This window comes from Paenibacillus alba (assembly GCF_013204855.1).
GTDB lineage: Bacteria > Bacillota > Bacilli > Paenibacillales > NBRC-103111 > Paenibacillus_E > Paenibacillus_E alba.
This window is the reverse complement of the sequence record NZ_JABMKZ010000023.1, coordinates 57672-115342: the sequence shown is the minus strand read 5'-3', so window position 1 is coordinate 115342 and position 57671 is coordinate 57672. Positions and strand designations below refer to the sequence as shown.

The 57671-nt window shown below is 48.1% G+C and carries 38 protein-coding genes and 2 pseudogenes (2 of these 40 cut by a window edge); 34 read left to right on the top strand and 6 right to left on the bottom strand.

The annotated features are described in order from the left end of the window. Nucleotides 1–1339, top strand: partial view of a sensor histidine kinase gene (locus HQN90_RS24720; protein WP_173223663.1) — the 3' portion only. 575 nt of this gene lie to the left of the window's left edge; only the last 1339 of its 1914 coding nucleotides appear in the window; the start codon falls outside the window, past its left edge; the stop codon is at nt 1337–1339. After that, entirely contained in the window at nt 1317–2876 is a 1560-nt protein-coding gene (locus HQN90_RS24715) for a response regulator (RefSeq protein WP_173223661.1), read from the top strand. Before HQN90_RS24720 ends, HQN90_RS24715 begins: the two co-directional genes overlap by 23 nt. Before the next feature lie 321 nt (nt 2877–3197). Here HQN90_RS24715 and HQN90_RS24710 read toward each other — a convergent pair whose 3' ends face one another. Beyond that, complete coding sequence (locus tag HQN90_RS24710) at nt 3198–4028, bottom strand: AraC family transcriptional regulator (RefSeq protein WP_173223658.1); 831 nt, start codon at nt 4026–4028, stop codon at nt 3198–3200. Between the two features lie 146 nt (nt 4029–4174). Here HQN90_RS24710 and galA point away from each other — a divergent pair, with 146 nt between their 5' ends. From galA to HQN90_RS24615, 20 genes and pseudogenes are all read left to right on the top strand, one after another. Further along, nucleotides 4175–6547: a beta-galactosidase GalA gene (gene galA / locus HQN90_RS24705; RefSeq protein ID WP_173223656.1), complete on the top strand. Its 2373-nt coding sequence runs from the start codon at nt 4175–4177 to the stop codon at nt 6545–6547. A gap of 31 nt (nt 6548–6578) precedes the next feature. Beyond that, on the top strand, nt 6579–7766 hold the full coding sequence (locus HQN90_RS24700; protein WP_173223654.1) for an alpha/beta hydrolase family protein: 1188 nt from the start codon (nt 6579–6581) through the stop codon (nt 7764–7766). A gap of 142 nt (nt 7767–7908) precedes the next feature. After that, the gene (locus HQN90_RS24695; protein WP_173223652.1) at nt 7909–9471 is read left to right on the top strand and encodes a type 2 periplasmic-binding domain-containing protein; all 1563 of its coding nucleotides are present in this window, start codon (nt 7909–7911) and stop codon (nt 9469–9471) included. Between the two features lie 24 nt (nt 9472–9495). Next, nucleotides 9496–9600: pseudogene (locus HQN90_RS38365) on the top strand (glycoside hydrolase family 95 protein); the annotation flags it as partial. A gap of 172 nt (nt 9601–9772) precedes the next feature. Further along, entirely contained in the window at nt 9773–10789 is a 1017-nt protein-coding gene (locus HQN90_RS24690) for a response regulator transcription factor (RefSeq protein WP_079418587.1), read from the top strand. Beyond that, the gene (locus HQN90_RS24685; protein ID WP_173223650.1) at nt 10786–12591 is read left to right on the top strand and encodes a sensor histidine kinase; all 1806 of its coding nucleotides are present in this window, start codon (nt 10786–10788) and stop codon (nt 12589–12591) included. The genes HQN90_RS24690 and HQN90_RS24685 overlap by 4 nt, the downstream gene beginning before the upstream one ends. A gap of 15 nt (nt 12592–12606) precedes the next feature. Then, nucleotides 12607–13563, top strand: coding sequence for an ABC transporter permease (locus HQN90_RS24680; RefSeq protein ID WP_173223648.1), 957 nt, complete (start codon nt 12607–12609; stop codon nt 13561–13563). A 24-nt stretch (nt 13564–13587) separates the two neighbouring features. Further along, entirely contained in the window at nt 13588–14457 is an 870-nt protein-coding gene (locus HQN90_RS24675; RefSeq protein WP_338042375.1) for a carbohydrate ABC transporter permease, read from the top strand. A gap of 123 nt (nt 14458–14580) precedes the next feature. Next, nucleotides 14581–15606, top strand: coding sequence for a response regulator transcription factor (locus HQN90_RS24670; protein WP_173223646.1), 1026 nt, complete (start codon nt 14581–14583; stop codon nt 15604–15606). Next, entirely contained in the window at nt 15606–17417 is a 1812-nt protein-coding gene (locus HQN90_RS24665) for a cache domain-containing sensor histidine kinase (protein WP_216855447.1), read from the top strand. Before HQN90_RS24670 ends, HQN90_RS24665 begins: the two co-directional genes overlap by 1 nt. A 443-nt stretch (nt 17418–17860) precedes the next feature. Next, nucleotides 17861–18835 (top strand): ABC transporter permease, encoded by a 975-nt coding sequence (locus HQN90_RS24660; protein ID WP_246362817.1) that lies wholly within the window; start codon nt 17861–17863, stop codon nt 18833–18835. A 21-nt stretch (nt 18836–18856) separates the two neighbouring features. After that, nucleotides 18857–19753: a carbohydrate ABC transporter permease gene (locus tag HQN90_RS24655; RefSeq protein ID WP_173223688.1), complete on the top strand. Its 897-nt coding sequence runs from the start codon at nt 18857–18859 to the stop codon at nt 19751–19753. 36 nt (nt 19754–19789) lie between these two features. Next, on the top strand, nt 19790–21439 hold the full coding sequence (locus tag HQN90_RS24650; RefSeq protein WP_173223643.1) for an ABC transporter substrate-binding protein: 1650 nt from the start codon (nt 19790–19792) through the stop codon (nt 21437–21439). A 203-nt stretch (nt 21440–21642) separates the two neighbouring features. Next, nucleotides 21643–23598: a discoidin domain-containing protein gene (locus HQN90_RS38915; RefSeq protein ID WP_246362816.1), complete on the top strand. Its 1956-nt coding sequence runs from the start codon at nt 21643–21645 to the stop codon at nt 23596–23598. Nucleotides 23599–23892: 294 nt separating this feature from the next. Then, nucleotides 23893–24848 (top strand): annotated as a pseudogene (locus HQN90_RS24640) (aldo/keto reductase family protein). Between the two features lie 21 nt (nt 24849–24869). Then, the gene (locus HQN90_RS24635) at nt 24870–26657 is read left to right on the top strand and encodes an alpha-L-fucosidase (RefSeq protein WP_173223637.1); all 1788 of its coding nucleotides are present in this window, start codon (nt 24870–24872) and stop codon (nt 26655–26657) included. Nucleotides 26658–26699: 42 nt separating this feature from the next. Beyond that, nucleotides 26700–27740 (top strand): glycoside hydrolase family protein, encoded by a 1041-nt coding sequence (locus HQN90_RS24630; protein WP_173223635.1) that lies wholly within the window; start codon nt 26700–26702, stop codon nt 27738–27740. Nucleotides 27741–27744: 4 nt separating this feature from the next. Beyond that, nucleotides 27745–30357 (top strand): discoidin domain-containing protein, encoded by a 2613-nt coding sequence (locus tag HQN90_RS24625; RefSeq protein WP_173223633.1) that lies wholly within the window; start codon nt 27745–27747, stop codon nt 30355–30357. Between the two features lie 8 nt (nt 30358–30365). After that, a complete protein-coding gene (bglB, locus tag HQN90_RS24620) occupies nt 30366–31436 on the top strand; it encodes a beta-galactosidase BglB (RefSeq protein ID WP_173223631.1) in 1071 nt (356 codons plus the stop codon). 209 nt (nt 31437–31645) lie between these two features. Further along, entirely contained in the window at nt 31646–35275 is a 3630-nt protein-coding gene (locus tag HQN90_RS24615; protein WP_173223629.1) for an S-layer homology domain-containing protein, read from the top strand. Between the two features lie 67 nt (nt 35276–35342). Here the strand turns inward: HQN90_RS24615 and HQN90_RS24610 are convergent, their stop codons facing one another. Both HQN90_RS24610 and HQN90_RS24605 read right to left on the bottom strand, forming a co-directional pair. Continuing rightward, on the bottom strand, nt 35343–36653 hold the full coding sequence (locus tag HQN90_RS24610; protein ID WP_173223627.1) for an aminotransferase class I/II-fold pyridoxal phosphate-dependent enzyme: 1311 nt from the start codon (nt 36651–36653) through the stop codon (nt 35343–35345). Nucleotides 36654–36768: 115 nt separating this feature from the next. Next, the gene (locus HQN90_RS24605) at nt 36769–37359 is read right to left on the bottom strand and encodes a GNAT family N-acetyltransferase (protein ID WP_173223625.1); all 591 of its coding nucleotides are present in this window, start codon (nt 37357–37359) and stop codon (nt 36769–36771) included. Between the two features lie 965 nt (nt 37360–38324). Between HQN90_RS24605 and pdxR the strand changes: the two genes are divergently transcribed. Together pdxR and HQN90_RS24595 are read left to right on the top strand one after the other, a co-directional pair. Next, complete coding sequence (pdxR, locus tag HQN90_RS24600; protein WP_173223623.1) at nt 38325–39788, top strand: MocR-like pyridoxine biosynthesis transcription factor PdxR; 1464 nt, start codon at nt 38325–38327, stop codon at nt 39786–39788. 89 nt (nt 39789–39877) lie between these two features. Beyond that, nucleotides 39878–41305 carry an NAD-dependent malic enzyme gene (locus tag HQN90_RS24595; RefSeq protein ID WP_173223621.1) on the top strand — a complete coding sequence of 476 codons (1428 nt, stop codon included), beginning with the start codon at nt 39878–39880 and terminating at the stop codon, nt 41303–41305. Between the two features lie 66 nt (nt 41306–41371). On the opposite strand, the gene HQN90_RS24590 is transcribed toward HQN90_RS24595, so the two are convergent. Further along, entirely contained in the window at nt 41372–42631 is a 1260-nt protein-coding gene (locus HQN90_RS24590; protein WP_173223619.1) for an MFS transporter, read from the bottom strand. Between the two features lie 30 nt (nt 42632–42661). Next, entirely contained in the window at nt 42662–43453 is a 792-nt protein-coding gene (gene asd, locus HQN90_RS24585) for an archaetidylserine decarboxylase (protein ID WP_173223617.1), read from the bottom strand. A 174-nt stretch (nt 43454–43627) separates the two neighbouring features. On the opposite strand from asd, the gene HQN90_RS24580 reads away from it, so the two are divergent. Further along, complete coding sequence (locus tag HQN90_RS24580; RefSeq protein ID WP_173223615.1) at nt 43628–44059, top strand: hypothetical protein; 432 nt, start codon at nt 43628–43630, stop codon at nt 44057–44059. Between the two features lie 72 nt (nt 44060–44131). Then, a complete protein-coding gene (gene nagZ, locus HQN90_RS24575) occupies nt 44132–45421 on the top strand; it encodes a beta-N-acetylhexosaminidase (protein WP_173223613.1) in 1290 nt (429 codons plus the stop codon). Nucleotides 45422–45490: 69 nt separating this feature from the next. On the opposite strand, the gene HQN90_RS24570 is transcribed toward nagZ, so the two are convergent. Further along, nucleotides 45491–46591, bottom strand: coding sequence for a YheC/YheD family endospore coat-associated protein (locus HQN90_RS24570; RefSeq protein ID WP_173223611.1), 1101 nt, complete (start codon nt 46589–46591; stop codon nt 45491–45493). Between the two features lie 339 nt (nt 46592–46930). On the opposite strand from HQN90_RS24570, the gene HQN90_RS24565 reads away from it, so the two are divergent. The 8 genes from HQN90_RS24565 to HQN90_RS24530 all read left to right on the top strand — a co-directional run. Next, nucleotides 46931–52048, top strand: coding sequence for a WIAG-tail domain (locus HQN90_RS24565; RefSeq protein WP_173223609.1), 5118 nt, complete (start codon nt 46931–46933; stop codon nt 52046–52048). 221 nt (nt 52049–52269) lie between these two features. Beyond that, the gene (locus tag HQN90_RS24560) at nt 52270–52989 is read left to right on the top strand and encodes a sugar phosphate nucleotidyltransferase (RefSeq protein WP_173223686.1); all 720 of its coding nucleotides are present in this window, start codon (nt 52270–52272) and stop codon (nt 52987–52989) included. After that, nucleotides 52990–53994: a dTDP-glucose 4,6-dehydratase gene (gene rfbB / locus HQN90_RS24555; protein WP_173223607.1), complete on the top strand. Its 1005-nt coding sequence runs from the start codon at nt 52990–52992 to the stop codon at nt 53992–53994. Then, complete coding sequence (gene rfbD, locus HQN90_RS24550; protein WP_173223605.1) at nt 53991–54863, top strand: dTDP-4-dehydrorhamnose reductase; 873 nt, start codon at nt 53991–53993, stop codon at nt 54861–54863. The genes rfbB and rfbD overlap by 4 nt, the downstream gene beginning before the upstream one ends. A 1-nt stretch (nt 54864) precedes the next feature. Beyond that, nucleotides 54865–55959: a CgeB family protein gene (locus HQN90_RS24545; protein WP_173223603.1), complete on the top strand. Its 1095-nt coding sequence runs from the start codon at nt 54865–54867 to the stop codon at nt 55957–55959. Nucleotides 55960–55974: 15 nt separating this feature from the next. After that, nucleotides 55975–57117: a CgeB family protein gene (locus HQN90_RS24540; RefSeq protein WP_173223601.1), complete on the top strand. Its 1143-nt coding sequence runs from the start codon at nt 55975–55977 to the stop codon at nt 57115–57117. Between the two features lie 29 nt (nt 57118–57146). Next, nucleotides 57147–57449 carry a hypothetical protein gene (locus tag HQN90_RS24535; protein WP_173223599.1) on the top strand — a complete coding sequence of 101 codons (303 nt, stop codon included), beginning with the start codon at nt 57147–57149 and terminating at the stop codon, nt 57447–57449. A 74-nt stretch (nt 57450–57523) separates the two neighbouring features. Further along, nucleotides 57524–57671: the start of a glycosyltransferase family 4 protein gene (locus tag HQN90_RS24530; RefSeq protein ID WP_173223597.1), read on the top strand. It continues 1736 nt past the right edge of the window; the window shows 148 of its 1884 coding nt (coding positions 1–148); its start codon is at nt 57524–57526; its stop codon lies off the right edge, out of view.

Here is a 57671-nt window from a genome sequence, read left to right as displayed (position 1 = left end):
TTATGTATCCTTGCTTAGGGAAATTTATTATCCGAGTGATACGCATGTCGGTATTCTTGAAGTGGATATGCTGATTGATAAATTTTTTCAGAAGACGTTTAGTCCGATTCAAGACGGTGAATCTCACATGCTTGTTGTGGATCGCACGGGGCGAATTTTCACGGATACGGCAAATGACTTCTTTCAAGGCATGGATCTGGAGCAGCTTCATCGGGAATGGGAGGCACGCTCCCACGAGGAGGCATTTCATTTTAATTTTACGGTAGGGGATACGCCATATCTCATCTTATCCACACCGATTGAGCAGCTGGAAGCTCATTTACTGAATGTTGTCTCCCTGAAAAAGCCGGTTACGCAGATCCAAAAGGCCCGTAATTTATTTATAACCGCAGCCGTAGTGCTGATTGCTCTATTGTCTATTATCACGTATTTCTTGCAGTCCCTTATTTTGAAAAAGCTGCACATTTTGCGCGATTCGATGAAAAAGGTTCGCCGAGGAGATTTGAATGTGTACATTGATATGGATGCGGGAGGGGAAGTTGGCGAGCTTGCCCATCATTTTAGACAAATGTTGAAGAAGATGAATGAACTGATTGTGGAAGCGGTGAACAAGCAAGCGTCCAAGAAGGAAGCGGAGCTAAACTCGCTCAAAAATCAAATTGATGCCCATTTCCTCTATAATACGCTGGAAAATTTGAAAATGATGGCGGAAGTCGAGGCGCAGTATACGATCTCTGATGCTTTAACCTCCCTCGGCTCAATGATGCGTTATAGCTTGAAATGGTCGAAGGATCATGTACGCCTGCGTGACGAAATCCAACATATCCAAAATTACATGGCGATCATGAATATACGGTATGACGGTATGCTGGAGCTTAAGCTTGATATTCCAGAGGACTATATGGAGCAGGAAGTGCTCAAGATGTCACTGCAGCCGCTTATTGAAAATGCCGTCAAACATGGGATGTATATAGATCGAGCAAGACGCGAGGGAATCACAATTAGCATTCGAGCTTGCAAGAAGGATAATACAATGATGATCGAGATCACGGATGATGGGGCAGGCATGTCGAGGGATAAGCTTGGCGAGCTTCATGAGAAGATGGTGATGGAGGATGGCCCTTTTCATCTGAAGTACAGTCGTTATGTACCGAAGGAAAATGAGGGGAATGGGATTGGTCTGCGCAACGTGAGTCAACGAATTAAGATGTATTATGGGAGAGAATACGGGATCACAATTGACAGTGCAGAGGGCGAATTCACACAAGTCATGATGAAGCTGCCCTATCTGATTTTATCTGGAGGAATGTCTGCTGATGAGAAAATTGCTTATCGTTGATGATGAGAAAAATATTCGTCTTGGCCTAAAAGCGATGATTGCACGGGAATTCCCGGATCACTATGCGTTTGAGTTCGCAAGCGATGGCAAAGAAGCCCTCCAGGTGATTGAGAATTCTCAGATTGATATTGTTATTACGGATATACGCATGCCTGAGATGGATGGGATAGCGCTGATTAACCGAATTCAGGAGTTAAACTTGAAACCAGTCGTTGTTATCCTTAGCGGACACGATGATTTTCAATATGCGAAGGAAGCTATTCGCTGCGATGTGAAGGAGTATCTCTTGAAGCCGATCATCCGCGATGAGTTGTCCCGTACGATACTACGTCTAGAGAGAGAGCTTACGCTGAGGGAGGAGCAGTTGACGAGTTCGAGCCATCAGTTGGAAGCTTTTCAAGAAAGCCAGTTGAGCTATGTGCTTAGTCATCCGCATCTGGAGGAAGAGGACTTGCAAAGCAAGCTGCAGCGTATCGAGATGGGCTGGTTGGATGAAGGCTTTCAATTCGGTATTCTGCAATATACAGGAACCGTTGATGAGATGGGACACACCGAGTTTCTCGCGCGTATTCAAGCGGAAATCAACAATGCGCCTGAACGATGCCGCGAGCAGCGTGCCCATGTGTATGAGAAGAAGAACCAGCTCGTTCTCATTGCCAAGCACCGGGAGCTGTTCCACTATTTATCTGATCGTATTATGGGATCGAGTTACTTTTCCTATCGGATGGGACTCAGTGAGTACACCAGCGGTATAGCCAATCTGCATAAATCCCATGAGGAAGCGCAGCAAGCGCTGATCTATACCTTTCTGCTTTCTGTTCCAGGTGTAGTCCGTTATGAAAGTATTCGTCATAAAAGCAGGGAGTTTCAGGTGCCTGTGGAAACGATCCGCAAAATCGGGAACATGCTGGGCAGTGATCGCGACAAGGAAATGACCAGCCTGCTGCACGAGGTTCTTGATATGCAGACGGTGGTTAGGTTTGATATTTCCTATTTGGAGGCGATTAGCAAGACGTTTAATGAGTTGGTTTTTGATAAAATATTTCAAATCTATGGCGGCGAGTCGGTGGAAATTCTTCGGCTGTTCAAAAAAGTCGGTGATATCGCCAACTTTACTTACTTCCACGATTATTTCCATAGTGTAGAAGGGCTGCTGCATCGGCTCAATGATTATGTGAAGAGCATGAAGTCGTTTCACATCGACCATAAGGAAATGAAGAAGGCCGTTCAATATATGCAGGACAATTATCAAAAGGATTTGAACATGACAATCGTTTCCAATCATGTGTCTTTGAACTATTCCTACTTCAGTCAGGCGTTTAAGGAATTCACCGGCGAGAGCTTCGTTAACTATTTAAAAAAGCTGCGCATTGATAGAGCGCGGGAATTGCTTTCCTCTACAGCGTATAAGGTGTATGAGATCAGTGATATTGTTGGCTTCGAGAATACGAAGCATTTTAGCCGTGTGTTTAAGGAGATAGAAGGCGTAAGTCCGCAGGAGTTTCGGGATCAAGGTCACGTGATGAAGCACGGATAGAGCTGGGGGGCAGAAGTGTGAAAAAGCATTGGATCTTTGAGCCTGCCCAAAAAAAAGGCAGTCTCAAGCGCCGAAAAAGGCTGCCACCCCGCAAAAGTAGGCTGAGCCCGCCGAAAAGGCCGGCTCAGAAGTGAAAAAGCGTCGAACCCACTTTGAGCCTGCCGAAAAGGCAGTCTCACTCTCCGAAGATGGCTGCATCCCCGCAAATGTACCCAGAGTAAATGCTAATTTCATCCTTGCAGGTTTCCAAGAAGCAACTCCAGCAAACCGAGGCTTGCTTAAGTAAAAGCACACCCGGAAAATAATGAAAGTGTAAGAACATCACGTGATTGCATGCAAATCTCTGAATTCTTTAGGCGTAATACCCTCGTTTTTTTTGAACAATTTAATAAAATAACTGGGACTTTCAAAACCGACTTTGCGGGAGATTGCTTTAATTTCTAAGGCAGGAAATTGCTGAAGAAATTCCTTGGCTTTGCGGATGCGAAACCGGTTGATGTACTCGAAGGGCCTTGTACCTAATGTTTTTTGGAATAACACACACAGATAGTGAGGAGTCACGGCTAGTTGATCGGCCAAATTTTGCAGTGTGAGCTGCTGATCATAGTGATTTTCAATATAGTCAATGACAGGCTTCAAATGCTCGTATTGTTCATGGTTGGAACGGGTGTCGGAGGTGGACGTGTGACGAAACAAATCCAACAGCAGTCCATATAGGAGATGCGATCCATCGTAACTGGACATGGATGTTCGAAGACTGTAAAGGCTGTTCATTTCATTAAATCTAGCCAATAAAATCTCCGGCTTTGTTATATAAAGCACCAGCGATTTCGGAAAGTTCAAAGATTGCAGAAGCGGCTCGGCAAAATTCCCATTAAATTCTACCCATTGAACGGTCCAAGGCTCAACCAGCGGATAATAGCGATGAGGCACCCCCGGATACAGAAGCATGCCTTGACCTTTGGACAAAGGTAGTGTGGATCCCTCGATTTCTAGCATGCCCTGACCATCAAAGCACTGAATCCATTGAAAGCCTTTGTATCCCTCTTTACGCATAACTTGTGGCTGATGAATCCAATAACCAGTGGAGACAAGGTAAAGTGGCAAATGATAGTCAATATCGGTCAGCACATTCCAGAAAAAACGCCGCATGTAAACCACCATCCCATGAATAATGTTAATTTTATTATATTAGCATAAATATCCTCTGATTGTTGCTCGTTAGTGGCAATTATATAATTATCAATATAGTTATATATATTAAAACTATATCCACGAACAGGGAAGAGGGAGTCTATATGGCAGCTCAACAAGCAAGAAGCAGGGAAAGCTTTGATAACGATTGGTTTTTTCACAAAGGTGACATCCCCATCAAGTATGCCGTAAAGGCTGGCATGACGGGAGGGATAACGGATAATGGGAAGCGGGAAGAAGGGGAATGGCTCGACATTGCTTACGTTGATCAAGAATCAGCGGAGTCCGCGATCCCGAAGGAATGGAGTCGGGTGAAAATCCCGCATGATTGGGTTGTGGAAGGCAATTTCATGAATGACCCGAATCTGGGAAGCCGTCCAGCAAGCCATGGCTATTTACCGACGGGAATTGGCGTTTATCGCAAGCTGTTTGCCCTGCCTTCTCATGATCTAGGGAAAAAGATAAGTCTTCATTTTGATGGCGTAATGGGGATTAGCACGGTTTGGATTAACGGCCATGTTATTGGAACTTACAATAGCGGCTACAGCAGTGTTCAGTATGATATTTCGGATATTGTGCGGTATGGGGATGAAGGAAATAACGTCATTGTTGTTAAAGTAGATGCAAACCGATATGAAGGTTGGTGGTATGAAGGAGGAGGCATTTATCGCCATATATGGCTGCAAAAAACGGATCGGCTTCACGTCGCGCAATGGGGAACTTATGTGACAACACCTTACGTATCCGATGAGATTGCTGATATTCATCTGCAAACACGTTTGCATAACGAATACGAGCTAGATCAGGCATGTGAACTGAAATCCACGGTCAAGGATGCTGAGGGTGTTACTGTGGGCTTTGTCAGTGAGAAAGTGACGATTGCCCAGCTCGATCAGAAGCAAGTTGACCAACTCGTATCCGTTGCAAAACCTAGACTGTGGTCACCGGAGCATCCTTATTTGTATGAGCTTCTTACGGAAGTCATCGTAGAGGGCACAACTGTGGATACGTACAGAACGAGCTTTGGCATTCGGACAATTGCTTTTACGAGAGAAGGCTTTATCCTAAATGGCAAGCCTACGCTCCTTAAAGGGACTTGCAACCATCAAGACTTCGCGGGTGTCGGCGTGGCCTTGCCAGATCGCGTAATAGCGTATAAGCTTCAATTGTTAAAAGAAATGGGCTGCAATGCCTACCGCAGCGCGCATCACCCGCCATCGCCTGAGCTGCTAGCTATGTGCGACCGATTAGGGCTGATGGTCATGGATGAGAATCGCAAGCTGGATAGTTCTTCGGAGGGAATTGCGGAGCTGCAGAGCTTAATTATGCGGGATCGCAATCATCCATCAGTTATTGCTTGGTGCCTGGAGAATGAAGAAATTCTCGAAGGGAAAATAACAGGTGCGCGGGTTCTCCGCTCGCTCGTTCAAGTTGCACGCAAGCTTGATCCAACACGGCCTACACTTGCAGCCATGAACCATGGCTGGAATGGAGAAGGATATAGTGACCAAGTCGATATTGTCGGATACAATTATGGTCAGCGCAATGCTCAGGACGTAACGGACCATTACGCCTATCCCTCGCGAATTATTTTAGGAAGTGAAAGTGCCAGCAGTACAACAACACGCGGGATCTACGAAGTGGATCAAGAGAGAGGCTATTGTCCTGCCTATGAGGGCGTCCTCATGCCATCATGGTCCTGTACGGTCGAAAAGGCTTGGAACGATCTACTGCAGCATCCTTTTTTGAGCGGCGTGTTTATATGGACCGGATTCGATTACAGGGGCGAGCCAACCCCGTATAGGTGGCCTTGTGTGCTTTCTCATTTTGGCATTATGGATATATGCGGATTCCCGAAGGATGTTTATTACTATCTCAAATCGGTTTGGACGGAAGAGCCCATGGTCCATATCCTCCCTCATTGGAACTGGGCAGGAAGAGAAGGGGAACTGATGGATGTCTGGGTGTATTCGAATGGAGATCAGGTGGAACTCAGCTTGAATGGAAAAAGCTTAGGAACAATGCCGATGATACCTGCAGGGCATTTGGAATGGAAGGTTCCTTACGAGTCTGGCGAAATGAGGGCAATTGCCTACAGGGATAAGAAGCCAGTTGCCGAGAAAAAGCTTCAAACGACAGGTGCGCCTGCCAGCATTCAGTTGGAGCCTGACCGCCAAGACATTCAAGCCGATGGGATGGACGTATCTTTGGTTAAAGTATCGATTCTGGACGCGCAGGGGCGCGTGGTTCCGACTGCGGATAATGAAGTGCTATTTGAAGTGGAGGGCCCAGGACTTCTCTTGGGGGTAGGAAACGGCAATCCAAGCAGCCATGAGCCGGATAAAGCGAATCGACGCCGAGCCTTTAACGGATATTGTCTGGCGCTGATTCAAGCTCATGCACAGGCAGGCGAGATCGTGCTCAGAGGTACTTCCTCTGGGCTGAAGTCAGCCGAAATAAAGATAGCCGTTCGTTAAATGAACAGGGTCATAAGAAAGGATGTAGACAATGGGAACAAAAGATGATGTCAACTTGCCCAACCAATCTGTGCCTTGGGATCTTGAGGCCCTTTATCAGGCAGGACCTGTGTACTCCGCGCCTGAATTCGAAGAGGGCGAAATTAAAGCGATTTTTTATGAAGGATTGCCTTACCAAGGAAATTCAACGCGTGTTTTTGCTTATTATGGGATCCCAGAGTCAAGCTCAGAGGCCAAGGTTCCTGGTATCGTCCTTGTTCATGGAGGCGGGGGAACAGCTTTCAAAGAGTGGGTTCGCATCTGGGTTGATAAGGGGTATGCGGCCATCGCCATGGATCTGGAGGGCCATATCGGTACTGTTAAAAACAGTGACGGTATGTGGCCAGGACACGAATGGAGCGGTCCGGCCCGCCAAGGGGAGTTCAAAGACTATGAGCTGCCTGTGGAAGATCAATGGATGTATCATGCCGCTGCGGATGTCATTCAGGCGCACTCTATTTTGCGCGCTTTCGATCAGGTGGACACGGAGCGGATAGGGGTTCACGGCATTTCGTGGGGCGGGATCGTCACAAGCCTTGTTGCTGGCGTGGACGATCGTTTCTCGTTCGCAATTCCCGTATATGGCTGCGGATATTTGTACGAAGCAGGGAATCAATATGGGAAGAGCTTTGCAGATATGCCGCCTGAGGATCGACAACGGACGAAGCATCTGTGGGACCCCTCTTCGTATTTCCATCGGATTTCGATACCGATGCTGTGGGTGAACGGGAGTCATGATCCGCACTTTCCGCTGCAGCTATTCAGCAAATCTTATTTAGCATCGCAGCAGGGAGTCAGTCCTACGAATCTCAGCATGCAGTTTGGACTCCGACATTCACATTCCGCAGGATGGCAGCCGCAAGAAATTTACCAGTTCGCGGATCATATCACGAAAGCTGGGCCATCGCTGCCCCAGCTTTCGCTGCCAGAGAGAAGTGGAATGAACGTGAAGGTTGTTATTTCCTCCGATGCTCCGATAGTGAAAGCAGTATGTTGTTATGCTGCCGATATAGCGGACTGGTTTAATGTAGAGTGGTCTTTCAAGGATGCACAGCTGGAGCTGGCAGCTAATGAAATTCATGCGACGCTAGCGGATACAGCAGCAGCCTATTTCATTCAAGTGACAGATGAGCGAGGCAACGTAGTAAGTACGCCAATTCAAATGCGCACGTTTATTTAGCCTTGAACGGTGGAGATGCTCACCCCATTTTGAAAGGAAACACAAGCAAAGTGTAAGAAAATACATATCACTTAACTTGTGTGGAGTTTATGATGGGGTAACAAGCGTTTGCTTGTCAAATTTTGAATAAGAGGTGGGCTCGATGAATCCGTTATGGGGTAAGGTAGGAATCGGTGTCTTGGCGATCAGTATGATTGCGGGATGCAGTTCAGAGGTTGCCGATCAGAAGAAAGGCGAAACGGCGAAGGCAAAGGAAAAGCTGAAGTTTTCCATGTCGGTTACGACATCAGGCAATAAATATGCGGAGAAATCTGCGGACGTAAATAAAGAAAAATGGGTTATGAAGCTGGAGGAGCTGTCCAACACAGATCTGGATTTCAAAATGATACCGCTCAAGGATTTCGACGCCAAAATGTCGCTGATGTTTGCTTCCAATGAAATTCCCGATGTTGTGCAAAATGTTGGAGGCGCTACCACGAAGGGAATGTCAGGCTCCGTTGAAGCCGGCGTGTTCATGCCGCTGGATGATCTGCTCAAGGAGTACGCACCGAATATTATGAAAGCGGTACCGAAAGAGGCTTGGCAAGAAACAAGCTACAATGGCAAAGTATATGGCATCCCATCTTGGTTATCCAATCCATCGCGACGCGCCACATTTATTCGTTCTGATCTGCTGGCCCAAACCGGTCTGGCAGCGCCAAAAACGGTAGATGAATTCTTGAATGTCATGCGAGCTTTCAAAAAACTAGGCGTTGAAAACCCCTACCAGCTGCGCGAGAACTTTAAATATGCGGATACCATTTTGGGGTCATTTGATGTTCTTCCGTCTCAATTTGAGGTTCAAGGCGAACAAGTTGTACCGAAATTTTTTGATGTCGAGAATATGACCAAGGCCCTTCAAAGCTATAAAACGATGTTCGATGAAGGCTTGATTCCGAAGGACTTCGCTTCGATCTCATCAACCGACTATGGTAAAAATATCGAATCCGGCAAATCCGGGATGTGGTCAGCCAACGCACAAGGCTTGTCTAACTACCGCAATAAAATTAAAACAGCGGTTCCTGCTGCCAAAGTCGATATTATTCCTTCTCCTCGCGGGCCTGAGAATCAAGGAGGCCACTTGCTGTATTCGAGCATTAATACGTCCTACTACATCAACAGCAAAGTATCCAAGGAGAAAGCGATCCAAATCATTCGCTTCTTCGAATGGATGACGACACCGGAAGCAGAGCGATATTTCTCCTTTGGTATCGAAGGGGACACGTACACGATGGAGAACAATCAGGTGAAATTTACGCCTCCTACGAAACCTGAGGATATTGACGAAGATGGATTCAGAGGGATGTTCTGGTTTGTTCACGATGCGAAATACAACAAAGCCAAAGAAGAGCTGACACCGGAAGGGCGTGATATGATGCAGGCTTTGGACACGATTGTTTCCAAAGAAGGCTTGGGTTCGGTCCGTTTCGTCCCAGCGCTTGAAACGTTCTCCAGATATCCGGATATTGCCCCTCAAGGTGATGATGTAGGTCCTAAACTCATTATCGATCATATGATCAAAATGATTTATGGCAAGGAACAGATCGCGGACTGGCCGAAGGTCATTGAAGAATATAAAAATAAAGGCGGAAACGAGATGATTAAAGAAGCTACGGAACGTTACAAAAAAGGAAATGGCGTTATTGTTTCGACGAATCGCTCGTAAGAACGCAAGGAGGTAATCCATTCCATGAACACGAAACATCTCATCTCCATGAATTACCCTGCTTCTTGGTGGCGTTCTTTATGGAGGGAGGCTTTGCCTTCCGGCAACGGGAGAATCGGAGCTGCTGTCTGACGCTTAAGCTGAGGACGGAAAGCTTATGAAAGCTAAAGTAAACGGACGATATCCCGTTCATCCCGGTTCGCTGATAACGCTTCCTTTTTTCGGAATGAAGGAAGTAGACGGTTCGGTGTAGAAAAGTTGAACATATCTCCGTAAGGTTTGAAAGGTGGTGCTTGGCTCCATGCGGTTGCTCATTGTCGATGACGAGCCGATGATTCGAAGCGGATTGATGAAAATGGCACAGCAATATACACAATCTTTCCAAGCGATCGAATTGGCTGTCAATGGGGTTGAAGCGCTGGATCGCATCCAACAGATGGAGCCAGATCTGCTTATTACTGATATCCGTATGCCGAAAATGGATGGTTTGGAGCTTTGCCGGATTCTTCATGAGAGTCATCCCTATTTGATGAAAGTCGTGATCTCCGGTTATAACGATTTTGACTATGCACAAAAATGTTTGTCATACGGGGTTAAGCATTATTTGTTAAAACCGGTTACCCCGCCGGATATTCACGAAATGCTGGATCAGATTCTAAGGACGCAGTCACAGGGACTTATTCCGGTTTCTCGTCTGGTCGCATGGGTGGAGCGGCTGGAAGAGAGCTTGTGGAATCTTCAGACCGATGAGATTGCCGATCTCATGACGGAGTGGAAGGCGAATTGCGGCCATTTGCCCGTTCAACAGCTGAAATATCTCTTGAATGAAGTGCTGCTTATGGTCAGTAAAAGCTTTCAGGAGAAACAGCGTGCGCTGATCCCTGAGCTGCTGGACCCTTTGCATGCGCCTACTCAAGCAGATTTATTTCAGTCGTTTGAATGCCGGATGAAGGCGGTCATCGATAATATTTTGTTTGTAAGACGAGGCAATTATAAGGACCCCATGGAAGAAGCAAGGGTCTATATTGATACCCGCTTATCCGTCGAAGTTACTTTGTCAGAGGTTGCGGACAGGGTCGGGATTACACCGACTTATTTCAGTACATTGTTTAGAAAAATGACAGGCGAGACGTTCATCAGCTATCGCATCAACAAAAGAATGGAAAAAGCGAAGGACTTGCTATCGATTCCCCATAAGAAAACAGTGGATATTGCGTCTGAGGTTGGGTATGAGGATTATCCTCATTTTGCCAAAACCTTTAAGAAAATCTTCGGGATGTCTCCCTCGGAATATCGTGCTTCGATGGGCATCAAATGAAAAATCGCAACGTTTCTCAAAAATTGTTTCTTTCTTATTTGGTCGTTATTCTGATTTCGTTGACAAGCGTAGGCTACTTTTCCTACAAGGCATCCTCAAGGCAATTGGACCAATTGGTTGACAAGCAGTTGACGCAAGTTGTGGGCAGCGCCGTCCATCATACGGATCTATATCTGAAGGCTTATGAACGCTTGATGGTTTCACTGCTCAACAGCAACGATATTAAACGGTTCATTGATTTGCCGGAAGGCGAAACCGGATATCCCTATTATGAGCTCCGCAAATTGATCAAAGAAGTGAGTATCGACCCGCTGTTCATCCGAAGCCCGGAAATATCCGATATCTTCCTGTTAAGCTTCAATGGGAATGCGATGTATATGTATAACGGGATTACTGCGGAATCGTTTACGAAGGAGCAGATTAAGCAGCAGTTGGCCTTCTATCAAGCCAATACGACAACGACCGGCAGCTTGAATGTGCTGAACTATAGCATTATACCAGGGCAAGAGCATGCGATGCTGACGCTTGTCAGGCGCATTCGGGGGCTTTCTTCTACAGAGCCTAAAGGAATTCTTTCCATAGAGCTGCGTGCTGCCGAGCTGTCCGAGCTTTGGAAGGGCATCGATTTGGAAAGCGATGGCTACTTCTTCATTGCCGACGGGCAAGGCAACTACGTTTATCATCCAGATGCCAATCGGCTTGGCGAGGCTATGCCGGAATCCATTCAGCATCAGGTGCTTGAAGCGGGAAACGATGCGTTTACAGCTAAAATGGACGGGAAATCGCGTGTCTTCATGAGCCGGAAATCCAATTATGGCAACTGGCGGCTTGTTGTGTCCTTGTCTGTCGATGACTTGCGCAAGCCTGCGGATACGATTCGGACGACGACCATGATTGTTGGAGGCTTTACGCTTGTTCTCGCTTTGTGGCTGGCTATCCGTTTTGGGAAAACGATTACAGATCCGATTCGCAGGCTGAAGAGCGCTATGCGCGAAACAGAGAAGGGCAATTGGGCGATCCTGCCTGTGCCGAATCATCGGGATGAAATTGTGGAGCTGATTAGCCGCTATAATCTCATGGTTAGTCGACTAGCGGAGCTTGTGGATGAAGTGTATCAAGCGGAATTAAGAGATCAAGCGAGCAGCATCGAGAGGCAGAAGGCGGAGCTTCAATCTCTGCAGCTTCAGATTAATCCCCACTTTTTGTATAACACGCTGGAGACGATCGTTTGTTATGCCGTGATTAAAGATAGTAAGGAAATAACGGAAATCGTCAAGGCTTTGGCCTATATGCTGCGTTATTCTGTTCAGACGCATCTGGAAGAAATTACGGTTGCCAATGAGCTCAAGCATGTCTTGCACTATCTGGTTGTGATGAAGCACCGGATCGGAAGGGAATTCGATATTGATGTCGCAATAGATCCCTCCTATTTGCTTCACAACATGGTCAGATTGACGCTGCAGCCCTTGGTGGAGAATACGTTTCAGCATGCTTTCCCGGATGGGCTGGAGGACTACCATTATATCCGCATTCATGCAGGCGAGGACGATGCGATGTTCTGGATCAGTATTGAAGACAACGGTGCGGGCATTCAGGAGGATAGGCTGCAAGAGCTGCGTGAGAGGCTTCGGGAGAACCGGCTTGCCGAACACGAGAACGAGTCTGACAGAGAGATAGGCGGCATTGGCATCATCAATGTGCATCGCAGAATCCAAATGGTTTTTGGGGAGCAATATGGCTTGAAGATCCAGAGCCAGATCAATCAAGGGACCAAATTAATCATGATGATGCCCAAAAAATGAAGGAGGGAAAAATAGATGGCATCGAAAACGATTTCTGCCGGACAACGACAGTATCGATTGGCGAATATACGCTCGCAGCGGGCAATTATCCAGAAATACTGGCCATTGTACGTAATATCCATTCCTGGGCTGCTCTACTTTGCCATTTTTAAATATATACCTTTGTTAGGCTCTGCTATTGCTTTTCAGAATTACAATATTTTTAAAGGTGTAACCGGGAGCCCTTGGGTAGGCTTGGTTCATTTCAAACGTTTATTTGCTTACCCCGAGTTTCTGAATATTTTGAAAAATACGATGCTCATTGGCTTATATGATCTCGTCTTCGCCTTTCCAATCCCTATTGTGCTAGCTTTGCTTTTGAATGAGATTCGGATAAATCGCTATAAACGAGTCCTGCAGACCGTCATCTATATGCCTCATTTCCTTTCATGGGTCATTGTTGGCGGCATTATCATGGGACTCTTATCACCGTCTACGGGGCTGATCAATCAAGTCCTTGAGCGGTTCCATTTAGACTCCATTTATTTCTTAGGCGAGAACAGCTACATCCGCTCCATTCTGATTGGAACCGGGATATGGAAGGATAGCGGATGGGGCACGATTATTTATCTCGCTGCGATTGCGGGGATTAATCCGGATTTGTATGAAGCGGCCGAAATGGACGGAGCAGGGCGCTTCCGTCAGGTCCTTGCCATTACGATCCCCTCAATTCTTCCGACGATCACCATTTTACTTTTGCTGCATATCGGGCATTTTCTAGATTTCGGCTTCGAGCGAGTATTTCTGTTCTTAAACCCGCTGAATAGTGAAAATGGCGAAATTCTGGACACTTATGTGTATCGAGCAGGCTTAATGGATCATCAATATAGCTTTACGACAGCGATCGGACTTTTCAAATCACTTGTTGGCTTGGTTTTACTTATGTCAGGCAACATGCTGAGCCGGAAAACGACCGGAGAAGGCTTATACTAAGTTGTTCCACAGGAGGTGAGTTACGTGATTACAACAAAAAGCCAGCAAGCTTTTCAGTACTTTAATCTGGTGTTATTGTTTCTGATTGGACTTACAATGGTGCTGCCGCTGCTGCATGTCATCGCGTTATCCTTCAGTGATGCGGTAGCCATCAATCGTCGAACTGTCGGCCTTTGGCCAGTCGGATTCACCTGGGAGAATTATCACATGATCGTGAAGGATGCGACGATGTGGATGGCTTTCCGCAACAGTTTGACGATTACCGTGTTCGGCACGCTGATGAACCTAGCAGTGACGGCCAGCTTAGCCTATCCGCTTTCTCGCCAAGAATATTTGTTTCGGAAACCGGCGCTCATTTATATCCTGATCACCATGATCTTTCACGCGCCGCTCATTCCGAATTATTTGTTGCTGAAAAACCTGCATATGCTGAACACACTGTGGGTGCTGATGATTCCAACGGTCATAAGCGCATTTAATCTATTCGTCATGCGTTCCTTCTTTATGAATCTTCCGCAGGAGTTGCTGGACTCCGCCCGTATTGATGGATGCGGAGAGTTCCGGATCATCTGGAACGTGGTGCTTCCTTTATCGAGACCGGTCATGGCGACAATGGGCATCATGTACGCTGTAGCGAATTGGAATATGTATGCTCAAGCCATTTATTATATTGATAAAAGATCGCTGATCACGCTGCAAGTCAGGCTGCGCGAAATTGTCATCACGGATAATATGGGCTCTTCGGATGTCACCTCGGATCTCCAACTGCTTGTCTCCCCAGAGGGGTTGAAAATGGCGGTGATTGTGGTGGCGACGATCCCGATCCTGCTCGTATATCCGTTTCTTCAGAAGCACTTTATGAAAGGCATGATGGTGGGCTCCATCAAATCATAGATTTGCACCAAAAACAGTAAAAAAACAAATAGCATCTTAAATAAACATAATCATATCAAGTCGTTTGAGGTTATACTTTAAAATAGTGCGGGAGAGACGATAGTCAAAAGGAGTGCATACGGAATGAAACATATCCTCATTGTTGATGACGAACCGATGGTTCGAATGGGTCTGGCTAAGCTGGTTAGACAATGCAATCCATTGTTTCGCCCAGTCGTTGTGGCCAATGGGGTTGAAGCGCTCGAGCATATCAGCAAGCAGCGCCCAGATATGATTCTGACGGATATTCGGATGCCGAAAATGGACGGTTTAGCCCTGTGCAGACAAATTCAGGAGTTGACGATCAACGTTCCTATCGTGGTTATTTCCGGCTATGATGATTTCACCTATGCACAGAAGTGTTTGACCTACGGTGTGAAGGAATACCTTTTGAAACCGCTTACCGAACATGAGCTGTACCCTGTGCTGAACAAACTTCTATTGGAGCAGGACCAAGCCCAGCCGATCTCATTTTTCCAAGTAGAGGAGTGGCTCGAGCGCGTTGAATCGACGATCTGGTCCGCTGATTTGGAGGCGCTGCATGGCCTTATGGACGTTTGGAAGCAGGGGGATCTGACCAAGGGCATCCAGGTTGAACAATTGGAACGCATTATTGCCGATGGCTTGAAAATTGTAGTGAAGAAGCTGAACGCACACGGTATGGTAACCTTCACGACGAGTGCTCCCTTAACGCAGCTGAACACCATTGAAAGTGCCATTGTATACTTGCAGCAGGAATTGGTGAGCTTGTATCATCAGCTGTTCCTGTGGCGTGGCGGCAATCAAAAAAGTCTGTTTGAGGAAGCCAAGGCGTATATCGATTTGCATATATCCGAGGAGCTGAGCCTTGAGGAAGTAGCCGAGAAGATGGGGCTTGCGCCTACTTATTTCAGCTATATGTTTAAGAAAATGACGAATGAAACCTTTGTGCAATATCGGATGAAAAAACGGATCGAGATGGCCAAACGGCTGCTCGAAATGCCGCATTATAAGGTCGTTGACGTCGGAGTGACCATTGGGTATCAAAACTACCCGTATTTCACGAAGATTTTCAAAAAAATGACAGGCTGCTCGCCAAGTGAATACCGCTGCATGTTGGGGATCAAATAATGAGATCCAGCTTGGCAGCTAGAATGTTCGCGTATTTCGTCATTGTGATTGTAATATCTTCTTCCATCGTCGGCTTCGTCCTTTACGTGCAGTCGTCCAAAGAAGTAGATAAACAAACCAATGAGCTCCTGACGCAAATTGTGGATAACGCCATGAATCATACGGATATGTATTTGAAAAAGTATGATCGGGCCACGTTGTCCATGCTCACGTCGACGAATGTAAAGGAATTTCTAAATACGGACAAAAACAACTTTGTCTCGTATTTTTTGTCGATTCGCCCGATCAAGGAAAAGGTGATTCAGCCTCTTTTTATTAACAATCCAGAAATCTGTATGGTTTATTTAATTGGCTATAATGGTTTAAGCATCTATGACCATAATACGGATGTGATCGACTTTAACCAGTCGGTCTTTCAAGACAAGCTGGATGTTCTGAAGGAGATGACGAATAACGACGGTAAATTGACGATTATGGACTGGAGCTTTCTGGACGGCAAGCTGGCGGTTACCCGCAAAATTTCGGATCGTCAAACGTCGAAGGTGTTCAAAGGCATTGTTGGCATTGAGTTGAATATCGAAGAGCTTACAACCTTGTGGAAGGGAATACGTCTGGGAGAGACCGGTTATTTCTATATCGTGAATGACAACGGGAAAATCGTCTACCATCCGAAATCCGAGATGATTGGAAAGCAGCTGAATGAAGGGCTGTTGACGAAGCTGAAGGAAAATCAAAATCGCATTTTTACCTATACGGATGGTATCGAACGGGTGCATTTCAATCAAAGGTCCAACTACTCCGGCTGGACGCTTGTTGCTTCTATGCCGCTTAACGAGCTTAAAGCTCCGGTTAAGAATATTAGAAAGACAACGCTCATCACCTGTGCGTTTGCATTGGTCCTTGCTTTAATTCTCGCTTACCGATTCGGGAGGTCAATCGTTCAGCCCATCAAAAAGCTGGAAAGCGGCATGCGCCGAACAGAGAAAGGCGACTGGACACATGTTGCGATTAGCGGGCGGACAGACGAGATGGATCGTCTCATTGTCAGCTATAATATGATGGTGTCTAGACTGCAGGAACTGATGGAGCAGGTGTATGCGGAAGAGCTTAAGAATAAGGAGTATCAGCTGAAAAGGCAAGCCGCTGAATTCCAGGCGCTGCAGCTGCAGATCAATCCGCATTTTCTCTACAATACTTTGGAAACGATTGTTTGCTATGCGGTTGTACAGGATTCTCAGGAGATTAAAGAGATTGTCCGATCGCTTTCTTACATGCTGCGCTATTCGATTCGGGCTGATCTTGAGGAAATTACCGTCGCGAATGAACTGAAGCATGTTCTGCAATTTATGACGATTATGGATTATCGATTGGGCCATCCTTTTGAGTTGGAGGTGCTGATTCCTCCAGAACTGCTATTGAAGAAAATGGTCAGGCTGACCTTGCAGCCATTGGTGGAGAATATATTCAAGCATGCCTTCCCGGAGGGGATCGAAAGTTACCATCGGATTCGCATCGATGCCTATATGGAGCACGAGGATTTCGTTGTGACCGTCACGGACAATGGCTGCGGCATAGCGCCGGACACGCTGGAGGAGCTTCGAACGAAGCTGATTAAGCAGCATCTTCATTCGCCATTTCCTGAGCGCAAGGAACGAGAGGGAGGGATTGGCCTCGTGAACGTGCACAGCCGTATTCAAATCGTATTCGGCGAGAAATATGGCTTATCCATTACGAATAATGAGGACGAACCAGGTACGAAAATTACCTTACGAATGCCGGACAAGACGGGAGACATCGGCTTTTCTCCTTAATATATAAGACATATGAGAGAATTCAGGGAACGCTGCATAGCTGCGCTAAATCCTTGTATTCTCTTTTTTATGTTGGATAGGTGAGCCTGATTGAACCCCGAAGGGAACTAGGTTCCCTTATTCATCATGAAATTAGCCATTTGGTTAGTCAAACGGAACTACGGTACGTTATTTCAGCTCATTTACTTAAATTTTAGCCTAGGGAGGTGGAATAAGGGATCCTAGTTCCCTTTCAGCGGTAAATTGTTGATTCTGAGGTCAAATAGAGGATCGTAGTTCCGTTTGGTCAGGGGATTCCTAAGAAACACATGAATAGGCCTTCTATTTTATGCAAAAGCAGGGGAGTATCATAAATTAGTTGAATAGGTGCTTAAAAAACTAGTATGCTCGCCCTTCCTCAAAAAACTATGATGAATCTAACAAATGAGAGGAGGAGGCATCACTTGGAAATTGTCAGTAAAACGGTCAGCAAAGCTCGAAACGAGCGCAAACATAAAACAAGCGTCATAGTACAGCTGTTTCGCAACATGAGAAAAGTTCCACAGCTGTACTTATTATGCTTGCTGCCTATTCTGTACATTTTAATATTCAAATACATACCCATGTATGGGGCGGTTATTGCCTTTCAGGATTATGTGCCTCATAAAGGGTTTTTCGGCAGTGATTGGGTCGGGTTAAAGCATTTCAGGAACTTTTTTAACTCCTATGAATTCTGGAAGGTCATTAAGAACACGCTTGGCCTTAGCTTCTATGGCTTGTTAGCAGGCTTTCCATTCCCTATCCTATTGGCGCTTTGCCTGAATTATGTGAACCGTCCGTTCATGAAAAAGTCTGTGCAGATGATTACGTATGCACCGCATTTTATTTCCATGGTCGTCATGATCGGTATTATTATGCAGCTGTTGGATCCAAAAACAGGGATCGTAAACATGCTGTTAGCGCAAACCGGATTCGATAAAATTGACTTTTTCGGCAATCCGGATCACTTTAAATCCTTGTATGTTTGGTCCGGTATTTGGCAGAATGTGGGATTCGGTTGTATCATTTATTTAGCCGCCTTGGCTGGCATTGATCCTTCCCTGCATGAAGCAGCGGTGATGGATGGGGCGACGAAAGTTCAAAGAATGTGGCATGTGGACATTCCCGGCATTATTCCGGTTGCAACGATATTATTAATTATGAGCGTAGGCAATATGATGGATGTTGGCTTCGAGAAAGTATTATTGATGCAAAATCCACTGAATGTAAGTACTTCCGAAGTCATTGACACTTACGTGTATAAGGTCGGTCTTCTCTCGACAGGAATTAAGTATTCATACGCTTCGGCGATCGGGTTGTTCACCTCCGTAATTAATTTAATCTTGCTGTTCACGGTGAATAAAGTCGCCAAAAAATTAGGGCAAACAAGCCTGTGGTAAAGAGGTGCAACCAGCAAGATGATGAAGTCGACCCGAATTCATGAATCCAAAGGCGATCAATTGTTTAACATTGCCAATTACACGATGCTTTGCCTGTTTACTCTAACCGTCTTATATCCTCTAATTTATGTGATAAGCGCTTCCTTCAGTTCATCTGCCGCTGTCATTTCGGGTAAAGTATGGCTGTGGCCGGTCGATATCTCTTTTCAGGGCTATGAAGCTGTGTTTAAGCATAAACAGATCTGGGTTGGTTTTGCGAATTCCATGTATTACGCGATTGTGGGAACGATTTTTAATGTCATTATGACGCTTATTGCAGCCTATCCGTTATCACGCAAAGACTTTTATATCCGAAATGCGGTCATGGCGTTATTCGTATTCACGATGATGTTTGGCGGAGGATTAATTCCGAACTATCTTTTGATTAAGTCGCTTGGGATGATTGATTCGCGATGGGCACTCATTGTTCCAGGCATTATGAGCGTCATGAGTGTTATTATTGCAAGAACGTATTTCCAAACGACGATTCCGGACGAACTTCTTGAAGCAGCGCATTTGGATGGGTGCAGTGATTACCAATTTTTGGTCAAAATCGTGGCTCCGTTATCTGGTCCTATCATCGCTGTGCTTTCTTTATTTTACGCGGTAGGGCATTGGAACACTTATTTCGCTGCCCTGCTTTATTTGAAATCGCCGGACCTGTATCCGCTGCAAATTATTTTGCGTGATGTGCTGGTGAAGAACACTTTTGATGAAGAAGTCATTACAGATGTTGTAGGTGCCGCGCAGCGGGAAGGAATGAGAGAGCTTCTGAAATACTCGCTGATTGTTGTTTCAACCATTCCTGTGCTTGTGGTGTATCCGTTTATCCAAAGACATTTTGTTAAAGGGATGATGATTGGTTCCTTAAAGGGCTAACCATAGATGAGTGAAATAAAAAGGGAGGAATTAAGCATGCAGAGAAAGAAGTTTCTGGGTTCAGCATTATGTTTACTTCTAAGTGCAACCGTTTTCTTAAGTGGCTGCAACAAGACGGAGACGGCAACTGAAGCAACCACGCAGCCTGAGGCCACTCAAAACGAGCTTGTAAATCCGCCAGGGGTACTTCCGATTACTAAAGAGAAAACGACAATTAAAGTAATGTCCCGGACAAATCCGAGTGTTGAAAACTTCGCCACTAATGAGTTTACCAAATGGCTGGAAGAGAAAACGAATATCCATATTGAATGGGACGTAGCAAGTGATCCGCAGCAGAAGCTGAATATTTCTTTGGCGAGCGGAGATTACCCGGATGTGTATCTGGGTTTTAATATTACACCTGTTCAACTGTCGCTTTACGGCAAAGACGGCGTATTCATTCCGCTTAACAAGCTTATTGATAAGTACGGGGTTGAAACGAAGAAGATGTTTGCATCCCTCCCGTACACGAAGGAGCTTTCTTCGAACTTTGACGGCAATATCTACGGGCTTCCCTCTGTGAACGAATGCTACCACTGTACGCACAGCACCAAAATGTGGATGAACCAAAAGTGGCTGGATGCTGTGGGAATGAAGCTGCCAACGACGACAGAGGAATTCTATCAAGTTCTAAAGGCTTTCAAAGAAAAAGATCCAAATGGCAATAAAAAAGCGGACGAATTGCCGCTCGTTGGAGCCAACATCGCAAATTCGTATGTGGATACCTATCTGATGCAGGCATTCATTGACAGTGATCGAAGCATGCAATTCCTGAAGGATGGCAAGATCAAGGTCGCTTTCAACCAGCCTGAATATAAAGAAGGACTCAAGTATCTCAATAAACTGTTTAAAGAGGGGTTAATCGACCCGCAATCGTTCACGCAAGATCGCAATCAGTTGAGAAAACTAGGCGAAAATCCGGATGCTGAGATTCTGGGCGCCATTCCGGCGCAAAATCCAACCGTCTTTAATTTGCTGGAAGGCCCACGCTGGAAAGATTATGTGGCTGTTCCTCCGCTCAAAGGACCTGGGGGCGTTCAAGCGTCTAAATATATCCCTCAAGGGATTACAACAGGCTCGTTCGTCATTACGAATAAAATGAAAAATCCAGAGATCGCCATGCGGTTAGCCGACTTCTTGTATTCGGAAGAAGCGACGATGCGCGCTGTGCTGGGCCGTCCGGATATGGAGTGGAAGGCTGCCGGACCTAACGATATTGGCATTAACGGCAAACCAGCCAAGTATACGGTGCTTGGAAACTCTTCACCTGGTGCAAAGAACGCAACTTGGGGACAAGTGGGACCATCCCTGCGCTCGAACGAATGGCGTTTGGGTCAAACGGCTGATCCGAAAAATCCACTGGAAGATATTTTGTACAAAGAGACGCTGAATAAATACGAGCCTTATAAGCCAGATCCAAAGAACGTAATTCCAACGCTGTTCTTTACGAATGATCAGTCGGATGAGATCGCTAATATCAGTAAAACCATCGATGACTACCGGAAAGAAACGACTGCAAGAATGATCATCGGGGATTTGGACATCGACAAAAAGTGGGATGAGTATGTGAAAAATCTGGATAATATGAAGCTTCCGCGTTATTTACAGATTCATCAGGAAGCCTATGATGCCATGAAGAAGAAATAGGAAGTTAAGATGCTCCACCTGCTAACAGACAGGTGGGGCTGGCAATGAAGTGGTTAGTATGAGCCATTCCTTTTTGATTGAAAGCGCTTTAAGATTTAAGAAAGGAGGTGTTATGTTCCCAAACTAAGGAAGTTTCATCCCCAATAAGCACAGTATGGCAGCCAATACCTCAGCCGATGAGGAATGTGAAAGAGGGCTTTATCATGCCGATCTCCACTGCAAAGAGCTTATTTACCTGTCCCAACAAGCATCTCATGGTATTTTTGCTTGTGTTCACCTGTGCAGGCCTGCTTTCCGGCTTCAAAGCTCACGCTGCTGGACCTATGGTTGCTGACAGCTTCACGGGTCCAGTCACTCAGAATGAAATCAATTCTTTTAAATCCTACATCCAAGGCGTAGAACCAGTCGTTTGGCCGAATACAGGCTCCATGCAAGGTGAATATGCGCAAGGTACAAGCGGTGAAAATATTAAAGCCATGGGTCTCATGTATGAGATCACGGGAGATACGGCCATTCTTGACCGAATGATCTATTTCTGCGATGTGCTGCTGTCCCAGCGAAACGATATTCTTCCAGCTCCATATGGCCATCGAACCGTTTGGACGAATACGATCGCTCCTGTATGGCCAGGCAATAATACGGGGACGGCTTCTGCTGATTCTGCAAACGGCGATCCGGTCGGGCACCTTGCCTATTGTGCCAATTTGATTCTGCAGCATCCGGCAATATGGAATACCTCCGTTGCCATTGGCGACAATTACAGCCATGGAGCTACCTATAAGCAGCGCGCTATGACGTTCATGAACGAGGCTGACTATGTGGTCAACCAATTCCTCTTCCCATCCTTGCTGGATCTATCCAATGGCAATAAATATTATTTCTCTACACAATCCCCTTACATGAGTGGCGGTGTTTTTCCATGGAATCAACAGATGATGATCTCCTACGGTCTGCAAAATTTGGCCGCAGCACATGCCGTTCTTGGCGATAATCCAACGCTCGTTTCACAATATGACGGTATTGTTCAAACGAATCTCAATTGGTTCTTCAGCAATAATACAGCCAAGCAAACCTATACGGACAGCAAAGGCAACACAGCCTACAACTGGGGCTATAATCCAACACTGTTGGGTGGAGAAGATTCCAATCATGCCAGTCTGGATGTAGCGGGCTTCTACCGAGCCTTCCTCAGCGGCCGATATGGCATTACCTCATCTATGATGATGCCTTTTGCCAACATGTACGCTGACGTGATGATGAGAGGGCCAAACGATTTTGCTGGCCGTGTGGATGGGACGGACGGAACCGGACACGGGGCGCCAACCACGTATGCCCGGACGGGCAACATCTTCTTGGCGGCACTTCGTCCAGATATGTTTGATAAGCTGGCTAACGCGAATATGCCGAATAAAACAACGACAAGCCTTGCTACGTTCGCTCGATTCATGTGGGCCAAAAATCAATTAAATACTGCAGGCGGCGATACACAAGCACCTACCACGCCAACCAATTTAACGGCTGCGGCTGTATCCGGCAACCAAATCAATTTGAGCTGGACTGCGTCGACTGACAATGTTGGCGTAACTGGGTACAATGTGTACCGCGGGGGTGTGTTTGTTGGATCATCGACGACGACCTCTTACAGCGACACAGGACTGACAGCTTCAACCACATACAGCTATACGGTAAAAGCCAAAGATGTAGCGGGGAATCAATCTGCAGCAAGCAGCACGGCGACTGCAACAACCACATCCTCCACATCGCCCTGGAATCTCGCTTTAGGTAAAACCTACAATGCCTCCACGACATGGAGCGACTCCTATCCGGCTTCTGCGGCTTTTGACGCCAATACGGCGACTCGTTGGTCGGCATCGAACGGTTCTTTGAGCAACCAATGGATTAGCGTCGATTTCGGCGCTGCCACGACATACAATCAGGTGATTGTCAAAGAGATTACCTTCCAAAGAGTCACGGCCTACAAGCTGCAATCCTCCAATGATGGCACGACCTTTACAGATATTGCGGGGACATCTGGAACGGCACTTGGAGCAAGCAAAACGATTGCATTTTCTCCCGTTACTTCTCGGTATGTGCGGCTCTACCTGAGTACGGCTAGCGCAGTACCGACGATAAATGAGATTGAAGTGTATAATCAATAGTTTTGAAATAGATGACCGCACGGCTTTATGGCTGTGCGGTTGTTTTGTTTTGCTGGATGGGCGTCGAGAAACTCATTCAAGCTCAGCGAGGACATCTTATCGACGAGAAAACGGCCGCTAAGTGTTGGAAATAATCGCTGCCTTAAAGTCATAGCAGTACCAGAATCGTAAAAAAAGACATACGAGTGTAAGAACGGATATTGATGGATGATAGAGGTGAGCGTAACATCAAAGCATAAACCAGATGGCGGAGGATATTTTTCCGCCTTTTCAAAGAGGAATGGAGGTTAGGTCATGTTTTATAGACGGTTAGCAGCAGCGGTTTAAAAGTAAGCGAGCTAAGCTTGGGGAGTTGGCTGACCTATGGTGGGGCTATTGATGCCAAGCACTCGGAAACCATTATTGATAAAGCCTATGCGTTAGGCATCAATCTGTTCGATACGGCCAATGTTTATCACAAGGGAGAAGCGGAGCAGGTTGTCGGTCGTGCCCTTGCCAAATACCCGAGGGAATCATACGTTCTGGCAACGAAGGTATGTGTGCCAATGGGGGAGGGACCTAACGACCGTGGTCTTTCTCGAAAGCACATTAAGGAGCAGTGTGACGCAAGCCTCAAAAGGCTGGGTGTAGATTACATAGATTTGTATCAATGCCATCGTTACGACCCGGAGACCCCGCTTGAGGAGACGCTTCGGGCGTTGGACGATCTGATCACGCAGGGCAAGGTACTGTATACAGGCGTTAGTATGTGGAAAAGCGAGCAGCTGCTCGACAGCGTGCATTTGGCTAAAGCGATGAACCTGAATCGAATTATTGCCAACCAGCCTCAATATCATATGTTTAGAAGGGGCATTGAGAAAGAAATTGTCCCACTTTGTCAAAGGGAAGGCATCGGGCAAGTGGTGTATTCCCCATTGGCACAAGGCATTTTAACTGGAAAATATAAGCCTGGAGCTCCTTTTCCGGATCAGTCAAGAGCGGCAGATCCCCAGCAAAACGGGGCCATTGTGCACATGATGAAGGAAGAGCAGCTGGCGAAGGTTGAGAAGCTGACCGCAATTGCCGAGCGCAACGATCTAAGTATGGCACAGTTGGCTTTGGCATGGATTCTGCGTTTGGACAATGTGTCGAGCTGTATCATCGGAGCTTCTCGGCCTGAGCAGATTGAAGAAAATGTCAAAGCTTCAGGTGTGAAGTTATCGGATTGGGATTTGCGGGAGATCGAAGATATTTTAAATGAAGAAGTCTAACAACAAGGGAGATAGGGCAGCATGTCGACAAAAGATGATTTGATGGACAATGCGGAGGCGGATAGCCGGAAATTCATTCATGTGCAAGATGCACCTCTGGATGCCGAACATGAACAGCGGATTGCTTGGTGGCGCGAGGCGAGGGTGGGCGTATTCATTCACTGGGGATTGTATTCACTCCCTGGAGGTATTTGGAAAGGCGAGACGGTGAATGCCGCCTATGCCGAGCATCTGCAATTGCGCGCGCAAATTCCAATTCAAGAATATGAACAAATTGCGGGGCAGTTTCATGCGGTCCAATTTGATGCGCAGCAGTGGGTTCACACGGTGAAGGCGGCGGGCTTCCATTATATGATCTTCACAGCGAAGCATCATGACGGTTTTGCCATGTACGATTCGGCAGTAAGCGATTATAACATTGTGAAAGCAACGCCATTTGGCCGGGATCCGGTTGCTGAGCTGGCAGACGCGTGCCGCAAGGAAGAGTTGGCGCTCTGCCTCTACTATTCCCATGCGATGGATTGGCATCATCCGGATTCACAAGGGAATACTTTGGACTTTCCTGATAACATAGGCGCTTATGATCCTCTAGAATCATGGGTGAAGGATTCGGATAAAAGCGCCCGGTATGAGCGGTATTTGGAGGAGAAGGCTTACCCTCAAGTTACTGAGCTGCTCACGGAATATGGCCCGGTTGGAACCATCTGGTTCGATTGCGGGCATAAGGTCACGGATGAGCAAGGGATGCATTTCGTCGATTTGGTGCATGGATTGCAAGCGGGATGCCTAGTCAATCGCCGAGTCCGAAGGGAAGGGTTCGGGGACTATGAGAACACAGGGGACAATCAGCTGCATATTCGGGCTCCACGAAGAGACTGGGAGTCGATTGCGACTTTGAATCATTCCTGGGGTTACAACCAAACGGATCATCAATGGAGAAGTCCCCAAGACATTGTGCGCGACATGACGAACGTTGTTAGTATGGGCGGGAATTATGTCATTAATATTGGCCCTACAGGCGAAGGGGCATTCGACCCGAAATCGCTTGAATTGCTTGCAGAAATCGGCAGCTGGCTGAAAGAGAACGGTGAAAGCATCTATGGTACTGTAAAAAGTCCGATTGGCAAAATGCCCTGGGGGCGCTGCACACGCAAAGGAAACACGTTATTTTTGCATGTTTGGGAGTGGCCTGCCCAAGGAGAATTGCTGGTGCCGGGGATTCCGAATCCTATTCATCATGCCTATTTATTGGCAGATGAGCACAAAGATCCCCTACCGATGAGGAAAATCAATGCATACGGAGATATGGCCATTCAATTGCCGCAGAATCCAATAGACCCCTATTGCACGGTAATTGCTTTGGAGTTCGAGGGTGAGCTCGATGCCAAAACATGCCAAGTGGTGTTTGGCGGAGTTTCTAACCGATTAAGTGTTTTTGATGGGGAGCTTCAGGGGACAACATTGCGATTCGATACGGGGAAAAAAGGCAGAGACAATGTGCGGGATTGGCATAAGATCGAGGATTATGTGCAGTGGAATTTCAGAGTGGCAAGCCGTGGAAGCTATAAGGTGATGGTTGTTTACGGCGCAAACGAGCCATCCGCAGGGGGGGCATTTGTTATTTCCGCTGGACAGGAACGGATAAGCGCAGCGGTCGAGTTTACGGGCGGGGAATATGAGTTTAAAGAGCATGCTGCTGGACAGCTGCTGTTCGCCGATGAAGCCGAGCTGGTCTTAACGATCAGACCGGAGAAGATTAACGGAGACGTGTTAATGAATCTGAAGGAAATTATTTTGATAAGTCTATAATTGGATGGCTCACGTGGCCATTAAATAAAGGAGCTGAGAGCTATGTTTCAAACGTTATTGCCTGCACCTCTTGAGGGTGGTTTCCGAATGGAAGGTTATTGGGTATGGTGTGGATCTTGCGTTAAGGGGGAGGATGGACGGTTCCATCTATTTGCTTCCCGTTGGCCGAAAGCTCTTCCTATGCATCCGGGCTGGCTTGTTCAGTCTGAAATCGTTCGTGCCGTTTCGAACTGTCCGGAAGGGCCCTACACGTTTCAGGAAGTTGTGCTGCCTGCGCGAGGCGCTGAATATTGGGACGGCCGAAGCACGCATAACCCTCAAATCGTTAAGCATGGAGGGAAATACTTGCTGTTTTACATGGGATCAACGCATCCGCTGAAAGAGCCTGTCGCAGGAGACGGCTATGGTCTTGACGACCCGCGTTGTATCGTTGCCCGCGCCAACAAGCGAATTGGACTTGCTGTTTCCGATAGCGTCACAGGTCCATGGGAACGGCGGGATGCGCCTATTTTAGCAACAAGACCCGGTAAATTTGATAGTTTCCTGACTTCCAATCCAGCACCCTGCATCCGGGAAGATGGGTCTGTGCTGTTAATTTATAAAGCCAGAAAATATGAAGGTCATGTTCATGGCAAAATGACGTTTGGTGCGGCCCATGCTGACCATTACGAGGGACCGTATCGGGTGCTCAGTGAAAATCCGCTTTTTCCTCCGGACGTACATTTGGAAGATCCATTTATTTGGCAAACACCTGAAGGCTATGAACTGCTTGCCAAGGACATGGAAGGAAATTTATGCGGAGAAAAATATGGCGGCATACACGCGTATTCGGCAGACGGCTTGAACTGGGAAATCGGCAAAGAACCGCTCGCTTATTCTAGGAGTGTTCTATGGGACGACGGTATTGTTCGTCAAATGGGCAATTTGGAAAGACCGTTTTTCCTGTTTCAGGAAGGGAAGCCCACGCATTTATTTGCGGCTACATCAGATGGCACCAATGGCTTTCATGATGCCACCGAAACCTGGAACATGGTCATACCGATTGCCCAAGGTACAAGCAGCAAGCTAGGAGGTCTGACTTAACACAATGGCAATGAATTTAGCTTTGCATAAAGCGGTAATAGGAAGCTCTGAAACAAGAGAAGCCGTTTGCAGTTATGCCGTCGATGGAGAGAAACATACGTTCTGGCAGCCAACAGGCAAGGATCGACAAGATGATAAACGTGTGTGGCTGACGGTCGATTTGGGCGAAAGTGTTTCTTTTAATCAGATCATTTTGCAATTAAAATCGGGTTTTATCAGCGGATATCGCATTCAATATTCCGATGATCGAAGCTCGTGGCTTGATGCTGCTCAGCGGGATGTGTCAGAAGAAGGCGGAATCAGCACCACAGATAGGCTCGTATTTCCCCGTGTGACGGGGAGATATGTCGCCCTTGAGGTGGAATTGTTTGATCCAGATCGTGATTTTCAATTGATCGAAATAGGTGTCTATGACCAGCCCTCCATTCCTTCGGGAGCCTTATTGAAGCAAGTCATGTTCACGGAAACAGCTCGGGGTTCTTTTGCCCGAGAGGATACGCTCTCTTTGCAAGTATCGAGCAAGGCGAGCTTTGCTTTGCAAGGGGTGCTGACAGATGGCCGGCCGGCGGATTTAACGACGGCACAAATCTTGCTCACAAGCAGCAGCTCAGAAGTAGCTTCCATTGATGCGAGTGGAGAGCTGACCGTTCATAGATCAGGAATTGCGCAAATCCATGGCAGCGTCACTTTATGTGGGGTCACCCAAGTGACCAGCCTCTTTATTGACAGCTACGATCCAGCCGAATGCATAGCAGACATTCGGCTGGAGCATCCAGCCATGCAGATGGAAATCGGTCAACCGGCTATGCTTGAAGCGGGCAGCAGCTATCCTCAGTTATTCATAAACCCTGCATTCGCTGCGACGGCAAGGGTTTCTTTGGTCACCGCTTCGGAAGGTTCAATTGTCTTCAGCCTTCCGGATCAGGAGCTGGAAGCCAATCAAGAACGGGGCTTTGTTCTGCCCGGATATGCTCAGCCAGGGAGCTATGAAATTCATGTTGAATGCTGCATAAAGGGAGAAGCAGCGGAGGCCAAAACCTATTATGACGTGTTTTACTTTACCGTTCACGACCCGCAGGTCTCTAGGGAGCAGGCAAGCCAGATTGTCTATTTGGCGGAGGATGGCAAGCTGACGTACGTCCCTGACTACAAAGGGAATCGCATCCTGGATTTCTCGAGCAGTGGTTATGGCGGAGGGGGCGTCAAGCTGCCGGAGGCAAAGCCGATGATCTATCTGGAGCCCGTGACCGGGGATAATACGCAGCATATTCAGCAAGCGATAGATTTGCTATCAGCACTGCCGCAGCTCGAGGATGGGTTGCGAGGAGCGATTGTGCTGAGAAAAGGGACGTATCCGATAAGCGGAGCGCTTCATCTGCGATCAAGCGGCATTGTTCTGCGAGGCGAAGGCGAGGGTACAGATGGCACGCTGCTCTATGCGACCGGCACGCTTCAGCGAGATCTGATCCAAATCTCAGGAGCTCCAGATTCAACGCTGCTGGCACACACTTTAACAGCTGTGACGGATCTATACGTCCCTTCGGGAGCTTGCTCGTTCCATGTTGAGGATGCTTCGGCATTTGCCGTAGGCGATACCGTGAAGGTGTTCCGTTATGGGAATGCCCGCTGGATTCATGCCATTGGCATGGATGCTATTCGCCTGCGTCCCGTGGCTGGGGGAACCGTCCAATGGCCGCCTTTTCAGCTTGAATTTGATCGAATGATCACGCAAATTGCCGGAAATTGCCTCACGGTGGATGCTCCCTTGGCGAATGCCATCGAGACACGATGGGGCGGCGGAGCGATCATGAAATATGAGGATTCCCAGCGCATTGAACAAGTGGGTGTAGAAAATTTGCGAATAGATGTCGAGTATGATCCGAGCATCACGGATACGAGAATCGACGGCAATGAGGGGCCAGCCGCATATTTGGCTGATGAGCAGCATGCCATTAACGGTATTTACATGGACCATGTCCAAAATGCCTGGATACGAAATATCACCAGCTATCATCTCCAGCATGCGCTCGTGCAAGTGGGGACCAATACCAAATGGATTACCATTCAGGATTGCGCTGCCTATGATTTCATTAGCGTTATTACCGGAGGCCGACGTTACTCGGTTCATCTGATGGGTGAATTAACGCTGGTTCAACGTACGTATACGGAAACAGCGAGACATGCTTTTGCCGTGGATGCCAGGGTTGCTGGACCGAATGTGTTCCTGGATTGTGAATCCCGCAAGGACTATAACACGAGCGAGCCGCATCATCGTTGGTCTGTGGGCTGTTTGTACGACAATGTGAATGGGCGTATCCATATTCAAGACCGTGGCTGGCTCGGGAGCGGGCATGGATGGTCAGGAGCTAATTATGTCGCTTGGAATACGGAAAATGAACTCGTATGTCAAAGTCCGCCAACCGCGCAGAACTATGCCATTGGGCATGTAGGAACGAAAGGCAATGCCATTTTGCCTAACGCTTACGACAAGCGTGTACGTAAAGAAGCCTTTTGGGAAAGCTTTGGAACGCATGTAAATCCCCGAAGTTTATACCTTCAGCAGCTGCAGGATCGTCTGGGGGCACAGGCAGTGGCGAATATTTCGGAAAAGGAGTGAGCGAATTTATGGCTAAATCAACAGCGATATATGCGTATGAAGATATCATTGCGAAGCTCATTCGACAAATGAAAGAGCTGAAACCGATGTTCCAAGAGAAGGTCGCCATTGGCATTGTATCGATGGAGAATTGGGAATGGCCGCAAGGTGTCGGGCTATTTGCCTTATATTCGTATTATAAAGAGACAGGCAAGCAAGAGATCAGAGACGAATTGATACAGTGGTTTGATCGACGAATTTCCGAAGGCTTGCCTGAAAAAAATGTCAATACGATGTGCCCTATGCTGACGCTGAGTTATTTGGCTGAAGAAACGGGAAATCCTCAGTATCTGGAGCTATGTCAAGAATGGGTAACGTATGTGATGGAAGAGATGCCCAGAACGGCTGAAGGCGGCCTTCAGCACGTTGTAACAAGGAATCTGAACGAAGGTCAGCTGTGGGATGACACGCTGTATATGACGGTGTTGTTTGTGGCTCGGATGGGTGAACTTTTGAACAATGATGTTTACACACAGGAGAGCATTCGCCAGTTCATGATTCACCTGAAATATTTAACGGATGTGAAGACAGGCTTGTTTTTTCATGGCTGGACTTTCATCGGTCACCATCACTTTGCGCAAGCGCTATGGGCACGAGGGAATTCCTGGTATACAGCTGGGCTTGTTGATTATTTGGCAATCGCCTCGCTGCCGGCGGGAATCAGCCAATTCCTGATTTCCTCCTTGGAACGACAGGTTCACACCTTGTCTTTGCTGCAGCATGAGAGCGGTCTATGGCATACGCTGCTTGACAAACCGGATTCGTATTTGGAAACTTCAGCGTCGTCGGCGTTTGCCTACGGCATTTTGAAGGCTGTGCGGCAAGGTTTTCTGGACCCGAAGTATAAGGCTGTTGGTCTAAAGGCGCTTGAAGGTGTGAAGGGGAAAATTGATGCTGATGGCATTGTCCATGGGGTTTCTTATGGTACAGGCTTGAAGGATGATCTTGACTATTACCGCAATATTAAGCAATGCCCGATGCCTTACGGTCAATCTATGACGCTTCTGCTGATGGTAGAGGCCTGTAAAATAGAAGCATAATAATCGAGCTGAGACATTGTGAAAAAAGTGGAGCACCTTAAGTTTGTTTAATATCCACATAAATAACTAGTATGTTGTCCTCTCTCCGATAATCTATGATTTGGAAAAGAGAGAGGAAGGAGGCTCTCGAATTAGAAAGCGCTTGCAAAGGTAGAAGCTAAGGGGCAAAAAGGAATTGTTTAGTTTTGTAAGTATGGAGGGAGGAAAATATGAAACGATTCGTTATGAAGAAAAAGTTATCGATCGTACTTATCATGGCTATGATGTTTACGATGATAGCATCCTTCCAATATGTGGATGCAGATGCAGCACCAACGGTGACATCACCCCCATCGCCTAGCGCAACCCCAGCGGCAAGCCCGAGTCCTTCTCCGGCAACGAGTCCGGCTCCATCGCCAGCGGCGAGTCCAGCCCCAAGTCCGGCAGCAACACCTGCGGTTTCACCATCGCCTAGCCCAACAGCTAAGCCGGCAGCGCCATCTCCCAGCCCAAGCGCAGCACCCTTGGATGCACAAGCCAAATTTGCTGCTTTGAAAGCCAAAGGCATTTTGGACGGGATTGATGAAACAGGAGCAGCAGGGCTTGATAAAGAGATGACACGCGCGCAATTGGCGAAGATCATCGTCGTATTGAGCGGACTTGCGGAAGATAAAGCAGCCAGTGCCGTTTACACCGATTTGGAAGGCGCAAGCTGGGCAACCGGCTATATTGGTGCCGTAGCCAAAGCCGGCTTCATGGATGGCATATCAGCGGATCAGTTTCATCCAGCCGGTGTCGTAAGCATTGAACAAGTGGCTGCAGTCTTTGCACGTGTATTTAAGCTTCAGCCTGATGTCAATGCCGCGGTGACGGGTACCGTCTCGGATTGGGCCAAAGGCAACATTGCTGCCGCTATCAAAGCAGGCTTCATTGCTAGTGTGAAGGATTTCACGATAGCCGCGAATCGAGAGCTGCTGGTGAATGCCGCGTATACCGGATATCAGCTTATTTTAACGAATGGACCGGTTATTACGATAACCAAAGTTTCCGTCGCCGAGTTCAAAGCAACAGGCGCCAAAACGCTGCTCGTGAAATTAAACGGTTCGATTGCAGACACAACGAAATTAACCGTTTCGGTGTTGCGCGGCGGACTCACGGGCTCTGTGGCAACAGGTGCACAGAAATGGAATACCAACAAGAACGAAGTTACGATTACCCTTGATGCCAAAATGACGGAGAACACGTACACCGTTAAGCTCGAAGCTGTCAAAGACGGTGGCTTGACGGTCGATAAAGGGACTGCTGATGTGGCTGTTACCGATGAGAAAATCAGCAAAATTGCGTTTACAACCGCATCGGATACGGTTGCTCAAGGTAAAATCAAAATTGGCTTTAAAGCGACGAATCAATACAACGAAGTATCCGACATCAATGCGACGCGTTTCAGTATGTATACGAGCCCAGAGCTTGATGTGATTGCTGCCGGTGATAGTCAATCCTTAACGATTGATGTTGCAAGTGCTGTTTATGCAAATAAGCTAGCCAGAAATCAAACCTTCTACGTTGGCATCAATGCGCCAGAGTATACGCCACAGATCACGAAAACGTTTACAGTTGGTGATCCTCAGTCCGTTGCCAAGGTGGAATTAGGGGATATCGCGTACGCCAATGGCAAGACGAGCCTGGAAGCGGGCGATACCGCAACGATTCCTTTCAAAGCTTTTGACCAGTATGGCTTTCAAGTCACGGATTTGAATGTATTGAAGACTTATGCAATGGCCTATACGAATGGTTCAGGCGTTATTGATACTACGGCGACGTCACCTCCGCAAGGCTTTGGCTTCGTAGCCGATGAAACCGGAGACGGTATTCCTGAACTGAAGCTTAAAGCCGCTTCGAACCTTACCTTATTCAGCGATCAGGAAGTGACGGTTTCACTTTCGGCCGCTTTATCGGGTTCCCCGGCTTCTAAGACGCTGAAGGTAGCGATGGCAAAAGTTCCTTATGAGGTTATTTTAGGGGCCTTCCCGAATACAATTGCCATTGGTGACGAGGATGTCTATCTTCCAATCACGGTAAAGGATAAGGCTGGGAACCTGCTTAATACCGATGAAATTGTGAATAACGCGGACAAAATCCTGATCTATAGCTATGGTGTCAGCTCTGTGACGGTAGGTGCGAAGGATGCTGCCGGTAAAGTGGTGGGCGGGATTGAAAAGAGTGGCGCAAATCGCGGCAAGATTCGCATCTCTGATCTCAAACTAGTTCCGGAGAGAGGAAGCGGCCAACTGACAGTGTCAGCGAAGGTAACGCCAAGTGGGAAAAGCACGACCGCTCGTACCAGCATTGTAGCTAAACGTTATCCGAATACCGTATTCCTTTCGGTCGTTCCGAAAGTGAAGATGCTGCCTTCGATTGATTTAACCGATAGCAAAACTGAAAACATATTCCGATTGAAATACAGGGACCAATACGGTGAAGAATTCGATAGAGATTACACAGGATACACGGTGCAGTTGACGTTTAATCAAACTTCGGGTTCTGTAACGGATGCCGTTTACTTCTCCAAAGGCGGCTTTACATGGAAAGCCGACGGCACGCCAAATAACACAGCCATTTTAAATACGACAACCAATAAAACGTTGATTCTTGACGGCGTAGATGCAACACGTGATGCTTACAACCCAGGAGCGACTGAAATTGGCAGTTATCGCGACAAGGATTTGTTGTTCACCGCTAATATGGGCGATAACAACGAAGGCAGCTACCAGCTCACAGCTCAATTGTTCAAAGGCGACAGAGCAGCAGTTGCTGCTGGGAATGCATCCTTGTTGTCAACAGCAATCAGTTCGACCCAACTGATTAAAGCGAAGGAATCCGATAATCTTACCTATGCGGTCACACCTTTTGCCAATGGCATTTATGCCGTAGATAAAATCGGCGGGATTCTGCAAGGGGGAGCATCGACAGTTGTCAAAGGTGTCTATTCGACCGAAGGCTATGCCTTGGAAAATCTCTTTGCTGGGAAAATTGTAATTACAGCGAAGGATTCGGGTGGAAATGTTGTACAAATCCCTAACAATCATGTGAAAGCTGTTACTTCTTCCAATATGCAAGCGACAGCGGTTGTGAATAAAACGAAAGCGGATGGCGCTGTAGCCAAAGATTTTGACGGATACGCCATTCGCGGTAAAGATGTGGGTACAACAAGCATTGCGGTACTTTTCAAGCCTTCCAATTACACGGGAGTTAAGTATTCTTTAATGGATAACATTGCGATTAAGGAAGAAGCTTTGTTTGCGAGTTCCCTGACGGCTACCTTTAATGGCAAACCAAGAATCATTTGGTTATCGCAATTGAAAGCCGGCGTCAATATTTTTACAGGGAACGATACAGGAAGACTCAATCAGAAGCAGACGTTTAGCAATATCACGCTGACAGATCAATATGGGAATAACACGTTTAAAAATAGCTCAGTCATCCGAGTTGCGCCTGTATTCGGCATCCAAACCTTCATTAGCAATATAAGATGGGCTTCTGATAATATCGTGCCAGGCTCAGGTTATCTGGCTATTGAATCTAATATTTCAGGGGTCAACAATATGAATAATCAAACGAACGCAGTGACCCCAGTCCCAGCAGGAACAGATCCAACCGATTGGGTATTTGCCACCGTTCCCAATGCTAATCCGACATTGAATCCAATTCAATTGAACCGCGGCGATGCCAAGTACATCTATGTGGCGGCCAAATCTGCGGTAGATGGATCGAATGTGGAAGTTGTTTCCTTTACGGCCACGATGATTACGGCAAATGGGAAAATGATATCCGTTGATGTTTATCCGGATGCAGCGAAGTAATGAAAGGAAAGAAGCCTCCAACTCCACAGAAGTGGTTTTGGAGGCTTCTTTTTCTTCAGGCGATTAGCTACTTGCTTGCAGCAACTGTTTCTATTTCTTTAACGCTTTGATAAATAAGGTTGAACAGCTCTTCAAGGTTGCCTTCTTCGATACAAGAGAAAGCTACGCGCAGATCAGTCGCTCCTAGTGCGATCGTACCTACACCATGTTGATTCAGCAAGTGTACGCGCAAGGCTTCGGCATCAACGGTTTTGAGCTTCAAGCACATGAAATAGCCGGAGTTGAAAGGATAGTAACCCCATGCCTCATCGAACTTGCCGCTGTCCAGAATGGACTTGGTACGGTTGGCGCGGCCTTTCATGATTTCATATTTCTCTTGCTTCTGCTGAGCGAACTCCGGCGAGTTCAACGCATGAAGGACGAATGTTTGCGATGGGTGAGGACCGCTGGAAATGGTCGCCCGAATGATGCCCATCGTTTTTTGCTCGAGAGCCGAAAGCAGAGCCTCGCTTTGGCCTGCATATGTGATGAAGCCAACGCGGAAGCCCCATACGTACTCTTCTTTGGTAGCTCCGTCGATTTTGACAGCGAGCACACGCGGGTGAAGATCGGCCAATTGTCCGAACAAGGACTCGTGCAGGGAGCCTTCAAAGAAAAGACCAAAGTATGCATCGTCAGTAAGGACGACCACATTGATGCCAGCTTCAGCCGCATCTTGGATTGCAGCTGTAATTTCTCTGCCTTCCTGCGCATCAGGCGTGTAGCCAGTTGGGTTGTTCGGGAAGTTCAGGACTACGATCGCTTTGCCTTTGGATTTCTGAGCTAGCAGAGCTTCGCGCAGGCCTTCTGCATTAAACCGCATGTTGTCGTTATAAAGCGGATAGTTCACGATTTGCGCACCGCGACGGATTTCGAAAGTCAGCTCATAATTTTCCCAGTTTTTATCAGGGATAATAACAGCGTCACCAACATCGGCGAACAAGTCAGCCGCAATACTCAGACCATGCGTCAACGCATTCGTGACAATCGGGTTGCCGATAAGCTTGCTGCCGATATCAGGGTTTTCTTCAAGCATTTTTTTGCGCCATGCCGTACGGAGTTCTGGTTTACCAGCAGGCGGAGCGTATTCATATATATCTTTTGGAGCATAGGTGGATAATGTGTCTTGAATGACCTTCAGATGCATGGGCTGACCATTTTCGATCGCAATACCGATAGTAGCATTGAATTTCTTGGCCTTCGCTTTTGCTTCAGCCGATTGGCTGAGAATGCCTTCTTTCGGGAAGTAAATCGATTTACCTAATGCAGAAAGCATGTCATGCACGTGAGAATTTTCACGTTCCAGGGTCTCGTTTAACTGTCGTGCCAGAGGATTCATAAGAGTGGGTCATTCCTTCCAGTGAGCTATTCATTTTTTGCAGTTATTATACCACTTTCATAGGTGTACGTCACTGCGCGAAGCAATTTTTTTCTGGATGGTTGGCCACTTGCACTTACACTCTGACTTGATTCAAAAATCCTTCCAAACGCTGCTTCACATCCGGCCATTCTTTATCGAGGATACTAAACATAACAGTGTCGCGGATATAGCCGTCATGAAGCACGCGATGCTGCCGGAGAATCCCCTCTTTTTGCGCTCCGAGTCTGGCAATGGCGGTTTGTGAGCGTTCGTTCCGCAGGTCCGTTTTAATTTGCACACGCAGCTGGTTCAACGTTTCAAAGCAGTGGCGGAGCAACAAATATTTGCATTCCGTATTGACGCGAGTCCGCCAAACAAGGGGGTTATACCAGGTATGTCCAATCTCTAAATTCCGATGCGGGATGGAAATATCGAACAAACGCGTGCTGCCAACAAAAGTGTCCGTATGCTTGTCGTAGACGCTGTAAGGAATGCCAAGTCCATTTTGCTGTTCCTCCAGCGCTTGCTGGACAAAGCGTTCAACATCCTCAGAGCGAAGCAGCGGCGTCATATGGGCCCAGATTCTCGGATCAGCGGCAGCCTCGGTCAAGCTGATGATATGCGATTCCTGCATCGGAAGCAGGGCAACACGTGTTCCTTCTAGAATAGAAGACTGTAAGTTCATTGTGTTTGTTCTCCTTGTCAACGTGCAAAATAGATGAGATTTTTAGTTAGCATAATGGAAAATTGGAATATTAAAAAGATCCAATTTAGTTATAATTATATATACCAATTTGAAAGGCGCGGTTGGTGAGTGGGGCGTGGTCGAGAGCCAAATGCGAAACTGTGACTAGTATGGAGAAAGGAACTGTGGTCAGGCCAAGCTGAGCCGATTGCGGAAATGTCAGAGTGAGTGGTGGATGATATGACCAAGCTGAGCGGATTGCGAAACCGTAACTAGTATGACGAAAAGGAACTGTGGTCCGAGCAAGCTGAGCCGAATGCGGATATGCCAGAGTGAGTGGTGGATGACATGACCAAGCTGAGCGGATTGCGAAATTGTGACTAGTATGGTGAAAAGGAACTGTGGTCCGCTAAATGGTGGAGAACGGGGTAAAAGTAGCATGAAAGGGAACTGAGGTCCGCTATTAGGGCGGAAATGGCTGGTTTTGAGTGGGAAATGGTGGAATAGAGGATCGTAGTTCCCATTGGAGTGAGATTAGGCGGTTTTCGGCTATATAGCGGATCATAGTTCCATTTGGGACTATGAAATGTCAGTGGGAGTGGTGGATGACCAAGACCAGACCAGACCAGACCAGACCAGACCGGACCAGACCGGACCAAGACCAAGCTGAGCCGAATGCGGAAATGTCAGAGTGAGTGGTGGATGACATGACCAAGCTGAACGGATTGCGAAACTGTGACTAGTATGACGAAAAGGAACTGTGTTCCGCTAAATGGTGGAGAACGGGGTAAAAGTAGCATGAAAAGGAACTGAGGTCCGCTATTAGGGCGGAAATGGCTGGTTTTGAGTGGGAAATGGTGGAATAGAGGATCGTAGTTCCCATTGGAGTGAGATTAGGCCGTTTTCGGCTATATAGCGGATCATAGTTCCATTTGGAGTAAATAATGACGCAAGGGGGAGTACGTTTGGATTTTCATCTGCCCTACCATTCCTATCGAATCCAATATGCGAGCAAGTATGCCGCGTTGTATCATGCGCTGCATGATGAGATTCTGGAGAGTCGATTAGCGCTGCATACAAAGCTGCCGTCAAGCCGCGAATTGGCTGCTTTGTATGGGTTGTCGCGAGGGACGGTGAATCAAGTCTATGATATGCTGATTGCAGAAGGGTATTTGAAGGCCGATGTAGGAAGAGGAACTTATGTTGTCTATGCCGGCGGCGGTCCGCGGAAGAAGGAAGGGCACGAAGAGAAGTCCATCCGGTTATCGGACTGGGCGAGGCGTGTTCAAGAAGACGACCGGGTGCCAAAGACCGAGGGAAATCAAGGGCAAGCGAGTGGGCAGCCCGTCATTTCGTTTGCGGTAGGACATCCGCACATGGATGAGTTCCCGCGAGAGTTATGGAATCGCGGGATGTACGAGCAGGTGCGGCGCATGACGGAGTCGCCGCAGGAGGAAGCCCACGTCGCCGAGGGGCATTATGCGCTTCGCGAAGCGATCGCACAGCACCTAAGGCGAATGCGGGGCATCGATGCGCCTCCCGAGCGCATCGTCATCGTCAATGGGTCGATGCAAGCGATTGCGCTGCTGACCCAGGTGCTTGTGAACGAAGGCGATCCGGTCATTGTGGAGCGCCCTGGCTATCAAGGCGCCGCCCGCGCTGTGCGCGCGGTGGGCGGGCTGCCCATCCACGCGGCGGTGGATGGGCAAGGGCTGGTCCCGCAGCCGTGGAAGGCGCGGCTGCTGTTCGTGACCCCCAGCCGCCAATTCCCTACGGGGGCGGTGCTGGGCCTGGAGCGCCGCCAGCAGCTGCTGCGCTGGGCGGCGGAGCAGGGCGCTGTCATCGTCGAAGACGATTATGACAGCGAGTTCAGGCACCGCGGGCGGCCGATTGAGCCGCTCAAGGTGCTGGACCAAGAGGGCCGAGTGGTGTACATCGGCACTTTCTCCAAGACGATGCTGCTGGACCTGCGCATCGGCTATGTCGTGCTGCCGGAGGCGCTGCTCGGCGCCTTTGTAGCCGCGAAGCGGCTGTACGAGCCGCATCCTTCGGGGCTGCTCGAACAACGCTCGCTCGCCGCTTTCATGGCGAGTGGCGGCTACGAGCGCCACCTGCGTCGGATGCGGCGGATCTATGCGGGCAAGTTCCATCTCCTGCAATCGCTGCTGCAGGAACATTTGTCCACCCTCTTTGATTGGGTGGACTGCGATGCGGGGCTGCATCTATTCGGCTGGTGGCGTGGCGATGCCGCCAGCTATTCGAGATATGCAGCCGAATGCCGAAGCTTAGGCGTCAGATGGAGCGACGCCGGCTCCTATGGTCTTCTCCCTGAGCAGGCCGGAGCTTGCTTCGGTTATGCCCATCTGACGGAAGAAGAGATACGTGCTGGCGTAGATCGACTTCAGCTCGCATCGCTTCAAATGCGCTAGTGACTAAAATGATTTTGGCAGGACCGCTATATTGTGCTATGATCTAACATGTGGTCAATTAATTATTTTTCGTAGGAGTGATCCTTGGTATGGCTGGATTAAATGGTGGAGGCACCAGTGTTATCGTGCGATTGGAAATACATAAAGAACTGGTTACCTTCGGCAAGATTGCTACGGCAATCGGAGATGCTGGCGGCGATATTGTTGCGATTGACGTAACAAGAGCCAGTAAAACAACGACAACGCGTGATATTACAGTAAAAGTGAGCGACCCGGAGCATACCGAGTCCATTGTCAGTGCATTGAATGAGATTCCCGGCGTTCGGTTAATTAACGTTTCAGATCAGACCTTCCTTATGCATTTGGGCGGCAAAATCGAAGTGACACCCAAAATGCCGATTAAAAATCGGGACGACCTGTCCCGTGTATATACACCTGGGGTTGCCAGAGTATGTATGGCAATTCATGAAGATCCTTCGAAAGCGCATTCGTTGACAATCAAAAGAAATACCGTTGCTGTCGTCTCCGATGGTACTGCTGTTCTGGGTCTTGGCAATATTGGCCCGGGAGCGGCGATGCCAGTTATGGAAGGGAAAGCGATGCTCTTCAAGCAGATGGCTGGCGTTGACGCTTTCCCGATCTGTTTGGACACACAGGATACGGAGGAAATTATCCGTACGGTTAAAGCGATTGCTCCAGCTTTCGGGGGAATCAACCTGGAAGATATTTCGTCTCCGCGTTGTTTTGAAATTGAAGAAAGATTAATTAATGAGCTTGATATTCCGGTTTTCCACGATGATCAGCATGGCACGGCCGTTGTCATTCTGGCGGGTCTGCTCAATGCGGTCAAGCTGGTCGGCAAGTCGCTTGAAGATTGCAAAGTTGTCATTACGGGCATCGGTGCTGCGGGTATTGCTTGTACGAAGATGTTGCTAGCTGCTGGTGTGACCAATGTGATTGGTGTTGATCGGCAAGGCGCAATTGTGCGCGGCGAAACTTATTCCAACTCAGCTTGGACGTGGTACTCGGAGAATACGAATCCCACTTTACAAAAAGGCGCGTTATCCGATGTCATTGTAGGCGCTGATATTTTCATCGGTCTATCGGGACCAGGCGTTCTCAAAGCAAATGATGTGAAGCAGATGGCTGCTGATCCTATCGTGTTCGCGATGGCCAACCCAACGCCGGAGATTACGCCGGAAGAAGCGGAGCCGTATGTGCGTGTTATGGCAACAGGCCGCTCGGATTACCCGAATCAGATTAATAATGTGCTGTGCTTCCCGGGCATTTTCCGCGGTGTACTGGATTGCCGGGCTTCGCGCATTACCCAGGAGATGAAGCTGGCCGCGGCCAAAGCGATCGCTTCTGTTGTAAGTGAGGACGAGCTTAATGAATACTACATTATTCCCAGCGTATTCAATCATGCTGTCGTAGAGAAAGTACGCGAAGCTGTCATGGAGGCTGCCTACGAGTCAGGTGTAGCCCGCCGCCGGAAGCAGCGCGATACGGAAGAATAATGGTTTGAATGTCAAAAAACCTTGCCAACCGGATGATATGATCAGCGGGCTTGACAAGGTTTTTTGTTATGCTTGTTCTTCTGTCCATTCTTTGAGTTTGCGGTCTGAAGGCAGAAGGAAGGTCAGTAGTCCGAAAAGCGGCAGAAACGCACATAATTCCATAACGCGGGCCGTACCTATGGCATCGCATAGATTTCCGAGAACGACACTTCCGATGCCTCCGAGTCCGAAGGCTAAACCGGTTATAAGGCCGGAGACGGTCCCGACTTTCCCGGGGAACAGCATTTGTGCATAAACGACCGTTACCGAGAAGCTGGATAAAAGAATCATGCCGGTGACGACAAGCAACACATACGCCCAAGTGATGGACACATGCGGTAAAAGCAGGGCAAACGGCGCCGAGCCAAGCATTGAAAAGAAAATAACATTGCGTTTGCCGAAACGGTCGGCAATCGGACCGCCAAAGAACGTCCCGACTGCTCCCGCAGCAAGGAATAGGAAGATGAAGTCCTGCGCCCGGTCAATGGTAATGCCATAGGAATCCTGCAAGAAAAAAGCGAAGAATCCGCTCATTGCAGCGCCGTACCACGAACGAATAAATACGAGAAAGATCAGGAGGCAGATGGCGAACATGACGCGCTTGCGCTGCTGAGGATTCACAGTTCGTTTAACGATCGTTTTGGCTTTGACCGGTGTTGAAATCAGGATGCCTTTGTACCAGCGAGCTATGTATAATTGTACCGCAATGGCAATGGCCGCTACGCCCGTAAACCAGATGGAGCCAAAAAGTCCAAGCGGGATAAAGATCCATTTGGTCATGATGGGGGCTAAGGATTGGCCGGCATTGCCGCCAACTTGGAAAATCGATTGAGCCAAGCCCTTGCGTCCGCCAGCAGCCATATGGGAGACACGGGAGCCTTCAGGATGGAAAGCAGCCGAACCCAAGCCTACGAAGCACACTGACAGTAAAACGACCCAGTAGGAATGGGCGAAAGCGAGCAACAGCATCCCGATGAGCGTAGATGTCATACCGATTGGCAGCATGTAGGGCGACGGCTTGCGATCCGTATACAAGCCAACGACAGGCTGCATAATGGAAGCCGTGAAGTTGATGGCGAATTGTACCCAGCCTACTTGGGTGTAGCTCAAGCCCATCTCACTTTTCAGGATAGGAAAAATCGCAGGTATAACGGATTGAATGGAATCATTCAGCAAGTGGACAAGACCGATTGCAAATAAAATGCGATAAACCGTAGGTTTGATGTCTCCGGCTCCCTGCAGGCTTTTGGAGCCTGGTTCCGGAGATGATGTGCTGATAGCAGCCATGATTCTCTCCTCTCGCGAATACAGTTCCCTTTACTTTTTATCTAGGAAACGTCCGAGGTCTTCTCCCATTTTCACTTTGGAGCCAAGCATCAGATCGGCTCGCGGTTCGAACATATCATCTTCAAAGAGAAGCACGACCGTTGAACCAAATTCGAAATACGCCAGTTCTTGACCACGTTCAAGTGTCTTAGGCAGAGGCTTAACGTATTGGATGGAGCTTACATTGAGTGCGCCTACTTTGACAACAGCCACTTCACCCGCTTCATGCTGGATAAAAGTAATCAGTCGCTCATTGCGGCTGAGCACGCGCTTCATATGACGAAGTCCGAATTCATTGACAGGATAAACCTTGCCAAGCACATGTTCTTTCTCAAGAATATCGCCAGTAATCGGCGAATGAATGCGGTGATAGTCGGTTGGGCTGAGGTACAGCACGAAGTAAAAGCCATTCTTATAGTTGACCGTGCGCGGTGAACGATTAAGCAGTTCTTCAATGGTGTAATCCTGACCTTTGACATTGACGATCAGGCCTTCCTTAATATCGCCAATTCCTGTAATCATGGCGTCAACGGGACTGACGACACGAGTCAGATCTTCGTGAATCGGACGTAGACCGGGCTTCAATCTGCGCGTGAAAAAGTCATTCAAGGACCTGTACTCCTTGACATGCTTTTCAGCATCTTCGATACGTATGCCGTACGTTTGGGCAAATCGAGAAATGAACATCCGGCTTGCTTTGGATCTGGCAAATGCCCCTGTCAATTGAGACACCCATTTGCGTGAGGACAGCTCCGTCAGCAATCGAAAAAACGGTTTAGACATAGATCAATTACTCCTGTTCAATTCGTGGTTAGGCGATCTTCATGTTCGGATGAAAGATCCCTATAATTCGTTCTTCGCTAATCTTGCCACAGAAAGGTAAAAGAATCAATTGTCGAATAGGGAAGGTAGGAGGAGGTAAGCGCAAGAAAAAACAGCCTAGCGGCTGTTTTCCAAGTGGAAAGGCTAGTTGAGCTTATAATCCCCCGCAGGTATGGCGGGCTGCAAGGTTCAGAGAAAGGGGAATGGGCTGTCATTAGTATTTCCGGTGCGGAAATCGTCAATGATGATAGTGAGGTGAAATGTGAAATGTCCATTGTGATTACGTTGTTGATCCTGTTAGTACCGCCATGCATGCTCATCATGGCCTGGCTATTTGCTTCTATGCGCGTCATCTTCCATGCACTGGCGGTTGGCTGCGCTTATGTATTTGCTATTATCTCTGCGCTGGCTGTGTATGAGATTATTAGAGATGAGACCGTATTTATGACGAATATTCATGCTGTTTTCGCAAACAACTATTTTCTGATTACAGGCGGTTACTTGGGGTATTATGGTATTTATATCCTGTTGAAATGGATGCTTCTGGAGCTAAGAAGCGAGGATTAATCGTTGCAACCAAATGAAGCAGAGTTTCGTCAAAGAGGTAGGTATGATAAACGAAGGCAGGCGATCTTAAATATGAAGCAAAATATGCAAATGACCGTTGGAAGCATGATGGTTTTCGCCGCTCTTTCCCTTGTCATGACGGGGTGTGCTTCTCACCGCTCAGAGCCGCCAGCTACGGCGATACCGACGGTGACGGCAAGTGCTTCACCAACAGCTGCTGTTACGCCAGCACCCACTGTGAAGCCTGTCTCCACGCCAGCACCGACGACTGCCAGTCTAATCAAGACGATGTCTCTGGAAGAGAAGATCGGGCAGATGATTATTGCCGGGATTGACGGCTACAGTGTGAATGCCGCCACACGAGAGCTGCTTATAGATCGGCATGTAGGGGGTATTATTTTATATAAACCTAATGTGCAAAATACAAATCAGCTCGTTGAATTGGTGAATGGCTTGAAAAAGAGCAATTCCATCAATAAGCTGCCCCTCTGGATCGGTGCTGACGAAGAAGGCGGCAGAGTGACGAGGTTGCCGGATGAACTGCTGAAAACACCGACAAGTCAGGAGATCGGGAAGAAGGGCAGCACACAACTAGCCTATAATATCGGTCATTTGCTGGGGAAAGAATTGAATGCGTATGGTCTGAATATGGATTTCGCCCCGGATCTTGATGTGAATAGCAATCCCAAAAATCCCGTTATTGGGGATCGTTCTTTTGGCGCTGATGCCGCCACAGTAAGTTCTCAAGGTATTCAGGTCATGAACGGCTTGCAGAATCAGAAGGTGGTCCCTGTTGTCAAGCATTTCCCCGGTCATGGAGATACATCCGTGGATTCGCATATCGGTCTGCCGATTGTGCAGAACGATCTTGCCCGTCTGCGCAAGCTGGAGCTGGTGCCGTTTGCTGAAGCTATTAAGCACCAAGCAGATGCCGTAATGGTTGCACATATCTTGCTGCCCAAAATTGACGCCAACAATCCAGCTTCGATGTCCCGGACGATTATGACCGATTTATTGCGGAAGGAAATGGGCTTTCAAGGGCTTATTATGACCGATGATATGACAATGGGGGCTATCACCACGAATTATGGTCTTGGCGAAGCCGCCGTGAAAGCTGTTCTTGCCGGATCGAATATCGTGATGGTCGGTCATGAACATGAGAATGTAATTGCCGTCATTACCGCGCTGGTTGAAGCTGTTAAGTCAGGCCGAATACCGCAGGAAACGATTGATCAAAGCGTAAGCCAGGTCATGAAGCTGAAACAAAAATATGAGTTGAATGACGAAGCGGTCAAAGTGCCCGATGTGAAGAAGCTCAATGCCGAGGTCAAAGAAGTGCTTGGCAGTCAAACAAGCAAATAACAAACACCGTGTCAGTGTGCTAACAAGCACAGGGCACGGTGTTTTTTTGCGAAAGGGCTTATTGAGCCATTACAACGGGGGCGTACATCCGCTCAGCAGAAATTTGGCGTAGGCAATCGGGTTGAAATAGGTAGCCTTCCAGATGTCCTGCATCTCGGCTTCGAGGAAGCTGTAGCGTTGATCTTTGCCGTTGCATTCAATAAACAGAGGAAAGCCATCTGTGGTGATCCCCACGTCAAGCCCGATATCGGCTAAATAGGGGAGTTCGGTACTTAAGTGCTGTGCGACGAGCAATGAGAAATCGGTAATTTGCCGCAGCACCTGCTCATGGTTGAGGTGGGCATATTCAGCCGTCAAAATATCGGGCAACGAGCGAACTTCGCCGCCTTGGGCTACATTGGTGAGGAAGAGTTTGGGAGAGGCCACCTTGGCGACAATGCCGGTTATGCCCCATTCTCCGGTTGCGCCGCGCTGAGCGGAAATGCGGAGATCGAAAGGGCGACCATCGAAGGTTGCCAGCGGCAGGCGCTGCTGAATCATGTAGGTACGGCTTTGAATTTTACGCCGCAAGGTTAGAGGGAGGTACTGACGGAATCGGACCGTCCGATAGATTTTGTTGCTGAGCTTCATGCTGACTGGGTAAATAAGCTGCCAGCTCCGGAGCTGGCGATCCATTTTCATAACACCGCGGCCGATACTGGAATTGGTAGGTTTAATAATGAGAGAATCGTAGGCTGACATCATAATTTTCATGTTTTTCAGGGTTGCTGGATAGGTACCGGGGAGATGAGGCCGGATTGTATCATTTTTCAGCAGCACCTCATGAATGCGAAGTTTGCTGTAGCGATTCCATCTGTTAAACAAGATGACGCCTTGCTGTATCCATGTTTCCAATGTTTGATAGGAGGCTTGATCTAAATAAACAGCTCGATTATGAATAACCTTGGGAAGCTCCAGCCACATCTGCTCGTAGCGAAGCTCTTCACGAACGTAAGCATGCACCTTCATGGTATCGATGTGAACATCCTGGATGCGAAAGAAACAAGGGGTTACTTCATACTGCTTGCCAGCCTCCTCATAGAATTGAATAGCTTCATACTGTGTGTTCCCTAGGGGAATGCCTGCGTATAAGGAATCGTTGACTAAAATACCCACATAGGGATTCGCCATCAGCTTCCCTCCTTTTCCATTTGGAGCTTGGGTTCAGATTTGGAACTTCTTCTCAGCTTATGGAGAAGCAGGGTTGCTGGTTTGTACAGATGCTGATAGAACAGGACAACAGGGGCATAGATGCCTAGGATTTTGCTCATAATCCGCACTTGTTTAGATAGCAGTGCTGATGGGATCGAACAAGTTATCCGAAGCCTCAATAGGGAAGGAGTTGCGGAATACCTGGTGGATTCGGCCATTTCTCTGGGTTGGTGCACATTTTTACAGGCTAGCGTACCTATCGGGCGTGGACTGAATATGTTACAAGTGACTAATTCTTGGGAGAATGGAGAGGAGTCTATGAGTAAGCGTAAGAGCAGCAGAGTAAGGCCTTATGTGCAAAAAGTGAACTCCAGTACGAACGAGTTAAAATGGCTTGACGATAATGAACCACTGCCTGATCCAGCCAAGCAGGATAAAGCAGAATCCCCTCCGAAGGTTATGGCGGTCGAATCTCAGCCACAGCCGCAGCCTAAAATGACGGGAAAGGTTCCTCTTGTGGAAAGTGTAAAATCTTCAAAAGTAGCTAATTTATCAACAACCTCAACTCCGGCCCCACCGCTCTTATTACTTTCTGAACGCAAAACAGGTAAATTCATTAACCCGGTTGTGTATACGGATGATATCGTGGAAGAAGCGGTCACGTCGGAGAAAATAGCCAGCCGTTCTGTTGATGAAAGCAAAATAAAGCCGCTAAGCATTGGTTCCCGAGCGATCAAGGATTTCGCGATTGAGCACTCCAAGTTGGCTCCAGCCAGTGTAACCCGGGATAAAATTGCCGATGGCGCGATTCATGATGAGCATGTGGCAAGTCAAAGTATTGCAGGGGACAAAATACAAGACCATTCCATACCGGGCAGCAAGCTGCTTGATAACAGCATTACCGCAGATAAACTTGCCGATCAAACCATTGATTCGCTGAAAATAGCGAATGGCTCGATTCTTTCTCAGCATTTATCAGAACTGATCATTACCACTGAGCTGATTGACAATCAAGCGATTACTTCGGAGAAACTCCATAGCGGGGCTGTACAGGCAAAGCATATAGGCAACTACAGCATTGATACAGCAAAGCTGACGGATGCCTCCATTACCACTGATAAACTGAGAGATCAATCGGTTACGGAAGAAAAGATAGCCAATGGCAGCATCACTTCCGTTCATTTTCAACCGCAAAGCATATTCAATGAACATTTGGCTGACGGCAGTGTGCAGGCACGAAGCATAGCTCCAGGCCAAATTGACGGGACACATATCGCGGACGGTGCTATTGAGAACTTTCATCTGCAACAAGAATCCATTACAACAGATAAATTGGTTCCTCGATCTGTGACCGTGAATGAATTGGCAGATCAAGCGGTTACAAGTCAGAAGCTGGCCAGACAATCTGTTGAAGCGAAGCATCTATCGAAAGCATCTATCCATGGCGATCACATGGCGGAGGCTGCGGTAACCGGATATCATATCGCTCCACAGGCGATTCAAGCTGAACATATCACGGATGGTGCGATTCACACATTGCTGCTTCTGGATGGTGCGATTACAAACGCTAAATTGGCTGAACTGATCGTCGAAAGCAAGCACATTAAACCTGGAGCAGTCCAAGGCAGCCATTTGGCGGATCAAGTGATTTCCAGTGCGAAGCTGCAAGACGAATCAATCACCGCGGCTAAATTAGCCAAAGGTATTATCGACAGCAAGCATCTCAACTCTGGCGTGATCGAAAGCGCTCATTTGGCGAATCGAGTGATTTCCAGTGCGAAGCTGCAGGATGAATCGGTGACTACGGATAAATTAGCGGAAGGCATTATTGACAGCAAGCATATCAACGCGGGAGTGGTTGAAAGCGATCATTTGGCAGATCGGGTGATTTCCAGCGCGAAGCTGCAGGATGAATCAGTAACGACGGCTAAATTAGCCGAAGGTATTATAGATAGCAAGCATATTAACGCAGGAGTGATTGAAAGCGATCATCTGGCGAATAAAGTCATTTCCAGCGCAAAGCTGCAGGATGAATCGATAACGTCGGCTAAATTAGCGCACGGTATTATTGAGGGTAAGCACATCAATACGGGAGTGATCGAGAGCACCCACTTGGCGGACGATGTCATTTCCAGTGCGAAGCTGCAGGATGAATCGGTGACCACGGCTAAATTAGCCGAAGGTAGTATTGACAGCAAGCATATCAACGCAGGAGTGATTGAAGGCGATCACCTGGCGAATAAAGTCATTTCCAGCGCGAAGCTGCAGGATGAATCGGTGACCGCGGCTAAATTGGCCGAAGGCATTATCGACGGCAAGCATATCAACGTGGGAGTGATCGAAGGCGGCCATTTGGCGGATCTCGTGATTTCCAGCGCGAAGCTGCAGGATGAATCGGTCACGACGGCTAAATTAGCCGAAGGTATTATAGACGGCAAGCATATCAACGCGGGAGTGATCGAAGGCGGTCATTTGGCGGACGATATCATTTCTAGTGCTAAGCTGCAGGCTGCTTCTATTACTTTTGATAAATTAGCAGATAACATTGTGGATGAAAAGCATTTACGGCACAACTCGGTCCAGAATAAGCATTTAACGGATGGCTCTGTATCCAGTTCCAAATTGGCAGCTGGCGCTGTTCACAAAGAGAAGCTGGCAGACAACAGTGTAGATGCTTCTAAACTGCAAGACAGCAGTGTAACCTCTGAGAAAATAGCGGATCAGGCCATTCAGGCTGAACATTTGCAGAATGAAATAATCGGCGCCCAGCATTTGGCTAGAGGTGCGATTGCCGAAGCGCATGTTCAGCTCGGTGCGATTCGTACGGAGCATCTCCAAGATGGCGTCATTGCTGCTGAGAAGCTGAAGCGTGGTATTATCCGTACGGAACACTTGGCGGAGCGGGCCGTCAGATCGGAGCAGGTTGCAGAGCAAGCCATTGAGCGCAAGCATATTGCGGACGAAGCCATCACTACACAGCACGTTCAAGAAGAAACGATCACAACGAGTAAAATAGCAGAAGAGGCCGTCACAAGCAGTAAAATGGCCTCTATGTCGATTGAAACACGCCATCTGCAAGAAGATATTATTGATGGCTTCCATATTAAGCCAGGTGCGATAACTTCTGAGCATCTGGCCCAGGGCTCCATTACGCTGGGCATATTCGCAGATCGCAGCCTGCAAGGCAGCAAGCTAGTAGAGAATTCGATTACGACGGAGACGCTGGCACAAGGGGCGGTCACGGAAGAGAAGCTGGCGAATGGTGCGGTAGCTACCCAGCATTTGCAGGCGGGCGCGATTTCCAGCTGGATTATTCAGGACCAAGCGGTGACGAGCAGCAAACTGGATGAGAATGCCGTTACAGAAGTGAAGATAGCGGATGCAAGTGTGACTGGCAAGAAAATTACAAGTAAAGCCATCCATAGTGAGCACATTGCAGATGGCGCCATCACCGCGGCTAAATTAGCGAATGAGAGCATCCATGGCAGCAAGCTTGTGGCGGGGGCGCTTCACGCCAAACATCTTGCGGACGGGGCTATTACAGGCTCCAAATTGGCGGCAAGAACGATCGCTCAGGAGCATCTGGCAGACAGTGCCGTAAGCGGCGTAAAGCTGGCGAAGGAAAGCATTGACGGGACCAAAATTGTTCAAGGTGCTGTCACAAATGATCATCTGGCTGCCGGCTCGATTACGAGCGCGAAGCTGTCAGTTGGAGCCGTTAATAATGAGCACCTTGCAGCGGGAGCTGTAGACAATGAGAAGCTTGCGGCGAACTCGGTTGATGGCAGCAAGCTGACACTGGGCGCTGTCCATAATTATCATTTGGCGGATAATGCTGTCTATGGGATGAAGCTGGCTACAGGAAGCGTGGATGGCAGCAAGCTAACAGCCGGAGCCGTTGGCAGCGAGCATTTGGCTGACCACATTGTGGATGTGACGAAGTTAGCGCCAGGAAGCGTGGATAGCAGCAAAGTCGTTAACGGGGCGATTCTCCGTGAGCATCTATCCGATCATCTCGTGGATGGAGGTAAGCTAGCTTTCGGAGCTGTTGATCGCAATCATCTGGCACCGGGAGCTGTGGATAGCACCAAATTGCTGGAAGGCAGCGTCGATAGCAGTAAATTAACGCTGGGTGCCGTTGGCAGCGAGCATCTGCAAGACGCTTCGGTGAATGGCGCTAAGCTGGCGATCAACAGTGTGGACAGCAGCAAGCTGGTGTCGGGCGCGGTCAACAGCGATCATATCGCGCCAGGTGCTGTAACGAGTACGAAGCTGGCCCCTGGCAGCGTAGACGGCAGCAAAATCGTCGAGGGCGAAATCGGCAGCGATCACCTTGCCGCCGGCGTGATCACCAGTGTGAAGATAGCCGCTGGCAGTATCGACGGCAGCAAGCTGGTCTCCGGTGCTGTGAGCAGCTACCATCTCGCTGACAGTGCTGTAGACAGCGCGAAGCTGGCACTTGGCAGCGTTGATGGCAGTAAGCTCATCGCTGGCTCGATCAGCAATGCGCATATCGTGGATGGCGCCGTTGATGGGGCGAAGCTCGCAGCGAGCAGTGTCGACGGCAGCAAGCTGGCCGCCGGCGCAGTCAGCGGCGATCATCTCGCTGATGGTGCTTTATATGGAGCGAAGCTGGCAGCCGGCAGCATTGATGGCAGTAAATTGGCGTCGAGCGCCATCAGCAGCTATCATCTGGCCGCAGGCAGTGTGGATAGCAGCAAGTTGGCGGTTGGCGCTGTAAGCAGCAGCCACTTGGCTGCTGGGGCTGTCGATGCAGCGAAGCTGGCCGTAGGCAGCGTTGACGGCAGCAAGCTGGTTGCCGGCGCCGTAAGCAGCAGCCATCTGGCGGAAGGCGCACTGGAAGGCTCGAAGCTGACAGCGGGAAGCATTGACGGCAGCAAGCTCGCTTATGCCGCTGTCAATAACTTTCATCTGGCTGCCGGAAGCATTGACACCAGCAAACTCGCTTTTGGCAGTGTCGACGGCAGCAAGCTGGCGATTGGGTCGGTGAGCAGTCTGCATCTCAGCGACGGCAGTGTGGAAGGCGCGAAGCTGGCGGACGGAAGCATCGATGGAGAGAAGCTGAAGCCGGGAGCGATCGGCAATCAACATGTGGAAGACGGTTCTCTGGCTGTAACGAAAATCGCCGAGAGCTTGCTGCAAGTGCCCAAATCGCAAAAGCAGGTGATGCAGCAGTTCGGACTTGAGCCATTCGATATGAAGATTCAGGATGAGCATATCGAGGTGGTTCTGAACTTCGAAGAGACATTCACGGATGAGCATTACGTATTGACAGCTACATCGAATCACCCGGCTTGTTATGTGTCCGTGAAGCACAAATCCATCGATTGTGCGATTATATCGGTGATCAGGGCCAAGTTCTCACCTGATCAGCAAGGCGTTGTGAACTGGATTGCGATTGGCAAGAAGCAATAAGGGAACGAAGGATGAACCCAAAACGAACAAAAAACGGCGAGTTTCGCAGCTAGTGCGAGCCAGCCGTTTTTTTGTTGTGCCTGTAGGCCAAGTTGCCGTGGTTGAATGACCAATTTTGGATTCGGGGGTATTCGTCCAATTTCCGTTTATGACGGGAGCATATGATTAAAGAAGTGGATGTGACAATGCACCATTATAACGCTTGGAAAGGGGTATGTCTTGTGAAGGGTGTTGTACTGGCGGGAGGAACCGGAAGCCGTTTACGTCCTCTGACGAACATCATCAATAAACATTTGCTTCCAGTCGGTGATTTGCCCATGATTCAATATGCAATTGAGAAATTAAGCAAAGCTGGCGTTCAGGATATTTTATTAATTACGGGCAAACAATCCGCAGGCTTGTATTTAGAATATTTGGGCGGCGGTGACAAGTTTGGCGTCCGACTTACTTATAAGCTTCAGGAGAAAGCCGGAGGGATTGCTCAAGCCTTGTCGCTTGCCGAGGAATTTATCCATGCTGGAGAGAAATTCGTCGTGCTGCTTGGCGATAATTTATTTGAAGATTCCTTGCTTCCCTTCATGGAAGCCTTCAAGCATCAGAAAGAGGGAGCTATGGTCATTCTCAAAGAGGTGACGGACCCTCGACGATATGGCGTGGCCAAGATGAAAGACGGCGTTATTGAACAAATTGAAGAAAAACCGGAGCATCCGAGCTCCAATAACGCCGTGACAGGCATTTATTTATTCGATGCTTCGGTGTTTGGCATTATCAAAACGCAAGCCCCTTCCCAACGCGGAGAAATGGAAATTACCGACGTGAATAATGTTTATGCAGCGGAGGGCTCATTATCTCATGGATTTCTAGTCGGATGGTGGATTGATGCCGGGACCCATGAATCACTCTTTCAGGCTACTCTATTTTTACGTAAGGAGGACAGCTAGATGGCCGTGATTCTTGTCACAGGGGGAATGGGGTTTATTGGAAGCAATTTTATTCATTATTGGAAAAAGCATCATCCTCAGGACCACGTGCTGAATGTCGATTTGCTCACCTATGCGGGAAACAAGGACAACGTTGCAAGTTTAGTTGGGCAAGCTGGGTATGAGTTTGTACATGGCGATATTGGTGATGAAGCCCATCTGAGTCAATGGATGCAGAAGGGCGTTGAAGTGGTCGTTCATTTTGCCGCTGAATCCCATGTTGATCGAAGCATTCATAGTCCGCGTGATTTTGTCATGACCAACATACTCGGAACACAAAGCCTGCTTGCGGCAGCAAGGCAGCACAACGTGAAGAAGTTTGTTCATATTTCGACGGACGAAGTGTATGGCAGCTTAGGGGATGAAGGAGTTTTTACGGAAAAGACAGCGTTAGCCCCGAACTCGCCGTACTCTGCCAGTAAAGCAGGATCTGATTTGATTGTCAGAGCCTACTACGAGACCTATGGATTCCCGGCTGTGATTACGCGCTGCTCCAATAATTATGGTCCTCGGCAGTTTCCCGAGAAGTTAATCCCACTCATTATTACTCGCGCAATTCGCAATGAACCGATTCCGATCTATGGCGATGGATTGAATGTGCGTGATTGGCTGTATGTGGAAGACCATTGTTCGGCCATCGAACGGGTGATTCAAGACGGTGTGCCCGGAGAGGTGTACAATATCGGCGGCCATCAGGAACGGACGAATTTGGATGTGGTGAAAAGCATTTTGAAGGAGCTTAACAAATCAGAGGATTTAATCCATTTTGTGCCGGATCGTTTGGGTCATGATCGCCGTTATGCGATTGACAGCCGTAAAATTCAACAGGAACTCGGATGGGTGCCTTCCTATTCGTTCGAAACGGGTCTTCAAGAGACGATTCAATGGTACTTAAAAGAACGTACGTGGTGTGAGCGTATTGCAGACGGCTCCTATCGCGATACCGAAGAGGTCGATCACTCATGAAAATACTAATAACTGGTGCGGGCGGACAACTGGGCTATGATCTGCTTCGCGTATTCAAGCCCGTACATGAAGTGACGGCTTGGCGCAAGGAGCAATTAGACGTAAGTGATGAGCAGCAAGTGAAAGATATTTTGCTCAAAGAAAGACCGTCTGTCGTGATTCATGCTGCGGCTTACACGAATGTGGATAAAGCAGAAGTGGAGACGGAGCTTGCCTATGAAGTGAATGCAATGGGTGCAATGCATATTGCGAAGGTTTGTGAGCAAATCGGAGCCAAGCTGGTTTTTATCAGCACGGATTATGTGTTCGACGGGACCAAAAGGACGCCTTATGAGGAGCAAGACAACACCAATCCAGGCAATGTGTATGGTCATTCCAAGCTGCTTGGTGAGAAATTCGTGAAAATGACCTGCTCGAAGCATTTCATCGTGCGAACCTCGTGGTTGTATGGCACCAAAGGAGCTAATTTTGTTACGAAAGTTTTGGAAAAGGCCAAATCAGGCGGACCGCTGTCGATTGTTGATGATCAATTCGGCTCCCCCACCTATTGTTTGGATCTGGCGATCTTTATACGAGAGCTGGTAGACACGGACAGGTACGGCATCTATCATGCATCCAATCAAGGCGTATGCTCGCGATATGAATTCGCTGCACAGATTCTAAAGGTAGCGCAAATGGACAATGTCTCCTTGCAGGCAGTACCTTCGGAATTATTTCCAACCCCGGCTGTAAGACCGATGTATTCTGCCTTTGAGCACAGAGCGATAGCAGTCAACGGATTTACACCGATGAGAGATTGGAAATCGGCGCTTAATTTCTTTCTGCAAGTGGACCATGATGTTCAAGCTGTTATGGATAAGAAGGTGTGATATGAACAAGAGGGTAGCTGTCAGTTTGGCGGAAGGAAAGAAACGGGGATTTCGCACAGGTCTTGAGCATGGGCGACGGATGGGACGATGCCAGTCTGTTCTTGCCGCCTTGCCGCCGTCCACCTTGCCGCTTCGAGAGGCCAGAGTGTTATTCATTGTTCAAGGCTTTGACGCTATTGATCAAGGCATAATACAAGGTCTGCAAGAAACCGTACGCGAGGTATTTACGGCAACAGCGCCTGACATGCTCCGGTTGGCACAGGAGCTTCAACCGAATCTGGTGCTTGTGATGAATGGACTTCATGTGTTCCCGCCGGATCATCCGAGTCATGTGGATCAGGTCAGGGAGATGGGAATCCGCACAGCGATCTGGTTCGCTGACGATCCTTATTTTACCGATCAAACGGCCTCGCTTGCTCCGCATTATGATTATGTATTTACACACGAAATGAGCTGCGTCGCCTTCTATCGCGAGATGGGCTGCCAACAGGTTCATTATTTGCCTCTAGCCGTCAATACGCGAGTATTCAGGCCCTTGCAGGTAGATCCTGCCTACCGCAGCGATGTTTGTTTCATCGGGAATGGATTTCCCAACCGCATCGACTTGTTTAACAAGCTGAGCCCCTTTTTGGTAAATAAAAAGGTGCTGATCGCAGGCGCACTGTGGGAACAGTTAAGCCAATTCGAGCGGTTAAAGCAAGGCATTAAGCTGCAATGGGTCCCTATTGAGGAATCCGTGAAATATTACAGCGGAGCTAAAATCGTCATTAACGTCCATCGTCTCACCTATGACGAAACCTATAACAAAAATAGCCGAAACCTCCCAGGTCACTCGATCAATCCGCGAACGTATGAGATTGCGGCCTGCGGTACTTTGCAAATTACAGACTATCGGCATGACCTGCATGATTACTACACACCTGGCCAAGATATTGAAACGTTCATGAATGCAGAGGATCTCATTCAGAAGATGAGCTTCTATCTGGGACATGAGGAAGAGAGACAGCGGATCGCCGTTAAGAGCTTGCGCAGAACGATTAGGGACCATACCTTCGCCAATCGGCTAGTGAAGTTGATGGATCTTGTGTTTGCCTAGAAAGGAGAGGAACAGATGGCTTTAGTAGGTAAGAATGATGCGGCCAGACAAGGCTATATAGACGGTTATGAGGTTGGGTATATCAACGGAGTTCGATTGGGACAGTGTGAAGCGATCATTCAAAAGGCGGAGAGGGATCGGGAGCCCAACCCCATCTGGGATGTCCGTGTTCTCTATGTGACATCGGGGAAAGGCTACCCTTACGAACCCCTGGATCACGCGCTTATCAACAGCTTGCGTCCTCTGGTCCGTGAAATGATTATCGGCAACTGTGCGAATGATCCTATCCGTATCGGAAGTCCTGCGGCAGACCTGGAAACGCTGGCAGCTGTGTATCAGCCCGATCTGATGCTGATTCTGGATGGAATGAATCTCTCGCTGGATGTAGTAGACCGGATTCGCGGGATGGGGGTACGCACGGCGATATGGCTGACCGATGATCCGTACTATACGGACTTTACGATCTCCATGTCGACTCACTACGATTACATCTTCACGCTGGAAGTGAATTGCGTCTCCCTCTATCAGGAGATGGGTTGCCCGCAGGTTCATTATTTGCCATTGGCTTTTCAGCCCGAACTGTTCCGACCGAAGGCTGTGCCTAACGGACAGCAGCGGGATATTTGCTTCATTGGCTCCGCTTATTGGAATCGAGTAGCGATGTTCGATAAGTTAACGCCTTATTTGGCTAACAAACAGATCTTCATCTCCGGCATTTGGTGGGAGCGGTTAAAGCATTATGAGCTTCTTGCCCCGCACATACAGCTGAATACCTGGATGCCTCCTGAGCTTACAGCGACGGCTTACAATGGAGCCAAAGTAGTCATCAATATGCACAGAGCTTATGATGACCAGGCTTACAACAATAACAGCCGCCGTATTCTAGGCGCTTCGCCCAATCCGCGAACCTTCGAAATTTCGGGCTGCGGAGCTCTGCAAATAACCGATTTTCGAGAGGATTTAGTTAACTTTTACACGCCGGACTACGATATTGTGACCTATGCCTCTCCCGAGGAATTAGTAGAAAAGATGGATTATTACTTGACACATGAAGAAGAACGCAAGCAAATCGCTTTGCGAGGCTTATACCGTACCATGCGGGATCACACGTATGCCAACAGGCTCACAAAGCTGCTCTCTATTATTTTCGGACAATAAGCTGAAAAGCTATCAAGGAAGCGAGGTGCATGACTATGATTCAAAAGACAAAGGTGCGTAAGCTCGCACTGAAAGGCAGTTTGCGCAAAAAGAAAGTCATCGCTCAGACCAAGGTTCGATTGAAGAAGAAACCAGTGGCTAAGAAAAAGCAAACAGTTTCACGCTTAAGGAAAACGCCTCGGCTCCGTTCCAAACGTAAACTTGCTCGACAACCCAAACGGATCATCGCAACGATTCCTTACAATAAAGCTTTCGATGAAGCTTACAATGAGGGCTTCAACATCGGCTTTGCACAAGGATTTGCCTTGGAGCAAGAGCAGCCAGCCGTGTAAGGGTACCCGCTTCGCCCATGTTTGAAATAAGGAGGTGAATTCCATACCTGGTTCATGCAACGGGTATGTTACACATGTCGACTCCATACCAGCCTAAAGTGCTTTTATTTTCACATATCTGCAATCAAGATCATATTACCGGAGCAGAAAAATTGCTGCTGTTCATGACGTTGGAGCTCGGACGTCATTACGCGTGTACGTTGGTCGTCCCCAAGGAAGGAC

Coding starts and splice junctions, on each gene's coding strand:
- HQN90_RS24715 (WP_173223661.1), top strand. CDS start 1,317: ATGAGAAAATTGCTTATCGTTGATGATGAGAAAAATATTCGTCTTGGC.
- HQN90_RS24710 (WP_173223658.1), bottom strand. CDS start 4,028: ATGCGGCGTTTTTTCTGGAATGTGCTGACCGATATTGACTATCATTTG.
- galA (WP_173223656.1), top strand. CDS start 4,175: ATGGCAGCTCAACAAGCAAGAAGCAGGGAAAGCTTTGATAACGATTGG.
- HQN90_RS24700 (WP_173223654.1), top strand. CDS start 6,579: ATGGGAACAAAAGATGATGTCAACTTGCCCAACCAATCTGTGCCTTGG.
- HQN90_RS24695 (WP_173223652.1), top strand. CDS start 7,909: ATGAATCCGTTATGGGGTAAGGTAGGAATCGGTGTCTTGGCGATCAGT.
- HQN90_RS24690 (WP_079418587.1), top strand. CDS start 9,773: ATGCGGTTGCTCATTGTCGATGACGAGCCGATGATTCGAAGCGGATTG.
- HQN90_RS24685 (WP_173223650.1), top strand. CDS start 10,786: ATGAAAAATCGCAACGTTTCTCAAAAATTGTTTCTTTCTTATTTGGTC.
- HQN90_RS24680 (WP_173223648.1), top strand. CDS start 12,607: ATGGCATCGAAAACGATTTCTGCCGGACAACGACAGTATCGATTGGCG.
- HQN90_RS24670 (WP_173223646.1), top strand. CDS start 14,581: ATGAAACATATCCTCATTGTTGATGACGAACCGATGGTTCGAATGGGT.
- HQN90_RS24665 (WP_216855447.1), top strand. CDS start 15,606: ATGAGATCCAGCTTGGCAGCTAGAATGTTCGCGTATTTCGTCATTGTG.
- HQN90_RS24655 (WP_173223688.1), top strand. CDS start 18,857: ATGAAGTCGACCCGAATTCATGAATCCAAAGGCGATCAATTGTTTAAC.
- HQN90_RS24650 (WP_173223643.1), top strand. CDS start 19,790: ATGCAGAGAAAGAAGTTTCTGGGTTCAGCATTATGTTTACTTCTAAGT.
- HQN90_RS38915 (WP_246362816.1), top strand. CDS start 21,643: ATGCCGATCTCCACTGCAAAGAGCTTATTTACCTGTCCCAACAAGCAT.
- HQN90_RS24635 (WP_173223637.1), top strand. CDS start 24,870: ATGTCGACAAAAGATGATTTGATGGACAATGCGGAGGCGGATAGCCGG.
- HQN90_RS24630 (WP_173223635.1), top strand. CDS start 26,700: ATGTTTCAAACGTTATTGCCTGCACCTCTTGAGGGTGGTTTCCGAATG.
- HQN90_RS24625 (WP_173223633.1), top strand. CDS start 27,745: ATGGCAATGAATTTAGCTTTGCATAAAGCGGTAATAGGAAGCTCTGAA.
- bglB (WP_173223631.1), top strand. CDS start 30,366: ATGGCTAAATCAACAGCGATATATGCGTATGAAGATATCATTGCGAAG.
- HQN90_RS24615 (WP_173223629.1), top strand. CDS start 31,646: ATGAAACGATTCGTTATGAAGAAAAAGTTATCGATCGTACTTATCATG.
- HQN90_RS24610 (WP_173223627.1), bottom strand. CDS start 36,653: ATGAATCCTCTGGCACGACAGTTAAACGAGACCCTGGAACGTGAAAAT.
- HQN90_RS24605 (WP_173223625.1), bottom strand. CDS start 37,359: ATGAACTTACAGTCTTCTATTCTAGAAGGAACACGTGTTGCCCTGCTT.
- HQN90_RS24595 (WP_173223621.1), top strand. CDS start 39,878: ATGGCTGGATTAAATGGTGGAGGCACCAGTGTTATCGTGCGATTGGAA.
- HQN90_RS24590 (WP_173223619.1), bottom strand. CDS start 42,631: ATGGCTGCTATCAGCACATCATCTCCGGAACCAGGCTCCAAAAGCCTG.
- asd (WP_173223617.1), bottom strand. CDS start 43,453: ATGTCTAAACCGTTTTTTCGATTGCTGACGGAGCTGTCCTCACGCAAA.
- nagZ (WP_173223613.1), top strand. CDS start 44,132: ATGAAGCAAAATATGCAAATGACCGTTGGAAGCATGATGGTTTTCGCC.
- HQN90_RS24570 (WP_173223611.1), bottom strand. CDS start 46,591: ATGGCGAATCCCTATGTGGGTATTTTAGTCAACGATTCCTTATACGCA.
- HQN90_RS24565 (WP_173223609.1), top strand. CDS start 46,931: ATGAGTAAGCGTAAGAGCAGCAGAGTAAGGCCTTATGTGCAAAAAGTG.
- rfbB (WP_173223607.1), top strand. CDS start 52,990: ATGGCCGTGATTCTTGTCACAGGGGGAATGGGGTTTATTGGAAGCAAT.
- rfbD (WP_173223605.1), top strand. CDS start 53,991: ATGAAAATACTAATAACTGGTGCGGGCGGACAACTGGGCTATGATCTG.
- HQN90_RS24545 (WP_173223603.1), top strand. CDS start 54,865: ATGAACAAGAGGGTAGCTGTCAGTTTGGCGGAAGGAAAGAAACGGGGA.
- HQN90_RS24540 (WP_173223601.1), top strand. CDS start 55,975: ATGGCTTTAGTAGGTAAGAATGATGCGGCCAGACAAGGCTATATAGAC.
- HQN90_RS24535 (WP_173223599.1), top strand. CDS start 57,147: ATGACTATGATTCAAAAGACAAAGGTGCGTAAGCTCGCACTGAAAGGC.